31 protein-coding genes and 1 tRNA gene are annotated in these 41,313 nt (G+C 40.9%); 26 read left to right on the forward strand and 6 right to left on the reverse strand.

What is annotated here, in order from left to right:
* The coding region (locus Q0590_RS32430; RefSeq protein WP_302041827.1) for a hypothetical protein at positions 1-246 on the forward strand (246 nt) is incomplete at its 5' end.
* A gap of 112 nt (positions 247-358) precedes the next feature.
* Here Q0590_RS32430 and Q0590_RS32435 read toward each other — a convergent pair.
* On the reverse strand, positions 359-1,582 hold the full coding sequence (locus Q0590_RS32435) for a site-specific integrase (protein ID WP_302041828.1): 1,224 nt from the start codon (positions 1,580-1,582) through the stop codon (positions 359-361).
* A gap of 95 nt (positions 1,583-1,677) precedes the next feature.
* On the opposite strand from Q0590_RS32435, the gene Q0590_RS32440 reads away from it, so the two are divergent.
* Positions 1,678-1,759: transfer RNA gene (locus Q0590_RS32440), tRNA-Leu, on the forward strand.
* 341 nt (positions 1,760-2,100) lie between these two features.
* Here the strand turns inward: Q0590_RS32440 and Q0590_RS32445 are convergent.
* A complete protein-coding gene (locus Q0590_RS32445) occupies positions 2,101-2,592 on the reverse strand; it encodes a hypothetical protein (RefSeq protein ID WP_302041829.1) in 492 nt (163 codons plus the stop codon).
* Between the two features lie 264 nt (positions 2,593-2,856).
* Between Q0590_RS32445 and Q0590_RS32450 the strand changes: the two genes are divergently transcribed.
* Positions 2,857-3,654 carry a toxin-antitoxin system YwqK family antitoxin gene (locus Q0590_RS32450; RefSeq protein ID WP_302041830.1) on the forward strand — a complete coding sequence of 266 codons (798 nt, stop codon included), beginning with the start codon at positions 2,857-2,859 and terminating at the stop codon, positions 3,652-3,654.
* Between the two features lie 5 nt (positions 3,655-3,659).
* Here the strand turns inward: Q0590_RS32450 and Q0590_RS32455 are convergent, their stop codons facing one another.
* Together Q0590_RS32455 and Q0590_RS32460 are read right to left on the reverse strand one after the other, a co-directional pair.
* A complete protein-coding gene (locus Q0590_RS32455) occupies positions 3,660-5,252 on the reverse strand; it encodes a hypothetical protein (protein ID WP_302041831.1) in 1,593 nt (530 codons plus the stop codon).
* A gap of 152 nt (positions 5,253-5,404) precedes the next feature.
* Positions 5,405-6,169, reverse strand: a complete 765-nt coding sequence (locus Q0590_RS32460; protein ID WP_302041832.1) for a head GIN domain-containing protein — start codon at positions 6,167-6,169, stop codon at positions 5,405-5,407.
* A 150-nt stretch (positions 6,170-6,319) separates the two neighbouring features.
* Between Q0590_RS32460 and Q0590_RS32465 the strand changes: the two genes are divergently transcribed.
* From Q0590_RS32465 to Q0590_RS32500, 8 genes are all read left to right on the forward strand, one after another.
* Complete coding sequence (locus Q0590_RS32465; RefSeq protein WP_302041833.1) at positions 6,320-7,267, forward strand: Smr/MutS family protein; 948 nt, start codon at positions 6,320-6,322, stop codon at positions 7,265-7,267.
* Between the two features lie 129 nt (positions 7,268-7,396).
* Positions 7,397-8,698 (forward strand): DUF1015 domain-containing protein, encoded by a 1,302-nt coding sequence (locus Q0590_RS32470; protein WP_302041834.1) that lies wholly within the window; start codon positions 7,397-7,399, stop codon positions 8,696-8,698.
* Positions 8,664-9,236 carry a Maf family nucleotide pyrophosphatase gene (locus tag Q0590_RS32475; RefSeq protein ID WP_302041835.1) on the forward strand — a complete coding sequence of 191 codons (573 nt, stop codon included), beginning with the start codon at positions 8,664-8,666 and terminating at the stop codon, positions 9,234-9,236. The genes Q0590_RS32470 and Q0590_RS32475 overlap by 35 nt, the downstream gene beginning before the upstream one ends.
* Before the next feature lie 98 nt (positions 9,237-9,334).
* On the forward strand, positions 9,335-9,922 hold the full coding sequence (locus tag Q0590_RS32480) for an outer membrane beta-barrel protein (RefSeq protein WP_302041836.1): 588 nt from the start codon (positions 9,335-9,337) through the stop codon (positions 9,920-9,922).
* 132 nt (positions 9,923-10,054) lie between these two features.
* Positions 10,055-10,573, forward strand: a complete 519-nt coding sequence (locus Q0590_RS32485) for a hypothetical protein (protein WP_302041837.1) — start codon at positions 10,055-10,057, stop codon at positions 10,571-10,573.
* A 73-nt stretch (positions 10,574-10,646) separates the two neighbouring features.
* Positions 10,647-11,492, forward strand: coding sequence for a 4-hydroxy-3-methylbut-2-enyl diphosphate reductase (locus Q0590_RS32490; RefSeq protein WP_302041838.1), 846 nt, complete (start codon positions 10,647-10,649; stop codon positions 11,490-11,492).
* Between the two features lie 38 nt (positions 11,493-11,530).
* On the forward strand, positions 11,531-12,235 hold the full coding sequence (locus Q0590_RS32495; RefSeq protein ID WP_302041839.1) for a fatty acid desaturase: 705 nt from the start codon (positions 11,531-11,533) through the stop codon (positions 12,233-12,235).
* Positions 12,236-12,287: 52 nt separating this feature from the next.
* The gene (locus Q0590_RS32500; protein WP_302041840.1) at positions 12,288-12,734 is read left to right on the forward strand and encodes a sterol desaturase family protein; all 447 of its coding nucleotides are present in this window, start codon (positions 12,288-12,290) and stop codon (positions 12,732-12,734) included.
* A 205-nt stretch (positions 12,735-12,939) separates the two neighbouring features.
* On the opposite strand, the gene Q0590_RS32505 is transcribed toward Q0590_RS32500, so the two are convergent.
* Positions 12,940-13,134: a cold-shock protein gene (locus tag Q0590_RS32505; protein ID WP_302041841.1), complete on the reverse strand. Its 195-nt coding sequence runs from the start codon at positions 13,132-13,134 to the stop codon at positions 12,940-12,942.
* 333 nt (positions 13,135-13,467) lie between these two features.
* Here Q0590_RS32505 and Q0590_RS32510 point away from each other — a divergent pair, with 333 nt between their 5' ends.
* From Q0590_RS32510 to Q0590_RS32570, 13 genes are all read left to right on the forward strand, one after another.
* Complete coding sequence (locus Q0590_RS32510; protein ID WP_302041842.1) at positions 13,468-13,890, forward strand: Hsp20/alpha crystallin family protein; 423 nt, start codon at positions 13,468-13,470, stop codon at positions 13,888-13,890.
* A gap of 293 nt (positions 13,891-14,183) precedes the next feature.
* Positions 14,184-15,680 carry a Do family serine endopeptidase gene (locus tag Q0590_RS32515; protein WP_302041843.1) on the forward strand — a complete coding sequence of 499 codons (1,497 nt, stop codon included), beginning with the start codon at positions 14,184-14,186 and terminating at the stop codon, positions 15,678-15,680.
* Between the two features lie 196 nt (positions 15,681-15,876).
* Entirely contained in the window at positions 15,877-16,800 is a 924-nt protein-coding gene (locus Q0590_RS32520) for a DUF4097 family beta strand repeat-containing protein (protein ID WP_302041844.1), read from the forward strand.
* A gap of 93 nt (positions 16,801-16,893) precedes the next feature.
* On the forward strand, positions 16,894-19,278 hold the full coding sequence (locus tag Q0590_RS32525) for an ABC transporter permease (RefSeq protein WP_302041845.1): 2,385 nt from the start codon (positions 16,894-16,896) through the stop codon (positions 19,276-19,278).
* 149 nt (positions 19,279-19,427) lie between these two features.
* Positions 19,428-21,773, forward strand: coding sequence for an ABC transporter permease (locus Q0590_RS32530; protein ID WP_302041846.1), 2,346 nt, complete (start codon positions 19,428-19,430; stop codon positions 21,771-21,773).
* A 303-nt stretch (positions 21,774-22,076) separates the two neighbouring features.
* Positions 22,077-24,449 (forward strand): ABC transporter permease, encoded by a 2,373-nt coding sequence (locus Q0590_RS32535; RefSeq protein ID WP_302041847.1) that lies wholly within the window; start codon positions 22,077-22,079, stop codon positions 24,447-24,449.
* A 515-nt stretch (positions 24,450-24,964) separates the two neighbouring features.
* Entirely contained in the window at positions 24,965-26,113 is a 1,149-nt protein-coding gene (locus Q0590_RS32540; RefSeq protein WP_302041848.1) for a DUF2911 domain-containing protein, read from the forward strand.
* Between the two features lie 357 nt (positions 26,114-26,470).
* Complete coding sequence (locus tag Q0590_RS32545) at positions 26,471-27,247, forward strand: pentapeptide repeat-containing protein (protein ID WP_302041849.1); 777 nt, start codon at positions 26,471-26,473, stop codon at positions 27,245-27,247.
* Between the two features lie 48 nt (positions 27,248-27,295).
* Entirely contained in the window at positions 27,296-28,051 is a 756-nt protein-coding gene (locus Q0590_RS32550; RefSeq protein WP_302041850.1) for a GIN domain-containing protein, read from the forward strand.
* An 83-nt stretch (positions 28,052-28,134) separates the two neighbouring features.
* A complete protein-coding gene (locus tag Q0590_RS32555; protein ID WP_302041851.1) occupies positions 28,135-30,567 on the forward strand; it encodes an ABC transporter permease in 2,433 nt (810 codons plus the stop codon).
* 149 nt (positions 30,568-30,716) lie between these two features.
* A complete protein-coding gene (locus Q0590_RS32560; RefSeq protein WP_302041852.1) occupies positions 30,717-33,110 on the forward strand; it encodes an ABC transporter permease in 2,394 nt (797 codons plus the stop codon).
* A gap of 257 nt (positions 33,111-33,367) precedes the next feature.
* Positions 33,368-34,666, forward strand: coding sequence for an N-acetylmuramoyl-L-alanine amidase (locus Q0590_RS32565; protein WP_302041853.1), 1,299 nt, complete (start codon positions 33,368-33,370; stop codon positions 34,664-34,666).
* Positions 34,667-34,924: 258 nt separating this feature from the next.
* The gene (locus Q0590_RS32570) at positions 34,925-37,348 is read left to right on the forward strand and encodes an ABC transporter permease (RefSeq protein ID WP_302041854.1); all 2,424 of its coding nucleotides are present in this window, start codon (positions 34,925-34,927) and stop codon (positions 37,346-37,348) included.
* Between the two features lie 128 nt (positions 37,349-37,476).
* Here Q0590_RS32570 and Q0590_RS32575 read toward each other — a convergent pair whose 3' ends face one another.
* Positions 37,477-38,130, reverse strand: coding sequence for a response regulator (locus Q0590_RS32575; protein ID WP_302041855.1), 654 nt, complete (start codon positions 38,128-38,130; stop codon positions 37,477-37,479).
* Between the two features lie 1,389 nt (positions 38,131-39,519).
* Here Q0590_RS32575 and Q0590_RS32580 point away from each other — a divergent pair.
* Complete coding sequence (locus Q0590_RS32580) at positions 39,520-39,738, forward strand: hypothetical protein (protein WP_302041856.1); 219 nt, start codon at positions 39,520-39,522, stop codon at positions 39,736-39,738.
* A 651-nt stretch (positions 39,739-40,389) separates the two neighbouring features.
* Entirely contained in the window at positions 40,390-40,932 is a 543-nt protein-coding gene (locus Q0590_RS32585) for a GNAT family N-acetyltransferase (RefSeq protein WP_302041857.1), read from the forward strand.
* The last annotated feature ends 381 nt before the right edge of the window (positions 40,933-41,313 follow it).

A 41,313-nucleotide genomic window follows, 5' to 3' on the forward strand; every position in this document is an offset into this window, starting at 1 on the left:
GAATCCGCTCCTTCCATTTTGCCATCAGTTGTCCAATTCTATCTGACGACATACACTACCGTATCCATGGCAATTACTGCCTCATCGCCCTCAGTTGAACTTGTAGAGCTATCACAGGATAGAAGTGAAAAAGAAAAAAAATATAAAATTATACCTGTAAAAAGATATATAAGATTAATGATGGGCCTATATTTTGGAGAAGAGGCCATAAAGGTAAAGTTAAATGTAGATAAAAACTTAAGATAAGTTACACATTATAACTCCTTATGTCAATACCTAATTATAGGTATTGACATAAGGAGTTATTCCTTTCCTAAAATAGACTTTTCAAATAGTATTTGCTCTTGAATCTTCATATCTAACTCCACGCACGGAGCATGGATGTTTTAACCACTTGGTTGGTTATCTTAACATATTTCATTAGGGTTTTAATATTCTTATGTCCTGTAATACGCATCACCTCTTCAGGGCGCATACCTTTTTCAAGTGATAATGTTACAAAGGTTCTGCGAGCAGTATGCGTGGATAATAGCTCAAATTTGGGTACACGGGTGTCTATTCTTTTAACCCCCAGAAATTTTACTTTCTGTACCTGATGCGATAACCCTGCTACTTTTCCTAGTTCTTTCAAATAATCGTTCATTTTTTGATTACTCATCACTCTGGGAAGTTTATTGCCATATTTTACTAATATTTGTCTGGCATAAAAGATAATAGGTACGCTTAGTTGATCTTTTGTTTTAATGGTAATAAACTCAATAGTATCCTCTTTAATGTTTTCAGGCTTAAGATTTGCCATGTCACTAAAGCGAAGGCCTGTTGTACAGCTGAAGATAAATAGATCCCGTACTTTATCTAGTTTTTTATTATCTGATAGCTCTAGTGTAAATAATGTATCCAGCTCCTGCTGTGTTAACGTGGTGATTTCAACAGGAGCAGAAGGTTTTTTAAATGCTTTAGACTTGAAGGTGAGGTTAGTATTGATTCCTTTTTCTGTTAATTCATTCAGAAATATTTTGAGGTTTTTTAATATGTCACCTACACTGTTGGGATTCAGTTGTAGCTCTTTTGATAAATAACTAGTAAACTTTACGTAGAAGTCCATGTTAATACTCTCCAGGGTGATAGTATATTTGTAGGTTTGCTGAAAGGATATTAAATGGTTTATAGCTGTACGGTGCTGTTTTATAGTATTGTAGGCTCTTCTACTTTTGCTTTCTTCAATAAAGTTCTCATACATTTTGAAAAAATCTTTACTGGTATCGGGCAATATAGGTCTTTCTAGCAAAGCTAGCTGCTCTTTTATATGATCAATTGTAGGTTCAATATTCCGCTGAGTAGCAAGCCGTTTAATACGCTCAACTTTCTCAATGTGTATTTTAAGTGTATCATTAAATGTATCATACCCTTTCCCATACGATTTTTTCACTTGACCTTTGATGGAATCCCAGTCACATGGTTTAATTTTTTCCTCCGTGCTTACTTTAATAGACTTCTGATTATGCGTGTAGAGGACATAGATTAGACATTCGCCTCTAGAATTTACTTTGTCTTTCCTGATGACTAATTTGATAGTTGCCATATCTGTTAAAATTTAAGACAGAAGGGCAAGTGATAGGGCAAGTGAACTATTGAAAGTCTTTAAAAAACTTAGAGGTTAGGTAGCCTATTGCGGGGAACACGGTGGTGGAACAGGTAGACACGCAAGACTTAAAATCTTGTGAGCCAAAAGCTCGTGCGGGTTCGATTCCCGCCCCTGGTACAATAAACGCCTTTCTATTTAGTTAGAAAGGCGTTTTTGTTTGTCAAGGGTTGAAGTAGTTTAATCAGACTCTATGTTAGGGTATTCTTCTTTTTTCAACGGTTGTTAAGAATGCATAGCTCTGAAACAAATAAGAAAAAAATACCACAACCTCTTTATCTCATAAATAGAAGTGGACAGGATATAGTGGATACTACTTTTTTAACCGCTAAGTAGGCTTGTTCTATAAATAGTGATTTATCCAAACTTTCTTTAATTGCTGTTTTAGCCATACACTTGTTTTTCATTAACACTCTATTATTTAGTCAAGAAGCTTATCATTAGTTACACGCACATAATTAATTGGACGCATCATTTAGCTTATCTTGTGCTCGTTCTAGTTTCATTTTTTTCTTTTCCGCTTTCTGACGGGCTTTTTCTGTTTTGCGTTCGGCTTTGCTTACTTTTAATTCGGCTTTTGCTGCCTTGCGCTCTTGTTTACTGGCACGTTTATTCGCTTTATCCAGTTTTTTTGCTTCACGTGCTTCCCGCTTCTGGGCTTTCTCTTCCAGGTTGTTTTGCTTGGCTTGCTCTTTTTCTAATTTTCTTTCTTCTTTCAGTGCTTTGCTATCAGCTCCATAGTTTTCGGTCTCAGTATTTGTGGATGATTTTTCAACGTCATTGTCTAAATCTACATCATTAGAATTGTTCATTGAATCAACACGAATGTTCGTATTTTCAGAATTAGTAATAATGGTATCCCTGTTTATATTTTCATTTGTCTGAGCATAAGCAGATATTATACTCAAAAAGCAGATCCCACAGCATGTTATTGTCTTAAATAGTTTCATTTTGTTACGATGGTTAATTTTAAGCTTCATACGGAATTATTAAACGAAAGATTGTCTAAAGATTCACCCTATACGCCAATACATACTAGCCAATATTACAATTTAAATTCTCTTCCTCTTGGGCCGGACAAAGAGCTAATTCGATTTATTGATTTTGATTGCTGTGTAAGTTCTTTTAAAGAAACCAACAAGCGAATTGATAAACAATCTGCTTATTCGCTTTAGAAGAAATACTTCATTCAAACATTTATCCTTCGTAATAAAATGAAACTAATCATCTTATTATTCTTAGCAATTATCTTGTTTACTGGCTGTGATCATATAAATACTATTAAACAAGCTGTTACCAAAAAAGTGGCCGCTAGCCAGGCACATACTGCGAAACCTGAAAAAAAGAAAAAACTGCCAAAAAAGGATGGACTAGTGGTGAATAAACGGAAAGATGGGTTTATTTTATCAGAAATAAATTTGAAAGATGGCAAACTACATGGTCCGGCAAAAGATTATTATGCTGATGGTACACTGCATGCTGAATTCAATTACGTAGCAGGCTTGCTAGAAAATGAAATGAAGTGGTATCATAAAAATGGTAATCTGTATAAAATCACTCCCTATTTACATGGCAAAATCCATGGAACAGAGAAAATATATAGCCTTGAGGGTAAGTTGGTAGCTGAGCAGCCTTATAAAAATGGGTTTCCAGGGATTGGAATAAAAGAATATTCACGTGAAGGAAAAGCAGTGCCATCTAAAGCAACTATAGTAATAGAAGAAATAGATAATATTGCTCTGAAGGGAGAATACATATTGAAACTATCCTTATCCGATAAAACCAAAAATGTAAAGTTCTATACAGGAGAACTAACAGAAGGCAAATATATGAATGATAACCTCACAGGTATTCTAACGAAGAATGGTATGGGAGAAATCCGGTATGCAGTGCCGCCAGGATTCTATGCTATGGAAAAGCTTACTATTATTGCGCAAAAAACTACCAGGCAAGGCGGCAAATATATTACACAAACCAAATACAATTTAGCTATCGAAAACAAGGGTTTATAAGAGTATTATTTTAGTAGTTGTAGTCTCCGCTGCATTTCATAATCGTTGGGTGCCATTTCCAAGCCTTTAGTTAATAGTGCTTTTGCTTTAGCATCATTGCCCGCCCGGAAGTAATGCATTGCACCAGTAGAATATACTCTACCAATCAGGTTACTATCGACAATATCTTTTCCTTTATCGGCAAATAATTTTTCAAATCTGGCTCTTAACCTTTCGGCCTCAGCTATTTTTTTAAGTTCATAGTGCTGTCCACAAGAGATTAAGCATGCTTGAATGAGGTATGTGTAAAAGATGTTATTGTTAAGAAGTTTAGGAAACTTCTGCTCATAAGTACTTAAAGCCTCCAATACCTTGGTACCATCACTTTGTGATTTTAGTGAATTGCCCAAAGCTGAAACAAACAAGGTTTGTACATCTATATTTTCAGGTTTAAGAATGTATGTTTTCTCAGCAAATGCAAGTGATTCCTGATATCTACCTTGGTTAAAGAAAATCCGGCTGCGCTCGTAATGATAGATGTACCTAATTTCCTGAGTTAGTGCTTTATCGGAAATAGCTGAGCTGATTTTCTGATAAAACGTGTCGTACAATTCTGGACGGTTGTTGTTAATCAGATGAAGTTGAGTAAGCCTATGAAATTCAGCTATAATATGGTCATGACTAATGCCATATTCCGTATATCTGGCGAGTTTACCCAAATACTTGGCGTCTTCAACGGCAGCATAATTTTTCTTATCTAAAATAAGTGCAGCGGTAGAAAGTAATAAGTAACCGGCTTTTTTGCATGGGTAAAACAGGTATGCTTTTTCCAGCTGGATAAATGCTTCTTCTAACTGGTTCTCTTGCAGTTTGTAAAGAGCATCATTCATATACTGAATGCCGAGTAACTCTTTTATAGTTATGTTTTCCTCAGAAAAATAATATTTGTCAAATAATGCATTTGTGCTCCCCGATTTATATTCCTGCTCACTAATAAGCTTGCCAGATCGCAAATTAGAAACAAAACTGGTTTTGAACTTATCATCAAACACCATATATCCCTGGCGTGGATCAGTTGTCTCAATTAAGATTTTTTGTGTATGTGGGTAAGCTATTAAATATACATGTGTAGGAGATTCCTTGATGGTATACGGAATCTGTAAATCGTCAAAAAGTAGTCCATACAAAGCGGTTGCCGACACACAGTTATAGTTTCCATTTGCAAATATGTCAGGAAAATGGTTCTTCAGTTCATACTTGCTAAGCAAGCGATCATGAGTTTGGCTATAGATAGCTTTTATCCTTTTTGCTTCATTTTTCTTTTGTATATCACCTGTTGTAAGCTGCTTAAATGTCTCTTGATACGCCTGATGCGCGTTAGCAAATTCGCTGCTACCAGTTTCTTTACTTACCGACATAAATAAAGCCAGATAGTTTTTTTTGCCTTTAGTAAAATAATCTTGAAATGCCTCTTTTTCAAAGGATGAGTTATAGTTGACTTCTCCCAAGTGTACCAAAGAGTCTGTCTGCAAGGCATGCGTTGCAAAAGAGTTAACAAGCAAAAAAGCGAATAAAAGCAAAGAAAGGGAACGGTAAGACATATGGGAGAATTTGAACATACGCGTATAAATTAGCCAATGTCTGTAAATTGTAAATAGCTGCTTGCGTAAAAACCCAATGGCGTAACTTTTTCATTAAAAAGCAAAGAATATATAAAGAAAAAGGCTGAGAATATACATTCCCAGCCCATTAACTATATATCAGCAATTGCTTAATCTACCTTTTTTACTGTACTTAATCTGGTTGTGTTCATAGAAGCTACTTTTGCAGCACCTTTATATTTAATGGACGCAGCACCACTCGCATTCGCTTTAATACTACCCGATGCATTAATTTTAGCCCCACTAGTACCCGAAACATCAACAGTGGCTTCGGCAACAGCCAGATTAAATGCATCCAGTCCGGAAGTGCCGTCGGTATTTACTTTCAGTTTATCACTTTTGCCGTTAATTTTCAGGTTAGCTGCCCCACTTACATCCAGATACATCTCCTGAGACTCCATTGTAATTTCGGAATTAGCTGTACCAGAAATATATGCTACAAAATTGCTTGTAGTAAACCCGGGATGAATGGTCGAATTAGTAGTTCCACTAAAATTAACAGCCCGTAAATAAGGCAAGGTTACCTCTACTGTTACCGCATTTTTCAAACGCAGACGGGTTTTTCCTTCTTTAAAAGTTATTTCCAGTTCACCGCCTTTTACTTCTGCTAGTACTTCATCTACATATTCACGGTCTCCGCTCACGTTTACTGCAAACGCCTGGCCCGGACGCACATGTATTTTAAAAATGCTGCCGATCTTAAGCCGGTCAAAATCTTTTAGCTCAAAATTTTTGGTATAAGTATCTTGCATAGCAGCAACCGGTTGCCCGTAAAAAGGCATGCGCTCCTGCGGACTCACTTCTGCCGCCGCGGGGAATTGTGCAAGGGAGGAAAAAATAATGGATACTAAAAGGGTATGCTTCAATGGTTTCATATACTATACGACGGAATAAGATAGGTTAAATAAATTAGGGTACTAAGTTAGTATATTGTAGTTTCGCAAACAGAGGATCAAAGAATTTGCCAGAAAACCGGGAGTAAGTAATTCAGTAGATTTTGTTAGTAAAATAAAGCAAATAAGTATATGAATATCGGAGATAAAGTACGCCTCATTCATGCAAAGGAAGAAGGTGTAATAGTGAGAATTATAGATAATAAACTGGTAGAAGTAGAAATTGAAGACGGTTTCCGGATACCTGTACTCCGGAACGAGGTAGCAGTTATTGCTGCTGAGGAAGCTGCGCAGTTTAAACGGAATGTTCCACAGGCAGATGCCATAGCCGCACGTACAGAAAAAGGTGTAATCGCTACACAAGGGGTATATATGGCTTTTACAATCATCAATGATACTGATCTGGCTTTGTATCTGGTGAATAATACAGATTTAGGCATACCTTTCACTATGGGCGAAATGCAGGGGCAGAATTATAAAGGGTTGTTAGCCGGTACGCTGCAAAAGAAAACGTCTGTGAAGATTCATGAAGTGTCTACCAAAAATTTTGAGAACTGGCCGGTATATATGATTCAACTGCTGTTCTTTAAGGAAGGTGCCTTTCCTTTGCGGGAGCCTTTAACAAAAAAGATCCGGTTCCGGGCCAATACCTTTTTCAAGAGCAAACAGCCAGCTCCGCTTTTGGGTAAAGATGCCTACCTGTTTCAACTAGACAAAGAAAGCGTAGACGTGCAACCAGATAAGATATTGGATGGAATTTTCGATTCTAAAAGTATACAACAAACGCCGCTGCCTGCTCCAGCCCGGGAAATAGATTTGCATATAGAGAAACTGACCAAAGACTATAACCGGATGGGCAACTCAGAAATCTTACAATTGCAGCTAAAAACCTTTGAAAATAACCTGGACCAGGCTGTAGCCCACGGAATGGATGAAATTGTGTTTATTCATGGGGTAGGTAACGGTATATTGCGGATGGAAATACATAAACGGCTGGGCAAACATCCATACGTGCAGTTTTTTAAAGATGCCATGAAAGAAAAATTTGGCTACGGTGCTACGCTGGTAAAACTGAAATAATTGCTCTAATATGCTAGATGTGTTTCCATAAAATAGAGAGTTACGCTTAAGAGAGCAGACATAAATCTAAACATAATCTAATTGGCAGAGTCTTATATAGACCTAAATTATAGTACATAAATTACCAGTATGGCAGAAATACAGCCCTTCCGGGCGTGGCGGTATAATTCCGAACAGTTTCCCTCCATTGATGAACTAACGTCTCCATTGTTTGATGTGGTATCGCAGAAGCAGCGGGAGAGTTTATATAAAAACCCTTACAATAGCATTCATTTATCCGTGCCGGCCGGCGACCATGCACCGCAAAGAGCAGCAGACCTGCTAGCCCAATGGAAGAAAGAACATATTCTTCATCAAGACGAACTGCCGGCTATTTATGTGTACTATCAATATTTTGCTTTGCCTGGTAGTGGTACTACGTATTGCCGCAAAGGATTCATCTGCCACATAAAAGCCTATGACTGGCCAGAGAGAATAATTGTGCGGCATGAAAATACCATTCCAGGTGCAGTAGCCGACAGATTAGATTTGCTCACGGCTACTCAACTGCATGTAAGTCCTACGCATGGACTCTATACAGATGCGAGTCAGGAATTAGAAACGTATATGGACGAAAGCATCCAACACCCTATATATGAAACGGAAGATTACCAGGGAGTAAAAGATGTACTAAGCGTCATACACGATTATCGGATTATCCGGCGGTTCGTAGAGGTTTTACAAGATAAACAAGTTATTCTGGCAGATGGGCACCACCGGTACGAGAGTTCCTTGGCTTACCGCAAGCAACAGATAGCCGCCAACCCAGCGCATACCGGGAGGGAAGCCTATAATTACCACCTGATGTACCTGACCAATACGGAAGGAAATAATCTGTGTATTCTGCCTACTCACCGGCTAATTAAAGACCTGCCTGATATAAACCAGGAAGATTTATTAACTGCTCTGGACAAGTACTTTATTATTAAAACCGTAGAAAATCCGTACGAACTTAATGAAATTATTCTGGGTAAAAAGTGGGCTTTTGGTTTAATCCTGAAAGATAGTACGTATAAAATCCGGCTGAAGCCAGAGGTGTTCGGGCAACTAAGCTGGCAGTTTCCGCTGGAAGTAAAAGAACTGGATTTAACGGTCCTGCATTATTTTGTAATCGAGAAAATTTTAGGAATTCCGGGAAAAATTCAGCGGAAAAGTGAAAACATTGGATTCTCCAGAAGCTTTTCTGAATGCCTCACCAAAGTATTAAAAGGTGAGGCACAGATGGCTTTCATTACCCAGGATATTTCAATGGAAGAAGTAAAAAAAGTATGTGCCAGTGGCTATACCATGCCCCAGAAGTCTACCTATTTTTACCCAAAAGTAATTTGCGGATTTTTATTTAGCTCTATCCAAGCCAATGAATTTCAATTATCCCCTTGTTTTAGCTTCTAGTTCTCCCCGCAGGCAACAACTACTGATGGGAGCCGGACTGGTGTTTTCTGTGAAAACTAAAAATGTGCCGGAAGATTTCCCGGAAGATATGCCGGTAAAAGATGTGCCGGTTTACCTGGCCAAGAGAAAAGCTATGTCTTTTGCAGCAGAACTAACAGATGAAATTATACTAGCGGCAGATACCGTAGTTATCATCAATGGCCGGATTTTGAACAAACCACAAAACGAACAAGAGGCTGTTGAGATGCTTTCCTTGCTTTCTGGCAAAAAACATGAGGTGGTAACGGGTGTATGCCTTTTTTCCCAAACCAAAACACACACCTTTTCAGACCTCACCGAAGTGTATTTCAGAAACTTAAGTGCTGCAGAAATTACATTTTATGTGGAGAACTACCGCCCCTTTGACAAAGCCGGCGCGTATGGTGCACAGGAATGGATGGGCATGATTGCTATTGAGAAAATAATCGGTTCTTATTTTAACGTCATGGGTTTGCCAGTGCATCTGGTATATGAGTATTTGAAACAATGGGACACCTAATAAGTTAGTTTTATTGAAATATTGGCCTAAATCTTTCATAGGCTGCTCTTCACCTAAATATTTTTGTATACTTGTAACATCACTATCTAATTGATTACATGAGAAAATTACTTATTGCATTTGTTTGTATGGTATGTAGTGCCGCCTTTTCCTATGGCCAGACGCAACAGGGCAACTTTTTGCTGGGCGGAGGATTCAGTGGCTCGTTAGGAAACAGAAAAGTAGAGTCTCCAGGTTCAGGCAATACGGTTATTGTCAGCAAAAGCAGAAGTGCTACCCTTGTTTTTAACCCCAGGTTAGGGTTTTTTATTGTAAATGGTTTTGCCCTTGGACTGGATGCAGACATCCGGAATAATAGTTCGAGAAACCGGGATAACGACATACGGACTACTTCCAATTCATTTACTATTGGGCCCTTTGTGCGGTATTACTTTCCGGTAAACGTATTTCTGGATGGCCGGGCAGGGTTTGGCTCTGGGAAAGGTGCTGAGTTAGCTGCTTATCCGGAGGCCCGGATTTTTAATTATTCTATTGGGGCTGGCTATGCTGCTTTTCTGAATGATTATGTTGCCTTGGAGCCAATTATCCGCTACAGAGCAACGAACTATACCAACAAGGCAAACGACAATTTGCGGACATCCAACGGAAACTTAGAGTTTGCCATCGGTTTGCAGATATACTTATAAAACATACCCATCTTCTGCTATAAAAGGCTTCATTATACTAAATGAAGCCTTTTGCGTTTTAAGTAAAATACTGAACATATCTGCAAACATTCGGTTATACATTCTTAAATATAAGAATATAGGGTAAAATTTATGCTACAATTATTTCTTCTGTCTCTTCTGGGATCATTTTCATTTGCCGCCTTTCTAAATCCAGGTATAGATATACATACGCTTCGCCGCGAGTATTTACAGGCAGTAGAGAATGAAGACAAAACCAATGAGTTGTTAGCTGTGCTCACTAAAGAGAATTCTCAAGAACCCCTCCGGATCGGGTATAAAGGTGCCTTAGAAGCCCTGAAAGCCAAGCATGCATTTAATCCCTATAACAAGCTGAGTTACCTGAAAAAAGCACAGCAAACATTTGAGCAAGCGATTAGCTTAAGTCCGGAGGATGTGGAATTGCGGTTTTTACGGTTTTCCGTACAACATTACTTACCTTCTTTTCTGGGAGCCAGCAAAAACCTGGAAGAAGATAAACTAGTAATTGTAAAAAACATTGCCCAGCCTGGGCTGGATAAAGATGTACAGGCAACCGTTGCCAGATTTCTGCTGGAGACCAAACGGTGTACTGCCACAGAGCAACAGAAGCTGCAAGCTGTTTTGAACTAACTGTAACCGCCAGAAAGTACAACGAAACCTAAAAATTTTCAAAACTATTTGATATATTTAATGTTGTACTAATATGCTGAATCTGCAAGTAACCATAGATACTAATTCAGGTTTCTGTTTCGGTGTAGTGTATGCCATCGAAATGGCTGAAGATATTCTGGACGAACAAGGCTACTTGTATTGTCTGGGCGACATTGTGCATAATGATGAAGAAGTAAAGCGGCTGGAGAACAAAGGGCTTAAAATTATTACCCATACAGACTTGGCCCAGCTGCACAACGAAAAAGTATTGATCCGGGCACATGGTGAACCGCCTTCAACGTATCAGTTAGCCTTGCAAAACAATTTAGAACTTATCGATGCCTCTTGTCCGGTAGTGCTGAAGCTGCAAAACAGGATTAAGAATTCTTACGATAAAAAAGACAATATTTATATTTATGGGAAGCATGGGCATGCGGAAGTAATAGGCCTGCTTGGGCAAACAGATAATAAAGCTGTTGTCTTTCAGGACCTGGAAGAACTGGATTTAACCACCTTGCCTAAGCATATTACCCTCTACAGCCAGACAACCAAAAGTACAGACAAGTTTTACCAGATTACCGAAAAGCTTTCCAATTCAGGCATAGAAGTAGATGCCAACGATACTATTTGCCGGCAGGTTTCTAACCGGGATAAAGAATTGCGGAATTTTGCTAATAAGTTTGATAAAATCGTTTTTGTTTCCGGTTCCAAATCATCCAATGGAAAAGTGCTCTATAACGTTTGTAAAGACACTAATCCACATACCTACTTTATATCCAATATTGCGGAATTAAAAAAAGATTGGTTTTCTGCCGGCAACAGCGTAGGTATCTGCGGGGCTACGTCTACGCCTATGTGGTTGATGGAGCAGGTAAGAGACAAAGTTCTTACTTTCTAAGCTACATAAACCAATTAACCTAACCGGAGCGGATATACATGAGGTATCAAGTAGAGTCAACTAAAGGGGTAAGCATTGCTATGCTGATGATTATTTGTTGGGCAGGCCTCCTTACGTTTTTGCTTGCCGGGTATACCATTCGTCCTTTCTCTCCGCTTACCTATTTGTTTGTGGCTATCCAAACCCATTTATTTACAGGCTTGTTTATTACGGCGCATGATGCCATGCATGGCGTAGTTTCACGGAATAAGAAAGTAAATAAGCTGATCGGGCAGATCTGTGCTACCTTATTTGTATTTAACTCTTATAAACGCCTTTTTCCCAAACATCACGAACATCACCGCTTCGTAAAGTCTGAAAAAGATCCGGATTATTACGAGGGCAATTTCTTCATGTGGTATTTTCACTTCATGAAACAGTATGTTACGGTTTGGCAGATCGTACTGGCAGCCATTACCTTTAATATACTTACGCTGGTTGTCCCACAGCTCAATGTGATTTTGTATTGGGTTGTTCCATCGCTGCTGTCTACTTTTCAGTTGTTTTACTTCGGTACATATTTGCCCCATAAGGGAGAGCATGCCGAAAACAATGTTCATTACTCCCGCAGCCAGAAAAAAAATCATCTGTGGGCCTTTCTTACCTGTTATTTCTTTGGATATCATTATGAGCACCATCATGCGCCCGGTACGCCCTGGTGGCAATTATATAAGGTAAAAGAAGCAAATCCAACAGAATGGTGAGTAAGGGAGAGGCAGATGGAAATTTCAATAAAAGATGTTCTGACTTTTATATATGGTAATCAATACATTAATTCTCCTAGGTTCTTTTGTAGCCATGGAAGCCGTGGCCTGGCTCGTACACAAATACATTATGCATGGAATTATGTGGAACTGGCACCAGTCGCATCACAGCCACACCAAAGGTATATTTGAGTTAAATGATTTATTCTCCGTTCTATTTGGACTGGCTGCTATTCTGCTTATTCTGCTAGGAGCCAATATCGCGCAATACCACCGATTAGTATGGGTTGGTATGGGTATGTCGTTATATGGAGTGGCGTACTTTGTTTTTCATGATATTATTGTACATCGCCGCATTCCCTTCTTATATAAACCCAAAAATCCTTATTTACGGAATTTAATCCGGGCCCACAAAGTACACCATAAAAACAATTCCAGAGATAAAGGAGAGGCTTTTGGATTTTTATATTCTACGAAAAACTATCTGCAGAAGAAATAACAGGTTTCCTATATATGCCTACCCTAAAAACACAGGATGATTTAAACCTGCCGGCAAAAAATAGCTAAGCAACTATATACCCGTGGAGCCAGTTGCCGAAAGTATACCCATTCAAAAATACAGGTGCAAAACTATTGATCTGATATAGCTTCCAATAAAAAAAGCCCTGTAGGGCTTCTTGTGGCATGAAAAAATATCTTGGTTGTCAGATTATGCGTTTTACATTAATGGCACTCATTCCTTTTTTGCCTTCTACCAGCTCAAACTCCACCTCGTCTTCTTCTCTGATTTCATCCAACAGACTGTTGACATGGACAAAAATATTGTGTAATGAATTACCTTTCCGGATAAATCCAAATCCTTTAGATTCATTAAAATACGTGACTGTTCCAGTTTCCATATAGCTAATTATTTATAAATCAAATGTAAGAAATATATAGGATTGTTAACTTTTATTTCGATAATACTTTAAAATTTTAAGATAAAATATAACAAAATCCCGACATGTTTAATTTGGAGCAAATATTATTCCAGTGGGCAACTAGCATATAACTAAATTTTTACCCGTGTTATCAGAAATATGCCATTTAGCAGACTGTATTCTGACTTTACTTTCTGACATTTTGTCTTATATTCTGAAAAATTTACTCACACTTTGTGGTGGCATAGCACTTGCTAAGCTCAAAAATGTAGGTAATTATGTTAAAAACTTAAACTAAAGGAGGATTTAGCCATGTCACTTACAAAATGGAACGATTCTGATGTACTATTTCCATCATTTTCAAATCTGTTAGATGAGTTTATGGGAGATGCACTTCCACGTACAAGCGGATTAGCCAAGAATGTTCCCGCTGTAAACATCTTGGAAACAGATAACGAGTATATGCTGCAAGTAGCTGCGCCTGGTTTACGTAAAGAAGATTTTGAGTTGCATGTAGAACAGAAACGTTTGTCTATCTCTGCTCATGCCAATGAGCCTCAACCAGAGGGTAAATATGCCCGGCGTGAATTTGGCTATCATTCGTTTAAACGGGTGTTTGCCTTGCCTGACTTTGTAAACCTGGACAACATTCAGGCTTCTTATGAGGAGGGTATATTGAAAATAAGTATACCGAAGCGGGAAGAAGTAAAACCCCGTACCATTCAGATAGCCTAATCAATACACAGAAAACAAGCGTAAATAGCTATACGCTTGTTTTCTGCTGGTATCCGGCACACACCATCTAAATATAAGTAGCACTGTTTATTGACGCGAAAAGACATGTAACCATAGCTAGCCATGGGAGGTTTTTGCCAGCTGGGTCACTTGCGTAAGTAAAGGGTTAAGTCATGTTACAAAAGGTATAGCGTATACTCAATCCAGGAAATAGCAATACCAGGTAAGCGAAAAGGTTGTATACTCTTTCTCTGAATTATTTTATATAGGTATTATTTACTACTGATACATCTATGAAACTCATTGCATGGAAAGAAATGGGCACAACTATCATGGCTGCTGTGCTGGGTGGTTGTATAACTTTAGGAGCATATAAGGCGCTGGAAGAAGATAACAAAGTAATTATTGAGAAGGTACCGGAAAATTATAGCAGAGTCGCCTCCAGCTATACAAAGTCCGGCGATATAAACCCGGCGGCCCATCCGGATTTTTCTATGGCTGCTGAAAAAGTAACACCCGCGGTGGTTCATATCCGTTCTTCTATGAAAGGCCGCGAAACGCCGGTACAGAATATACCTTCTCCCTTCCGCGATTTTTTTGGAGATGATTTCTTTGGTGAACGTTTCCGGGGCTTTAATGATCCGGCACAAGCTTCTGGTTCCGGTGTGATTATTAGCCAGGATGGCTATATTCTTACCAATGACCATGTGATAGATAAAGCAGACGAAATAGAAGTGACGCTGCACGATAAACGTTCTTACAAAGCCAAAGTAATTGGTACAGATCCTTCCACAGACTTGGCTTTAATTCAAATTAAGGAGAAAGATTTGCCCACCTTGCCTTTAGCAAACTCCGATGAGGTAAAAGTTGGTCAATGGGTACTGGCTGTGGGCAATCCATTCAACCTGGAATCTACTGTTACGGCTGGCATCATCAGTGCAAAAGGAAGGAGCATTAATATTTTACAGCGCAACAAAACGCCCATTGAGTCGTTTATCCAGACGGATGCTGCAGTCAATCCTGGCAACAGCGGGGGAGCCCTGGTAAACCTGAATGGCGAACTGATTGGAATTAACACCGCCATTGCTACGCCAACAGGTACTTATGCTGGCTATTCCTTTGCCGTACCTACCAGTATCGCCAGTAAAGTGGTTGAAGATTTTATTAAATACGGAAAAGTGCAGCGGGCCTACCTGGGTATTGTGATCCGGGATGTTAATGGTAAACTGGCTTCTGAGAAGGATTTGTCGGTAAACACTGGGGTATATGTAGATAGCTTAATGGCCGATGGGGCTGGCAAAGCCGGAGGCATTAAAATAGGCGACGTAATCACCAAAGTGGATGACAGAAATGTTAGCTCTGTAGCCGAATTGCAAGAATTAATAGGCCGCCACCGCCCTGGGGATGAAGTAACGGTAACTATCAACCGCAAAGGCGACGAGAAAAAGTTGAAAATTCCATTAAAAAATCTGGAAGGGAAAACTGAGATAGTGAAAGATACCCGCAGTGAAGTGATTAAATCATTGGGTGCGGAGTTTACAGATATTACGGAACAGGAAAAGGAAAAAGCTAACCTGGAGGCAGGCGTAAAAGTATCTAAATTGTATCCTGGTACCTTGCGGTCATCTACCAATATGAAGGAAGGCTTTATTATCACGAAAGTAAACCGCAAACCAGTAAATTCTGCCCGGCAACTGGCCCAGATGCTGGAATCCGAAGAAGGCGGTATTCTGATTGAAGGCGTTTACCCAGGTGATCCAACAGTTTACTATTATGCCTTCGGTTTATAATAAAAAGTAAAAAGAATCTGCCTTCAGACCCATGTCCGGAAGTGTACAAAAAGTGTACGTTTCCGGACAATTTTGTTGCGTATGTACCCATTAATTAAATGCAAGTATTTGACAGTAAGAGTTTTATCTAACAGGCAGATTTATTGTATAATTTGTGGCATAGCATTATTATTCGACTGTACTTAACAAACATACCATGAACACACATAGAATCACCCGGATAGTATTTTTACTTTTAGCCATCTGCGGCTTTAGTCAGGCACAGCAAAAAGATACGCCTTACCAGGTAAAAAACTTTACAGTAGGCAACAATACTCTCGTGCAGGTAGAAACCGTAGGAGGAAATATTGAAATTGTAGGGCAGGCATCCAATGAGGCAAAAGTGGAGATGTATGTGCGGCATGGCAACTGGAATAATAAACTTTCTAAAGAAGAGCTGGACGAAAGATTGCAAAATTATGATGTTACGATAAGCCAGGAGAGTAATACAATAAAGGCCATTGTAACTCAAAAGAAATCTATCAACTGGAATAAGAATGGATTAAGCATCTCTTTTAAAATATATGTTCCCAAACAAGCCGCTACAGATCTGGAAACCAAAGGCGGCAATATTAGTTTATCAGACCTTTCGGGCAAGCAAGATGCCCTGACCCGTGGCGGAAATATAGCTATGCGTAATGTAACTGGCGAAACCAGACTGGAAACCTCTGGAGGCAATATAGGCGTGGAAGCTTTCGACGGTAAATTAACTGTTAATTGCAGTGGCGGCAACATTGATTTAAATGACGTGAAAGGGGATATAGATGTAAAAACTGCCGGTGGCAACATTAGTCTGGCAGGCACAGCAGGCAGTGTAGAGGCCCATACCAGTGGCGGCGATATCCGGGCGAAAATCAGCTCACTCGAAAAATCCCTGACGCTTCATACCAGTGGTGGGAATATCACTGCTAATCTACCTGAAGGAAAAGGTTTTGATGTAGATATGCGGGGAGACAATATACACACCAATTTTGCTAATTTCAAAGGCCACCTTGGCAAAGAAAAAGTGCAAGGCACCGTAAATGGTGGCGGTATACCCATTAAAATAACTACTTCCGGCGGTAACATTAGCCTGAATTAACTAGCTTCTTAGAAGACCCAAAGCAATACCTAATTCCCTGCCAACACTACTTTCCCTATGTTTTCCAGTTACCTGAAAATTACCCTACGGAATATGCTTAAAAACAAAGTATATTCCTTTATAAACATCCTCGGTCTGGCTATTGGTATAACGTGCTGCATACTGATTGTACTGTATATTCAGGATGAACGCAGTTACGATAAACATCATGCGGATGCTGCTTCTATTTATAGAGTAGCCACCCAATTGAATGCCGGTGGAAACCAGTCTACTATGGCCACCAGCCCTGGCCCTCTGGCTTTTGCCCTAAAAGCGGAATATCCGGAAATTGTGCAGGCTACCCGCCTGGTAAACCCGCCTGGTAAACAACAACAGGTAGTTGTGTTTCAAAACAATACGTATTTTGAAACCGACGGATTATTAACGGACTCTACTTTTTTCAGCATTTTCAACTACAAGTTTATCGTGGGTAACCCCGGTCAGGCGCTACGTGAGCCAAATACGGTGGTTATTTCTCAATCCATGGCCAAAAGAATTTTTAGAGAAGCTAATCCCTTGAACGCAGTATTGACTATAGGCGAAAACGATTATAAAGTAACAGGGGTATTTGCACAGCCTACCAACAATTCTCATATTAGGGCTAACTTTTTTACTTCAGTCTATAGTAAAGGCTTAGGCGAGTATGTAACCAGCACCAGAGATTTTATTGGCGGAAATTTTATTTATAGCTACATTAAACTTCGCCCCGATGCAGATGCCAAATCTCTGGAAGCTAAATTGCCGGCTTTTCTGCAAAAATATGCTGGCGATAGAATGAAAGAAGCCGGCATAACCAAATCTCATTTTCTGCAATGCGTACCAGACATTCACCTCTATTCGGCTATAGAACATGAGGCTAATGCCAACGGCGGTATTACCTATCTGTATATGCTGTCTTCTATTGCCATTTTTATTTTATTAATTGCTTGTGTCAACTTTATGAATTTGTCTACGGCCAGGTCTGGCAAGCGGGCAAAAGAGGTAGGCATGCGTAAAATTCTGGGAGCTTACCGGAGTACACTTATCCGGCAGTTTTTAGGAGAATCCATTATTTTATCAGGTATGGCTATTGTGGTTGCCCTTGGCTTAACCTTGCTTTGCCTGTCAGTATTCAATGAACTTACCGGCAAACAGCTTTCTCTTTTGAACGGCCTAAGCTTATTCACCATAAGCTGTCTAGTAGGCATTACCCTATTCACCGGGCTATTGGCAGGCAGCTACCCGGCGTTTTATCTTTCTGCTTTTCAGCCGATAAAAGTATTAAAAGGAATAATGGTTACCCACATAGCCGCTAATTTTCTGCGGAAAGGCCTGGTTGTATTTCAGTTTGTTATTTCTGTGTGCCTGATGGCGGGTACCATTACCATACTCAGTCAGCTAGACTATATTCAGAACAAGAATCTCGGATTTGATAAAGAACAACGGATAATTATACCTCTTCGCACCAGGCAAGCACAAGAGACATATCTGCGGTTTAGAAATGAAATTTCAACCCAAAGCAATGTGTTATCGGTGGCGGCTACCAGCAGCTATCCTGGTGCTTTCTATGCCTATGATACTAATTTTATTCCGGAAGGCAAGCGGCCAGATGAAGCGACCAATTGTAAAATAAATATAGTAGAGCCGGGCTTAATCGAAACCATGGCCTACCAGGTACTAGCCGGGCGTACCTTTTCTGCTGGCCGCTACCAGGCAGATAAAGACCAGAGTGTCCTGATTAATGAAGCAGCTGCACAGCAAATAGGCTGGAAGCCCGAAGAAGCCATTGGCAAAACACTAAAGGGCGAGTGGGCAGGTAAACAATGGAACCTGCAAATAGTGGGTGTGCTGAAAAATTTCAATTATGAGTCGCTGCACGAAACGGTACGGCCTATGGTATTTATTACACAAGAGCCTCAGTGGTTTGAATATGCCGTAATTAATGCCAAAACCGGTAACTGGCAAAATCTATTGCAGGAAGTAGAACAGTCCTGGCAGAAATACAATGCCTCTTTGCCTTTTGAATATGTTTTTCTGAAAGATGAAGTACAAACCCAATACGAAGCCGACAGGCGTCTGTCTAAAACCATTGGGTACCTTACGGCAATAGCTATCTTTATATCATGTCTAGGGTTATACGGTCTGGCCGCCTTTACCGCCGAGCAACGTACCAAAGAAATTGGGGTACGAAAGGTATTAGGCGCATCGGTAACCAGCATAACTACTATGCTCTCCACGGATTTCCTGAAACTGGTATTGTTAGGTAATCTGATCGCCTGGCCGCTTGCCTACTATGGCATGAACAAGTGGCTGGAAAACTTTGCGTATAGCATAGATCTGAATGTAAGGATATTTGTTATAGCTGGCCTGGCAGCTGTTAGTGTTGCCCTATTCACCGTAAGTTTCCAGTCTATTAAAGCGGCCTTAGCCAATCCGATCAGGAGCCTACGGAATGAGTAGGAGGTAATATATAGTCAAGCGAATGATATAGTAATGTTTATCAATGAAACGGCCTGTTTCGGCCTATATGCCAAGGGAAAAATATACCAACTATATTATAGTATAACCCGAAGCAGGTTATTGTTCAAGTAAATTAATCCTTCACTTATATGCTTAAGAACTATATACTTATAGCTTTTAGGAATCTGTGGCGAAACAAAGTGTTTTCCTTTATCAATATTGCAGGCCTTGCCTTAGGCATTGCCTGTAGTCTACTGATTATGTTATGGGTAACAGAAGAGTGGAGCTATGATAAATTTCATCAGAATGGGAAGCATATATATAGAATAATGGCTCACCTGCGGTGGGGCGAAGGCTTTACGACAGAAACCTCTCCTAATCCGCTGGCAAAGGTACTGGCAGAAGAAGTACCCGAAATCTTATATGTTGCCCGGACGAATGGAAATGAAGAAGCCTTATTTACACTCGGTGAAAAAAGTTTTAAAGAGAAAGGTATCTATGCTTCGCCTGAGCTATTTAAGATGTTTACGTTTCCAGTGCTACAAGGTAATGTAGAAACTATGCTTAGTTCGCCTACAGCTATTGTTATCTCTGAGCACCTGGCAAAGAAATATTTTGGCAATGAAAATCCTCTGGGCAAAGCTATCCGCATAAACAATGAACAAGACTACCAAGTAACGGCAGTAATGCAGGATATCCCTGCCAACTCTAGTATGCAATTTACATTTGTGCTGCCTTACACAGTATTTGAGAAGAAAAACGACTGGCTCGAAAGATGGGGGAACTATAGTATCTACACATATATTCAGCTTCGCTCCAATGCCTCTCCTGATCTGGTGGAAGCCAAAATAAATAAAATCATAAAAGAGAAACGCACAGGTGAGAAAGACGAGTTATTCTTGAAAGCCTATACAGATATCTATTTATACTCCAAATATACTGACGGCAAACAAGATGGCGGGCGGATTGATTATATCCGGCTCTTTTCTGTCATAGCAATATTTATTCTCCTAATTGCATGTATTAATTTTATGAACCTGTCGACGGCACGTTCTGCCCGGCGGGCAAAAGAAGTAGGGGTGCGAAAAGTAGTAGGTGCCAGCCGCTCTTTCCTGATTAGCCAGTTTATGGGAGAAGCTATACTAACCACCCTATTATCTTTGCTGCTGGCTCTGCTGATGGTACACATGCTATTGCCCATATTTAACAGCCTTGTAGGTAAAAATATTTTCTTGAACTATACTAATCCATCTTCCTTACTTATCCTGCTTGCTACTACCTTATTCACCGGACTGGTGGCAGGCAGTTATCCGGCTTTGTTCCTTTCTTCCCTAAAACCTATACACGTACTAAAGGGAACATTGAAAATAAACGGAGGCCCGGTAGTATTCCGCAAAAGCCTGGTGGTCTTTCAGTTTGTTTTGTCTACTTTATTAATTATTGGTACGCTGATCGTTTACCAGCAAATGGAGTATATTCAAAATAAAAACTTAGGCTTTAACCGGGAGAATGTAATCCTTTTTCCATTAGAAGGGGGCTTGTATGAGCATTTCGAGCCTTTCCGTCAAGAGTTGCTTCAATCGCCGGGAATACAAAGCATTACTACTACAGGCGACAATCCAATGCAAATAGAAAATTCTTCAGGCGACCTGGATTGGCCAGGCCGTCCCGAAAAAGGCGCATCTATTTCTGTATTGCAAACCGGCTACGATTATATTGAAACCATGCATATCCAGCTAAAAGAGGGCCGTGACTTTTCCCGCGAGTTTGGGACAGATAGTTCGGCTTATATAATCAATGAAGCGGCTGCCCGGATGATGGATATGAAAGATCCTCTGGGTAAGGAAATTAGCTTCTGGAATGGCAAAGGTAGAATTATTGGTGTAATGAAAGATTTTCACATAACTTCTCTACATCAGGAAATAAAACCCTTGATTTTAGTACCAGCGTTGCCTCATTCGTGGCTGGCCGTTGTACGGACAACGCCCGGAAAAACTGCCGAAGCATTAGCAAGTCTCGGAAAAGTTACGAAGAAACATAGCCCTGGGTACCCGTTTGTGTTCCACTTCCTGGATGAAACCTTTGAAAATCAGTACCGAAGTGAAATGATAGTAGGCAAACTAGCGAATTATTTTGCCTGTATAACTATTATTATCTCATGCTTAGGGTTATTTGGCCTGGCCTCATTTACGGCTGAGCAGCGTACCAAAGAAATTGGAATCCGGAAAGTATTAGGTGCTTCTATTGCTAACCTATCCTTACTACTTTCCAAAGAATTTATCAAATTAGTATTGCTAGCAAATAGTATAGCTTGGCCTATTGCTTGGTATGTATCTTACCGATGGTTGCAAAACTTTGCGTATCAAACAGCTATTTCACCCTGGATATTTATAGGAGCAGGCGGCGTAGCCCTGCTCATTGCCCTGTTCACCGTAAGTTTCCAGTCTATTAAAGCGGCTTTAGCCAATCCGATCAGGAGCCTGCGGAATGAGTAGCGGACAGAATTTACCAAATGCCCAGGAATAAGGATGTCTACCAATACGGGTATTGGCTTGCTACGGCATAAGCTTTTCCAACTTTTGAAACGAGGTTCAATTAAATGTCCGGGGGCGTACAGCAGGTGTACGTTTCCGGACATTTTTATTGGGAAGGAAAAAATATGTGTGTTTTTTAATTAATTGATAATCAAAATTTTAGTTGTAAGGCAGGTTTGTTGCATGAGCAGGCATACAGTAAATTACTATACTTGCTGATATTCTGAAATTATTTATCCATACGCATTAATCATTTACTAAGCCATGCTGAGAAACTACCTGATCATTGCTGTTAGAACACTCTGGAAAAGTAAAGTTTATTCTTTTCTCAATATTCTGGGTCTGGCTGTTGGGTTAGCTGCCGGAATTTTAATGTTACTATGGGTACAAGACGAATTAAGCTATAATGCTTTCCATAAGAATGCCAGTAACATTTACATGGCCGTAGCCCGGTTTGATGCAGGAGGCAAGAAAGAAACCTGGCAAACCACCCCAGCACCCATTGCTACTTTTGGCAAAAGAGAAGTGCCGGAAATAGTGGAAGCCACCCGGCTGCGTACCGAATGGAATGCCAGAGTGTTTGAATACGATAGCAAAAGTTTTATAGAAACCAAAGGGGGCTATGCTGACCCTGGCATGTTCCGCATGTTTGATTTTCCGCTGATTCAGGGAGATGCCAAAAATCCTTTACCTGACAACCGGTCTATGATTATCAGCCAGAAAATAGCCACAAAATATTTTGGCACCGAAAATCCTATTGGCAAAATCATCCGCCTGGATAAAAAAGACGGGTATACGGTTACGGGCGTAATTGCAGATATTCCGCAGAATTCCAGTATCCAATTTGAGTGGTTTATTCCCTTCAGCATTCTCGACGAACAGTACAACAGACAATACCAACCCAATGGATTGGAAGGAGACTGGGGAAATTATAACTATACTACCTATTTTCAGCTGAAAGAAAATGCGTTAGCCAAACGGGTAGAAGAGAAGTTGACTAAAATTCATATTGCCAATCAGAAAGAAGCCGGAGAGGCAGATTTTGGCTATGCCCTGAATCCACTTTCACAGGTGCATCTGTATAACCCTGATGGTACAGAAGGCGGCATTAAGACGGTACGTATATTTACCGTAGTAGCCATTGTTATTCTGCTGATTGCTTGTATCAATTATGTAAACCTGGCCACGGCCAGGGCAACTAAGCGGGCCAAAGAAGTAAGTATCCGAAAAATTGTGGGAGCCCAGCTTTCTCAGGTGTTTGGGCAATTTATGGCAGAATCACTGATTGTATTTACGCTGGCTATGGGTATTGCCTTATTACTCATTTCGCTGGTAATCCCTATGTACAACGAAATAGCAGATAAAAGCCTGGCTTTGAGTTTTACTAATCCTACTGTGTTGGGTGTATTAGCCTCTGCCATGCTGGGAACCATAGCTATAGCAGGTGTATATCCGGCTTTATTACTTTCTTCTTTTAAGCCGGTAGAAGCCCTAAAAGGAAAATTTACCATTGGCGGCTCTACTACTTTGTTCCGTAAAGCATTGGTTATTACACAGTTTGCTATGTCTGTTGTTCTTATTATCAGTACCTTACTTATAGGTGAGCAACTCCGGTACATGCAAAACAAAGACCTGGGCTACAATAAAGAAAATGTATTTGCTTTTGGTTTGCGGGGCAATATGTATGAGAAACTGGATGTGATTAAGTCAGAGTTAAGCAAAGAAGCCGGTATTTTAAATGTATCGTACGCCAATGGCTTTATTGTAAGTCTGGGTAGCAGCACCAGTGATATTGAGTGGGAAGGAAAAGCGCCAAACCAACGTCTCATTGCTTCTCAGATTTCCACAGACAAAGAGTTTAAGGACCTATTTAAGCTGCAGCTGAAGGAAGGAGAGTGGTTTACAGGCACCAAAGCCGATACAAATAAGTTCATCCTGAATGAAAAAGCTGTACAAGCCATTGGCTTGAAAAATCCGGTAGGGCAGCCCTTTACCTTCCACAGTGTACGGGGCACCATTGTAGGCGTAGTAAAAGATTTCCACTTTGCTTCATTGCACCAACAAATTACACCAATGATCCTTTTTCATAACCCCAACTGGTTTGGTGTAGTAAATGTAAAAACTACCGGCGAAATGGCTCCTCAAGCTATTGCAGCTGCAGAAAGGCTTTGGAAAAGATACCACCCAGATCATCCCTTTGAGTACAACTTTATGAATGAAGCCTTTGATAAGTTGTATAAATCAGAGCAGCGGACAGGTAAGCTGTTTAATATTTTCGCCGGAATAGCCATTATTATTTCCTGCTTAGGTTTATTTGGCCTGGCCACCTTTACTGCCGAGCAACGGACCAAAGAAATAGGTGTACGTAAAGTGCTGGGTGCCAGTGTAACCAACATTACTGCCTTGTTGTCAAAAGATTTCCTGAAGCTAGTGCTGGTAGGTAACCTCATTGCCTGGCCTATTGCCTGGTACATTATGCATAAGTGGCTGGAAAATTTCGCGTATCAGATTAACATCAGCCTTTGGGTATTTCTGGTTGCCGGTGTACTTGCCTTACTGATTGCTTTACTAACAGTCAGCTATCAGTCAATTAAGGCAGCTCTGGCCAATCCGGTAAAGTCGTTGAGGAGTGAATAATTACCAATGAATACCAGGGGATGAGTAATGAATGGTACATAGTACGCTAGTTCATGTATTACTCATTGCTAAGTAATTGCAAATTATCCTATAGCTGCCCGTATAGTGCTGCCGCTAGATTATTGGGCAAGAAGTCATCTATTAAATCAGGTTGCGTATCAACTATCATTGGGCAGGTACCTTAGTTGTAAGTTTTATAATGATGCTTGTAGTGGGATTACTAGGTATCAGTAGACCTATAAAGCTGCGTCTGCCAACCCGGTAAACAGCCTGAGAAATGAATAACATCATGCCTATATCTTAAGCCAGGATTTTTCAGATACTGTACAGCCATAGTAAACTTAGCTAAAGTTAACTGTTTGAACTGAGATGTTGCCTACGATATACTCCCGGCAGTTGGATTGCCACAACATCCCCCAAAATGCAGGATGAAATTGAGCATAAAATTCAGTAATCTTACTAAACTTTACATGTCCTATAACTTCAAACACCTGTACAACAATAAACCTATAGTAATGAAACGCAACACACAAATTCCTTTACTTGCTGCCCTATTTCTGATACTAATCACCACCCAATCGTGGGCGCAGTCATTAACTTTACCCCCCAGCGGCGACAATCAGAAATCCATGGTAACCCAGTATATAGGCTCACTGGCACATGTGACTATCACCTACAATAGTCCAGATGTAACCGGGCCCAATGGTGAAGACCGCACAGGTAAAATCTGGGGAGAGGTAGCCCATTACGGATTGGTAAAACAAGGCTTTGGCCCGGATCAGCCGGCACCCTGGCGGGCAGGTGCCAATGAAAATACTACTATTTCCTTCTCGCATGATGTAACTGTGCAAGGAAAACCAATAAAAGCAGGTACCTACGGGCTCCATATGCTGGTACAGAAAGAAGGGCCCTGGACACTGATTCTTTCCAATAATTCCACAGCCTGGGGCAGCTATTTTTATGAGGAAAAAGACGATGCGTTACGGGTAGAAGTAACCCCAGAAGAATCGGAACACCATGAATGGCTTACCTATGAGTTTATTGACCGCCGGCCTACTTTTACGACAGTTGCCTTATTCTGGGAGAAGAAGAAAGTGCCTTTCAAAATTGAAGTTCCCAATATGACAGAGGTATACATGACAAACCTTCGCAAAGAACTGCAATCAGATAAAGGTTTCAGCTGGCAGGCATGGAACCAGGCGGCCAACTATGCCTTACTGAATAATGCCAACCTGGAAGAAGCGCTGACGTGGGCGAATACAGCAATTACAGCTACTTATATTGGCCAGGAAAACTTTACTACCCTGCAAACCAAAGGCATGATTCTGGATAAAATGGGCCGTACGGCCGAAGCAAAAGAGGTAATGGCCAAAGCTATCAATCATCCTACTGCCTCCGCATTACAGATACATGCCTATGGCCGCCAGTTACTGATGGCCGGGAAAAAGCAGGATGCCCTGGAAATATTTAAACTTAATGCCAAACGCTATCCCAAAACATGGCCGGTGAATGTAGGCCTGGCGCGTGGCTACTCTGCTGTAGGAGAGTATAGCAAAGCTTTGAAGCATGCAAAATTGGCTGCCAATGAAGCACCGGATAAGCTTAACAAAGATACCATGCAAGCGGCCGTAGAAAAGCTTCAAAAAAACCAGGATATTAATTAAGTCCACTACTTCCTGGCTTCTCAAACTAGCAGGAACATTGAAATGCTGACTTTTGATAAAATACATGCTTACCTGAATTCAAATGCTACACACATAATCCTGTAAATCATATCATCTACTCTGATAAATTTTGATTCAGGCTAATGTCCGGAAGCGTGCAAAAAGTGTACGTTTCCGGACATTTTTGTTAATAACCTATCCAACAAAAATAAAATTAATATTCTTATTATCAGTAACTTGCAATAAAAGGCAAGCTTCTTGACCATTGCCAGGTACATGAATAAAGTATTGTACCTAAGAAGCAACCTTCACTCATGAAGATGCATCTTACAGCAAACATTCAAACTCACAAAACCTATGAAAACGCTGACCTATCTTTTTTTCCTCCTGATTCCATTTATTGCTTTTGCCCAGAATAAGGTGGAAGCTACCCGCATCATAGACCAGATAAACAAGGGAGAAGCAGTAAGCTATCAGAATGCAGAAATCACTGGCGATCTGGATTTTACCAGGTTACAGAATATGAAAGAGGAGAAGGATTTTAGTAAAGATTCTCATAAGTCATACAGCAGCCGGGTTACAAATGCTGTCCGCTTTGTTAACTGCCGCTTTACTGGCGATGTGCTTGCCTATTTTTCTGAAGGAGAGGGTAACTGGAACGACAATGACGACGATGCAACCTATAATGCCCATTTTGAGGGAGACGTGATTTTTGAAAATTGCGTATTCGAGCAGAAAAGTGCTTTTAAATATTCCAAGTTTAGCCAGGCAGTTTCTTTTCAGAAAAGTGTATTCAGAGACGAAGCCTTGTTTAAGTACAGCAAATTTGCCAAAGGCCCTAACTTTAGTAATGTTAATTTTGAAGAAGGCGCCAACTTTAAATATACGGACTTTCCGAAAGGAGTAAGCTTTGCCGGAGCTTCTTTTAAAAAGGATGCCAGCTTCAAGTATGCTAAATTTACCGAAGGGGTAAACCTAAAAAATGCCAGTTTCAATCGGTACGCAGACTTCAAATACACCAAGTTTTCTCAGCCTCTGGATATCAGTGGTGTTTCTTTCAGCGGAAATGAAGACTTTAAGTATGCCAAAGTAGATGGCAAAACTTTTACTTCCTATGTGCTGAACAACAAGTAACCAATACAGCCTATTATTAATCACCCAAATTTTCTTAAGAAAACACCTATGAAAAAGCTATTTCTATCTTCGGCTGCATTGATGATAAGTTTGTTCTTCTCCTTTACCGCAACAGCCCAGACTATTGATAAACCCCTGCCTCACTTCGATAAACTCATAGCAAGCCCGTTTGTAAATGTAGTATTAACTGAAGGCGACCAGGAGCACATCCGCCTGGAATACACTGGGGTAGAGCCACAGAAAATCAACTATACTGTAAAAGGCAAAACCTTACGCATATATCTGGATGATGCCCGGATTACTGTAAAACAGCGCAAACACTACGACGAGGATGGGTATGAGTACAAAAAACCAATATATGAAAATGTACAAATAACGGCCTATGTTACCTACCGCCAGTTGCGTAGCCTGGAAGTAAGAGGCGAAGAGAAAGTAACTTGTGAAACACCCCTTACTGTAGATGATTTCACCTTGAAAATCTATGGACAGTCCAAAGTAACGCTTGCCGGGTTAGAGACTGGCCACCTGTCTGCATCCCTGTATGGAGAAAATAAATTAGCCATCCAGTCTGGCAACTCCCAGACCCAGAAGTACCGGGTATATGGCGAAAATCAGATTGATACAAAAAATTTTACAAGCAAACATATTTCTGCCAGCTCTATCGGGGAAAGCCGGTTGAACCTGCATGCATCAGACGAGTTGCGGGTAACTACCGTGGGAGAATCGGATGTATATAACGCAGGCCAGGGCCATACCAGCAAACGGCTCACCCTTGGCCGCTCCAATGTTCAGCCTAACCGATAGAAATGATAGCCAGTGAACTTCAATAATCTATTTCTCAGCAAAAGAAAGAGAAAGGCAATAAACAATAATCCCTTCACACCTGTATGTTAAAAAATTATCTGCTCATTGGCTTCAGGAATTTAATGCGCCACAAAGGCTACGCCACACTGAATATTATGGGCTTAGCGGTAGGCATAGCTGCTTGCCTGCTCATATTTACAATAGTTCAGTTTGAGTTAAGTTATGATACGTACCATACCAACTACGACCGTATTTACCGGGTGGTGGTGGAAGACAATTCCCCAAGCGGAGAAATAGGCCATAATCCTGGTTCGCCTTATCCGGTGCCGATAGCTTTACGCCAGGATGTGCCTCAGATGGAGAAGGTAGCTGCCTTAAATTCTATTTATGGAAGCCAGATTACGGTGCTGGGTAAAGACCCAAATACTACTCAAACGGATAAAAAATTTATTGAAGATATAGGGATTTTCTTTATAGAGCCGCAGTTCTTTGAGATTTTTGATGCTTCCTGGCTACAAGGAAATCCTACACAAGCCCTGTCACAACCTAATACGGTAGTACTGGCAAAAAAAGAAGCGGAGAAATACTTTGGTAACTGGAAAGAGGCGGTAGGCCAATACCTGAAACTGGACAATACTATCACCTTAACGGTTAGTGGGGTTATTGAAGATGTGCCCAGTAACTCAGACTTTCCCCTGAAAGTGATGGTTTCCTATGAAACGTTTAAAAACTCGCCGCGCTACGGCTATAGCACCGACTGGGGTAGCATCAGCAGCAGCCACCAGGTATTTGCCTTAGTAGGCAAGAATGAGTCTGTGCAGAACGTAAAGTATGCCCTGCAAAAGTTCAGTGAAAAATACTATGCCGACCGGGTAAATCTGAAGCGGTATAATCTGATTCAGCCACTGAGCGAAAACCATTTCGACGACCGCTTTGGCAACCTGGGTGATCATCTTTCCAGCAAAACTACCCTTTGGACGCTTTCACTAATTGGGGTGCTTATCCTAATGATGGCTTGTATCAATTTTATCAACCTGGCTACGGCACAAGCTATTGGCCGTTCCAAAGAAGTAGGGGTACGGAAAGTATTGGGCGGTATGCGTTACCAGCTTATGGCTCAGTTTTTATCCGAAACAACCCTGATTGTACTCGTCTCCGTGGGGGTAGCCCTTGTCCTAGCCAAAGCAGCGTTGCCCTTTATCCGCGAAGTATCGGATGTGCCAGAAGATATTGCCTTGTTGCAAAACCCCTATGTACTCGTGTTCCTGGTAGGAATTACCTTGGTGGTTAGTTTATTTTCTGGTATTTATCCGGCCATGATCTTGTCTGGGTTTGAGCCTGTGAAAGCCTTGAAGAGTAAAATTACGGCCCAGTCGGTGGGAGGTGTTCCCTTGCGCCGGGGGTTGGTAGTTGTACAGTTTGCCATTTCCCAGATGCTGATCATCGGTACCCTGATTGCTGTAAGCCAGATGGAATATATTCGCCACATCGATCTGGGATTCAGCAAAGAAGCCGTGTACATGGTGCCTGTAAGTCCCGATAGTATCAGCCGCATGAAATATGAGAGTTTTAAAAACCAGTTATTGCAGAACCCGGATATTCAGGCAGTATCTCTGGCAAACGATGCGCCTTCATCAGATAATTACTGGGGCCGCAATTTTTATTTCGACCATTCTACCAAGGATCTGGACTTCTATACTTTCATGAAGTATGCCGATGCCGATTATTTTAAAACCTATAATCTGGAATTTGTTGCCGGGCAAGGGTTTAACCCAAGCGATACCGCACAAGCGTATGTGGTAAACGAAACCCTCCTTAAAAAACTGGGCGTTACCAATATGCAGGAAGCCATTGGCAAAACCATCCGCCTGGGAGGCAATGGCCCATGGAAGCCTATTGTCGGGGTGGTAAAAGACTTTAAAGCCGCTTCAGTCCGGGATGATATGCAGCCCATTGTAATCGGGTCTTATAAGCGGAATTATCAGCTGGCAGGCATCAAAATGCAATCCCGGAACCTGCAGAAAACAGTAAAAGAAGTACAAAGTTTGTGGGAAACTACCTTCCCGGCCTATGTATACAATGGCTACTTCCTGGACGAAAGCATCGAACGTTTTTATCAGCAGGAAAACCAACTGGCCCTGACGTATAAAATATTTGCTAGCCTGGCTATTTTCATCTCCTGCCTGGGCTTATATGGATTAATCTCTTTTATGGCGGTGCAGAAAACCAAAGAAATTGGCATACGCAAAGTGTTGGGAGCTTCAGTAGGAAATATTATGTTTTTGATGTCCAGGGAGTTTATTATTCTTATTGTAATTGCCTTTGCCGTAGCTGCTCCGGTAGCCTATTATTTTATGAACGACTGGCTGCAAAACTTCAAAGAAAGTGTACCGCTGGGGGTTAGTGCTTTTGTTATAGCAATTTTCGCCTCTGTTGTAATTGCCTGCCTGACCATTGGCTACCGGGCTGCCAGAGCGGCTATGGCAAATCCCATTAAAAGTTTACGAAGCGAATAGTGTGGTCAGGAAATAGAATCTTGGGTCAAAAAAAACGGGAGCTTCCATAAACCTGAAAGTGGTGATGGTAGCCTCTAACTAAACGTTGAGTTCTAATACTTCTGGTTCAATACATCTACCATCAAATTACGGTTCAAAACAACTGTGCTATGCTGAAAAATTACCTTCTCATTGCTTACCGCAACATTGTCCGGCACAAAGGCCATACACTCATTAATGTATTGGGGCTGGCATTAGGTATTGCTTGTAGTTTGCTTATTTTCCTGCTGGTAAAATTTCATTTAAGTACCGATACCTACCATACACATGCCCGTCATATTTACCGCATAGTAACCGAAATGCATTTTCCGGAAGGTACCGGCTACACACCTGGGGTGCCTATTCCCTTAGGAGAGGCCATAAAAACAGATTTTCCCCAAATAAAAAAATCCTCGATGGTGTTGTCCAACTATGGCTTTTTACTGACAATACCCAATCCGGACAAGGACGCAGAAGACCGTTTTCTGGAAAACAGTGGAATAGCTTTAGTAGAACCTGCCTTTTTCGACATATTCGATTACGAGTGGTTGGCTGGGAATCCTGAAACAGCCCTAGCCGAACCAAACTCTGTTGTTATTACAGAGAAATGGGCAAAGAAATTTTTTGGAAACCGCAATCCTGTGGGGCAGGTGATGAAAGCCGACAATAAGCACAATTTTAAGGTAACCGGCTTACTTAAAGATTACCCCGCCAATACAGATCTGAAGTTCGACATGTTTGTGTCCTATACTACGCACAAGGCAATTAACCCGCAATACTACATGGGTAACTGGGCTTGGATCAACAGTGCCGCTACTTGTTACATCCGCTTGTCTGATGACTTTACGTCTAAAGAATTGACACAGGCGTTGCCAGAATTTCATAAAAAATACTATACCCAGAAAGACAATGTGCACCACCATGTATTGCAACCGTTGAGTGATGTTCATTTTAACCAGCAATATTATGGCAGCATGCAACTAGAGCGGCTGTATGCCATGGCTCTGATAGGCGTAGTGATTTTAGTAATTGCCTGTATCAATTTTATTAACCTATCTACGGCGCAGGCAGTCAGACGGTCAAAAGAAGTGGGTGTACGGAAGGTGTTAGGCAGCACGCAGCCACAACTTTTCTGGCAGTTTATGAACGAAACAGCTCTGCTTACTTTAGCCGCAGTAGCCATATCTCTATTTCTAGCTAAAATTTCCCTGCCTTACCTGAATGAGTGGATGCAGGTGAGTTTAGCACTAAATTTACTTACCGATCCGTTGCTGCTCTTTTTCCTGGCTTTGCTTACAGGAATTGTTATTCTATTATCCGGCTTTTATCCGGCGCTGGTATTGTCGGGATTTAAGCCAGCTCTAGCGTTGAAAGGTAAAATTACTTCTAGCCAAGCAGGTGGCCTAACCTTACGGCGAAGCCTGGTCATTGCACAATTTACTATTTCGCAAGCGTTAATTATTGGCATACTCGTGATGGCCTACCAGATTGAATATTTTAAAAATGCCGATGTAGGCTTTAAAAAAGAGGCCATTGTAAATGTAACGCTGTTCGAACGCGACAGCCCGAAACTGGAAACTTTCCGCAATAAACTGGCCCAGATTCCGGGTATAGCTGAAGTAAGTTATAGTCTATCGGCCCCAATGAGCAGCGGAAATAATAACTATGATTTTTTCCGCTTCGATACCCGCACAGAACGTGAAGGCTACCAGATTAATGTAAAAGCCGCTGACCACCATTTTCTGGACACCTATGAACTGAAATTAGTAGCCGGGCGCAATTTGTTACCCAGTGATACAGCCCGGGAGATCATTGTCAATGAATCGTTGGTATACAAACTTGGATTAACTAAACCGGAGGAAATACTGGGCAAAACTATGCATACCTGGGGCGGCAGCTTTCCGGTGGTTGGGGTGGTAAAAGATTTTCATCTGCATTCTTTACAAAGCGGTATAGATCCATGTATCATCACTACGTCTTCCAGAGATTATTACCTGGCAGGTATTCAGCTAAAATCCAGTAACTTTTCAGCAACTATTCAACAAATAGAAAGAGCCTGGAATGAAGTATTTCCTGCGGAAGTATTTGAGTTTTCTTTCCTGGATGAAACCATAGCCAGTCAGTACCGCGGAGAGGAAATTATGGCCCGCTTAACAAATGTATTTGCTGCTATTGCTGTATTTATTAGCTGTTTAGGGCTGTATGGCCTGGTTTCTTTTATGGCTTTGCAGAAAACAAAAGAAATAGGTGTGCGCAAAGTCTTGGGTGCTTCTTCTATGCAGATCCTGCTTCTGTTTTCAAAAGAATTTGTCCGCTTGCTTATTATTGCTTTTGTTATTGCTGCGCCGGTAGCCTGGGTTGTGATGAACAAGTGGTTACAAAACTTCGAGTTCCAGATTACTATTACCCCAGACATTTTCGGCATAGCTGCCCTCATTACTTCGTTGGTGGCAGCCTTTACCGTAGGCTACCAGTCTCTGAAAGCATCGGCCGCCAACCCTATAAAAAGCTTGCGTAACGAATAAAGTATAGCCTACAGCACATAAGGCTATAAAGTAACCGGATATGGTACATATAAATACATACTTATAGGGCAGTTAGCGGACTTTAACCCTGTGGGTATATAAATGAGTAATAGGCAATTGATGCATTTAATCTGGTAAGCATACTTTAGGTACACAGCCGCTAATCTTACTGCGGCGAAAACAGACAAATCCGGCAAACTTAAGGGCTATCCGTATATTACGGCCTTAAATGTTTGTTAAAGTTTGTTTATTAGTGTATGAAAAATACGTACTCTTTGTTTCTTCTTGTTTTCTTGTTAATTGGTCTAGCTAGAGAAGCATGTTCGCAAGTGTCATTAGTTCCATCCCAGCCGGTTGATCCATCCAGTTCATATCATACCATTTATAAAACAACAGTACACCCCAGCACCAGCTATACACTTTCTTTTCCTGCAGAAGCTACCAGCCTAGCTTTGCAAACAGAGGCTTCCCAGGTTCTGAATGATGTTTACATCCTAGCCGGAAAAGATACTTTTCTGTTAAAAGAAGAGGTACATGCCCGGGAAACAAATACTACTGGTAAGCTTACCTCTACGCTGGTTATTTTTAGTAAGCCGGTAACGAGCATAAAATTTCTCAGTGGAAGCTTGTCGGGAGAAGTAGTAGTTCATTTATTAAATGCAGGGCAAGCACAGCTTGATACTAAAGCGTACAGACGTTCGCAGGAAACAACAGATTGTATGAAACCTGCCACCATCAGCCAGAATATATGGCGAACCGGATTGCCAGCTCCTGCTCAGTTGCCCGAAGCCAGCCAGGTAGCTCATATAATTGTGCATCACTCGGCCACTTCTAATAACGTAACCGATTATACAGCCGCAGTCCGTAATATATACCTGTACCATACCCAGGTAAATGGATGGAATGATATAGGGTATAATTTTCTGGTTGCTCCGGATGGAACCATCTTTGAAGGACGGGATGGCCGTGACCAGCTAGAAGAGGACAATGTATTGGGTGCGCACTTTTGTGCTAAAAACCGCGGGACCATGGGAATATGTATGCTGGGCACCTTTACCAGTACAGCTCCCACTTCCAAAGCACTGGAGGCGCTGGTAAGTTTAACCAGCTGGAAAATGCAAAAAGAAAACCTCAATCCATTAAACAGTGCCCTACATCCACTCAATAACACCAGTGCTTCCCTGCTAAATGTATTGGCCGGCCACCGGGACGGCTGCAATACCGAGTGCCCAGGTACAGCAACCTATGCTTTATTACCACAACTACGCCTGCAGGTAAAAAGCCAGATGGAGGCTTGCCAGGAGCCACTGGCTCAGCAAATTACCATCTATCCGCAGCCAGCCAGCCGGGAAGTATTTATCAACGTAGCCAACGATCAGGAAATACGTGCATGTAGAATTTATGATGTTACTGGCAAACTACATACAATGGTAGCAGGCAAAATCACAACCAACCAGGTCCGGCTGGATACGCATAACCTGGCAGCTGGAATGTACATCCTTCATGTTCAGCTAGGCGACAATACCTATTTTACCCATAAACTGCTGGTGCTCTAAAGCCGGTTTATAGTTTTTTCATACGTTACCAAAAGGAGATAGTTTTTAATTGCGTTGCCCTTTTCAATAACACCTGTTCTACACCACTCCGGCCTGTCCGCAAGTGTACAGCGAGTGTCCGTTTTCGAACATTTTGTATGTGTTGAAAGCTCTCTGTATTATATAGTAAATAGCTGTATGTGAGAATATTAGCACAAAAGGCAAATTTATTGATACTATTGGTAGGGAAGACAATACATTCTTACACTACTTACCTATATGCTGAAAAATTATATAACCATTGCCATCCGGAATTTATTGCGGCAGAAAGGATATACAGCCCTGAATATTGCCGGACTTGCTATTGGCATGGCTACCTGTATGCTCATTATGCTGTTTGTGCAGGATGAACTAAGCTACGACCGCTACAACGAAAAAGCCGACCAGATTTACCGGGTGGTGTTTAGGGGCAAGCTGAATGGAAATGAAATTGCTGTACCGCTGGCTCCTGCCCCAGCTGCGCAAACCCTGAAAAATGATTATCCGGAAGTGTTGGAGGCTACCCGAATGCGGGTAAACGGCAGCCCTCTGGTTACGTTTGAAAACCGGACTTTCAAAGAAGACCATTTTGCGTATGTAGATTCTAACTTCTTTCAGGTTTTTACCATTCCATTTATTAAAGGCAACCCGGCTACTGCCCTGAATGAACCAAACTCTATCGTCATTAGCAGGGCCACTGCTCAGAAGTTTTTTGGCGATCAGGACCCGATGGGGAAAGTGCTGCAGCTTAAAACATGGAAAGAATCCTACAAAGTAACTGGGGTTATAGATAAAGTACCCAGCAACTCTCACTTCCATCTGGATATGTTTGCCTCTATGGCCAGTCTGGATGAATCGAAGCAACCAGTATTTGTCAGCTTCAATTTTAACACGTACCTGGTACTGCCTAAAGATTACCAGTATAAACAACTGGAAAGCAAACTGCCGCAGGTAGTAGAAAAATACATGGGGCCTCAGTTGAAACAATTTATGGGCATTAGCCTGGAAGATCTGAAGAAAAGGGGAGACCATGCCGGCTTGTTTTTACAGCCACTTACCGATATCCACTTATTTTCCGATTTTCAGTTTGAAATGGAGCCAGGCGGCGATATACGGTATGTATATATTTTTGGAGCTATTGCGATGTTTATGCTGCTGATAGCCTGCATAAACTTTATGAATATTTCAACCGCCGGAGCCGCCAAACGGGCCAAAGAGGTGGGTATCCGTAAAGTATTGGGTTCCATTAAAGAGCAATTAATAGGTCAGTTTTTAGCCGAATCTATTCTGCTAACAGCTTTTGCTTTGGTATTGGCTGTGTTAGTAGTTAATATAGCTATCCCAGTATTCAATACCCTGGCCGACAAGCAACTGAGCTTACGTACATTTATTGATCCGCTGTATATTATTGGTCTGCTGGTATTTGGCCTGTTCATAGGTATACTGGCGGGTAGTTATCCGGCTTTCTATTTATCCTCTTTCCAGCCGATAGAGGTATTAAAAGGAAAACTATCGGTGGGAGGAAAAACCGTGGGTTTGCGGAGTGCATTAGTGGTATTTCAATTTTTTATCTCGACTAATCTTATTGTAGGAACTGCAGTTGTATACAAGCAACTAAATTATGTGCAGGATAAAAAAATAGGCTACGACAAAGAACAAGTACTAGTGCTGCACGATACGCAGTCACTTGGTGCAAACGAAGAGGTATTCAGGCAGCAACTGTTAAAAGACTCCCGGGTGGTGAATGCCAGTATTTCTAACTACCTTCCGGCAGGGCCCACTAGCTGGAATTCTTCTGTGGTACAACCTGAGAACAATAATGACCAAAGTGTTAATACACAACAATATCAGGTAGACCACAACTATATTCCTACATTAGGCATGGAGCTGGTAGCCGGCCGCAACTTTTCCCGCGACTTTCCAACAGATTCTACTGCAGTAATTATTAATGAAGCAGCTATGCGTGCTTTTGGCTGGACTAATGATCCCCTGAATAAGGTAATAGGCCGTTTTGTAGATAATCAGGGTACGAAAGCAAATTACCGGGTAATAGGCGTGGTTAAAGATTTTCATTACGAATCGTTACACCGCACAATCGGCCCTTTGCTGATGTTCCTGGGCAATAGCAATGGTTCTATAATAGTAAAAACCAGAACGAAAGACATAGAAGGTCTTCTTTCCAGCATGAAAACTCAGTGGAATGCTATTAACGCTTCTACCCCCTTTGCCTACTCCTTTATGGACGAACGGTTTGCTAAAACGTACTATGCAGAACAGAAAGTTGGGCAGATCATTGCCATATTTGCCGGAATTACCATCTTTATTGCCTGCCTGGGATTATTCGGACTGGCTACGTTTATGGCGGCTCAACGCACCAAAGAGATTGGTATACGGAAAGTATTGGGTGCTTCTACGTTTACCATTACTCTGCTGCTTTCCAAAGAGTTTTCCCGGCTGGTGCTCGTTGCCTTTTTGCTAGCTATTCCGGTATCCTGGTATGCAATGCACAAATGGCTGGAAGGGTTTGCCTACCGTACCGACATAGGTATTGGCGTTTTTATAGCGGCAGGTGTACTGGCTTTGTGTATAGCCTGGCTCACCGTTAGCTATCAATCGATTAAGGCTGCCTTAACTAATCCGGTAAAAAGCCTGAGAAGCGAATAAAGATAAATGTCTAACGTATTGTGCTATCCGGATGGTCATACGTGTCATGCTTTTTAGATACTAGTTACTGGGGCAATTAGCACCCCACAAAGGACTTTTACCTGATCGGTAGTTCTTTGTGGGGTAAGCTAATCTACCAGGTGATGGGAAACAGCGTAGCGGATTAGCGTAGCGGTATTGTTGGATTGTGTTTTCTCCAGCAGGCTTTGCCGGTGCGACTCGATAGTACGTTTGCTGGTAAAAAGTTTATCTGCAATTTCGGCATTGGTAAGCCCATCAGCAATCAGGCGGAGTACTTCTATTTCTCTTTTAGAAAGCTCATTGCCAGTGATTTTTGAAGAAGTGGCAAAAGGTGTTTTGGCAGCGGGGCCGGTTACCTTGGCCAGCAGGCTCAAGGCAATTTCGGTACAAATGAATTTCTGCCCACTGGCTACCATCCGGATTCCGTGTACAAATTCCTCTTTTCCGGTATTTTTCAACAAATAGCCTGTGGCGCCCGCCTCAAACATTTTATTGATATGGCTTTCATGATCCAACATAGAGAGAATCAGCACTTTTACCGGATACTTATCTTTAATCTGTTTAGTGGCCTCATAGCCATCCATACCAGGCATATTTATATCCACCACTGCTACATCTGCCTCTTCGCGTGTAAGCAAGTCCAGTAACTCCAAGCCATTCGCTGCTTCTCCTACTAGTTGTATATCTTTTTCATTACCCAGGAGTGCCTTCACCCCATCACGGATAATCTTATGATCGTCAGCAAGTACTACTCTTATCATAGCAGATAAAATTTAAAGTATGTAAAGATCAATCGTCGAAACTCTGAATTCCTTTTCAGAGCATTAACAGGTGCTTCACCCGGAATACCCGAATATACGTTACTGGGTAGCTGGCCTGCTCATCCTTTAACAGATTCATTACATATACAAGTACGATAATGAACGTACAAAATGCTTACCCGGATACTATATACCAATTTATATTACGCCAACCTAGTATCTATTACTAAAGAACAGCTATTGTCCGGATAAGTAATGCATTGAGTACTAATACGTAAAAGTTTGTAAGAAATACTTATTTTATAAATACCGTATTATATCCGTTTTGAAGTTTTATAGATTTTAACAGATTTGTATCCTGGCTAATCCAATTTGTACAATGATAGCAAGGCCAGCTGTTTTGTAAACTCATGCTGAATGATAGAAGTACCTGGCACATGTTTACAGTTTAGCATATGTGATCTGCTTTATAAAAGAGCTACACACCTAATCCTCCTGGCTTCTTACATAAAGGATGGGTAGGCAGCAACTAAAATTTAATAAATATCCGATACCATACTCGGTTATATGTTTTCCGATGGTAACAACACGTAAGTATAGGGAAGGTAACTCGAATTGGGGCTACCCTAATTCTAATCAGGGTAAGCGGTTGCTACATTCAGGTAATTATTTGCCTTTCTCATCCCTGGGATATACGGTAGTATACAAGCGAATTGCTAGCTCCATTTTGTCTCAAAGAAAGAGTGATTAAGTGAATGAAAATGGTGGATAGCAACTATAAAGCTTATTGCGTTGTTAGTAACATACAACTATGGGTTGGTAAGCCAATGAATATACCTATTAACTGTAGGTTTTAGATTGAGAAAAAGTAAAAGAGTAATATAATTCCTGTTACCCAGCAAGCAGGCTACCTTATTTGCCGGAAAGGAACACATATGAGAGAAATAAATATTGTTTTTAATAAAACAAAGACCAGGGGCTTCTCGGCGATAATTCAGGAAATGCCAGAGATTGAGGTAACAGCCGATACACTGCTAGAAGTGCAGCGGCACATATTTCAACTGCTTCCCCTAATAATGAAAGAATGCTTTCATGAGCATAGCTATAAGGTAAATATATCTCTCAGACTTTCTATCTCTAATGTCTGATGATTCTAGGGCTATAAAAGGGTTTCAATATTAAAACCTCAAGCAGGTGTAAACCTGATAGCTAAATTACGTATAATCTGGTAAGCTTAGTTGTATACAATTTACCGGTATACATACATATCTGGTAAGCAACTTTGTACAGGTTAGCTATTACAGCGGCTGCTTAACACAAGCCAGGATATACTAAAACAGATAAAGTGGTGTTAACATAGTAGGACTAGTAAAATTTAGAGGAGGACATATGCCAGCGATATCAGAGAATGAAGTAATAGTGTTTTCATCCAAAGACCGGGGTGTATTAGGCGTATATGATAGTTTTAAAAGTTTGTATGCCAGAGGCATGAAGCGTTTTCATAGAAAACAGTTGCCCTTCAGTCAAGAAGAGTTAATTGTACGTTTGCTAAACAATGGCGAATATTCATTTGGCCCTTACAAACTGGAGTTACGCAGAGAAAAGTAGCCATTTTTAAAAACCTTTTTCAGGTAGGCCTGCAAACGGCCATTTACCTAGTATACCTAATTTACCTACATATAGTAGCTGGTTATGTAAGTATACGTAGTATCCAGCTTAAAAAACCGTTGCTTGCGACAGTCGCAAGCAACGGTTTTTTAATGCCTATCCCATAAAAATACAAGATTTAGTCATCCTCCAGCAAATAACTTCCGTACAAGCAAACACTGTGGACAGCACCTGGTGACAGCTTATCTGATATTATAGCTGCTTACCAGCAAACAAGGGGCGGTAGGGGTTATTAGAAATGTACTGCTACGAGTTGTTGTTTGCCGGGATAAGTTTAGTTCAAAAAAGTATTGATGCAACGTTTAAGCTTTATCTCTTGGCGTTCAATTGGTAGCGAATGTTACTATGTGTGTTTTCTACCTAAAAAATCAATAAATACTTATATAAAAACAGTATTTTGTGCATTTTTTATTACATCAATATATAGTAATTTTGTAACCCTGCTTATCCCTATTAAAATTATAAATAGTAACGCGATAAAGTCTTAATAGCAAATAATATTTGGGTAAACGAATGAATACCTGTACTTGCTACTTAAGTAATTATACTTAAAATATAAAAAGTTTTTATATATACTAACTGCTCCCTTTGATGATTTTAAAAGGAAAACGTACATTAGTAAAAGCCATTAATCCCGAAGAATTTTTTCTGTTTTATACGTGGGCTACACAGCATGATGCCGGTTCCGGCTGGCAAGGCGACCGGTATAGTTCGCGGATTCCTTCGTTAACAGATCTACGGAACGAATGGCAGTCGTCCGAGGCTTTGCAGCAGCAGAAAGGACGCTCGTTCGTTATTTTAGCGGATGGTAAGCCTATCGAACAGATTAATTATCATGAAATTAATCGTATTTGTAATGCAGTACAAATAGATGTACTTATTGGCGAAGACTTGCAGAAAGGCAAAGGGTATGGGTCGGATGCTATCCGGAATTTAATAAATCAATTGTTCCGTCATATGCAGATTGAACATTGCGAGCTAAAAATATTGGCTGAAAATACCAGAGCTATACAAGCGTATCTGCGTTTAGGGTTTGAATCTGTTGTTTCCTTTGTAGAAAATGGCATTGCCTGGCAAAAGATGGTGCTTGATAAAGAAGTATTTTTTGGTCAGCCGGCCCTAGCACAGGCATAGCTTTTTCGTCTTATTCTAGTCGTCTATATTCCAAAAGAGGAAGATTTTTTAAAGAGGGTATTTATATAACTTCTTCTTTCTCAGTAGCGGTATGTGGGCGGCAACTATGAATGAAATTCAGTAACCCCTTCTTGATACGCCTCGAGTAGAAATGGATTGCCCACTAGTTCTAGGTCTTACTCCAGAATTATCTTGCAAAGTTTTATAGGAATATCTTAAACCTTCATAGATCAAAGGCGATACCTACGTAAAAAATGGAGATAGGCTACTAAGATTTATTCAACTTCCGATTGCCCATTGGCTGTACCAGAAACCAATACCCATACCTTAACGTGAACTATGGATTAGCCGGTGCAACATTAGGCAGCCATAGGGTAGTGC

It is taken from the genome of Rhodocytophaga aerolata (genome assembly GCF_030503435.1).
In the GTDB taxonomy this organism is placed as follows: domain Bacteria; phylum Bacteroidota; class Bacteroidia; order Cytophagales; family 172606-1; genus Rhodocytophaga; species Rhodocytophaga aerolata.

Bases quoted from the DNA above. Each gene is read 5' to 3' on its own strand.
- Q0590_RS32525 (WP_302041845.1), top strand. From the start codon at position 16,894: ATGCTTAAAAACAAAGTATATTCCTTTATAAACATCCTCGGTCTGGCT.
- Q0590_RS32465 (WP_302041833.1), top strand. From the start codon at position 6,320: ATGAATATCGGAGATAAAGTACGCCTCATTCATGCAAAGGAAGAAGGT.
- Q0590_RS32570 (WP_302041854.1), top strand. From the start codon at position 34,925: ATGCTGAAAAATTATATAACCATTGCCATCCGGAATTTATTGCGGCAG.
- Q0590_RS32480 (WP_302041836.1), top strand. From the start codon at position 9,335: ATGAGAAAATTACTTATTGCATTTGTTTGTATGGTATGTAGTGCCGCC.
- Q0590_RS32535 (WP_302041847.1), top strand. From the start codon at position 22,077: ATGCTGAGAAACTACCTGATCATTGCTGTTAGAACACTCTGGAAAAGT.
- Q0590_RS32460 (WP_302041832.1), bottom strand. From the start codon at position 6,169: ATGAAACCATTGAAGCATACCCTTTTAGTATCCATTATTTTTTCCTCC.
- Q0590_RS32435 (WP_302041828.1), bottom strand. From the start codon at position 1,582: ATGGCAACTATCAAATTAGTCATCAGGAAAGACAAAGTAAATTCTAGA.
- Q0590_RS32500 (WP_302041840.1), top strand. From the start codon at position 12,288: ATGGTAATCAATACATTAATTCTCCTAGGTTCTTTTGTAGCCATGGAA.
- Q0590_RS32555 (WP_302041851.1), top strand. From the start codon at position 28,135: ATGTTAAAAAATTATCTGCTCATTGGCTTCAGGAATTTAATGCGCCAC.
- Q0590_RS32560 (WP_302041852.1), top strand. From the start codon at position 30,717: ATGCTGAAAAATTACCTTCTCATTGCTTACCGCAACATTGTCCGGCAC.
- Q0590_RS32445 (WP_302041829.1), bottom strand. From the start codon at position 2,592: ATGAAACTATTTAAGACAATAACATGCTGTGGGATCTGCTTTTTGAGT.
- Q0590_RS32475 (WP_302041835.1), top strand. From the start codon at position 8,664: ATGAATTTCAATTATCCCCTTGTTTTAGCTTCTAGTTCTCCCCGCAGG.
- Q0590_RS32470 (WP_302041834.1), top strand. From the start codon at position 7,397: ATGGCAGAAATACAGCCCTTCCGGGCGTGGCGGTATAATTCCGAACAG.
- Q0590_RS32495 (WP_302041839.1), top strand. From the start codon at position 11,531: ATGAGGTATCAAGTAGAGTCAACTAAAGGGGTAAGCATTGCTATGCTG.
- Q0590_RS32580 (WP_302041856.1), top strand. From the start codon at position 39,520: ATGCCAGCGATATCAGAGAATGAAGTAATAGTGTTTTCATCCAAAGAC.
- Q0590_RS32505 (WP_302041841.1), bottom strand. From the start codon at position 13,134: ATGGAAACTGGAACAGTCACGTATTTTAATGAATCTAAAGGATTTGGA.
- Q0590_RS32585 (WP_302041857.1), top strand. From the start codon at position 40,390: ATGATTTTAAAAGGAAAACGTACATTAGTAAAAGCCATTAATCCCGAA.
- Q0590_RS32545 (WP_302041849.1), top strand. From the start codon at position 26,471: ATGAAAACGCTGACCTATCTTTTTTTCCTCCTGATTCCATTTATTGCT.
- Q0590_RS32530 (WP_302041846.1), top strand. From the start codon at position 19,428: ATGCTTAAGAACTATATACTTATAGCTTTTAGGAATCTGTGGCGAAAC.
- Q0590_RS32455 (WP_302041831.1), bottom strand. From the start codon at position 5,252: ATGTTCAAATTCTCCCATATGTCTTACCGTTCCCTTTCTTTGCTTTTA.
- Q0590_RS32520 (WP_302041844.1), top strand. From the start codon at position 15,877: ATGAACACACATAGAATCACCCGGATAGTATTTTTACTTTTAGCCATC.
- Q0590_RS32540 (WP_302041848.1), top strand. From the start codon at position 24,965: ATGAAACGCAACACACAAATTCCTTTACTTGCTGCCCTATTTCTGATA.
- Q0590_RS32450 (WP_302041830.1), top strand. From the start codon at position 2,857: ATGAAACTAATCATCTTATTATTCTTAGCAATTATCTTGTTTACTGGC.
- Q0590_RS32575 (WP_302041855.1), bottom strand. From the start codon at position 38,130: ATGATAAGAGTAGTACTTGCTGACGATCATAAGATTATCCGTGATGGG.
- Q0590_RS32515 (WP_302041843.1), top strand. From the start codon at position 14,184: ATGAAACTCATTGCATGGAAAGAAATGGGCACAACTATCATGGCTGCT.
- Q0590_RS32510 (WP_302041842.1), top strand. From the start codon at position 13,468: ATGTCACTTACAAAATGGAACGATTCTGATGTACTATTTCCATCATTT.
- Q0590_RS32490 (WP_302041838.1), top strand. From the start codon at position 10,647: ATGCTGAATCTGCAAGTAACCATAGATACTAATTCAGGTTTCTGTTTC.
- Q0590_RS32485 (WP_302041837.1), top strand. From the start codon at position 10,055: ATGCTACAATTATTTCTTCTGTCTCTTCTGGGATCATTTTCATTTGCC.
- Q0590_RS32565 (WP_302041853.1), top strand. From the start codon at position 33,368: ATGAAAAATACGTACTCTTTGTTTCTTCTTGTTTTCTTGTTAATTGGT.
- Q0590_RS32550 (WP_302041850.1), top strand. From the start codon at position 27,296: ATGAAAAAGCTATTTCTATCTTCGGCTGCATTGATGATAAGTTTGTTC.